33 protein-coding genes, 5 pseudogenes and 1 other annotated feature are annotated in these 41,973 nt (G+C 56.1%); of the genes and pseudogenes, 21 read left to right on the top strand and 17 right to left on the bottom strand.

Features of this window, described 5'->3' with window-relative positions; genetic code table 11:
* Positions 1–115: 115 nt before the first annotated feature.
* Together V8Z74_RS22410 and atzF are read right to left on the bottom strand one after the other, a co-directional pair.
* Complete coding sequence (locus tag V8Z74_RS22410; RefSeq protein WP_349711301.1) at positions 116–403, bottom strand: GntR family transcriptional regulator; 288 nt, start codon at positions 401–403, stop codon at positions 116–118.
* 59 nt (positions 404–462) lie between these two features.
* Entirely contained in the window at positions 463–2,250 is a 1,788-nt protein-coding gene (atzF, locus tag V8Z74_RS22405; protein ID WP_081770870.1) for an allophanate hydrolase, read from the bottom strand.
* Positions 2,251–2,476: 226 nt separating this feature from the next.
* Here atzF and V8Z74_RS22400 point away from each other — a divergent pair, with 226 nt between their 5' ends.
* From V8Z74_RS22400 to V8Z74_RS22365, 8 genes are read left to right on the top strand one after another with little or no spacing between them, the layout of a single operon-like run.
* Positions 2,477–3,595: a BMP family ABC transporter substrate-binding protein gene (locus V8Z74_RS22400; protein WP_043387473.1), complete on the top strand. Its 1,119-nt coding sequence runs from the start codon at positions 2,477–2,479 to the stop codon at positions 3,593–3,595.
* A gap of 30 nt (positions 3,596–3,625) precedes the next feature.
* Positions 3,626–4,699 (top strand): ABC transporter permease, encoded by a 1,074-nt coding sequence (locus V8Z74_RS22395; protein ID WP_349711297.1) that lies wholly within the window; start codon positions 3,626–3,628, stop codon positions 4,697–4,699.
* Complete coding sequence (locus V8Z74_RS22390; RefSeq protein WP_043387464.1) at positions 4,696–5,619, top strand: ABC transporter permease; 924 nt, start codon at positions 4,696–4,698, stop codon at positions 5,617–5,619. The genes V8Z74_RS22395 and V8Z74_RS22390 overlap by 4 nt, the downstream gene beginning before the upstream one ends.
* 28 nt (positions 5,620–5,647) lie before the next feature.
* Entirely contained in the window at positions 5,648–6,691 is a 1,044-nt protein-coding gene (locus tag V8Z74_RS22385) for a formamidase (protein ID WP_043387466.1), read from the top strand.
* Positions 6,692–6,693: 2 nt separating this feature from the next.
* The gene (gene biuH, locus V8Z74_RS22380) at positions 6,694–7,389 is read left to right on the top strand and encodes a biuret amidohydrolase (RefSeq protein WP_043387476.1); all 696 of its coding nucleotides are present in this window, start codon (positions 6,694–6,696) and stop codon (positions 7,387–7,389) included.
* Positions 7,390–7,403: 14 nt separating this feature from the next.
* A complete protein-coding gene (locus V8Z74_RS22375) occupies positions 7,404–8,990 on the top strand; it encodes an ABC transporter ATP-binding protein (RefSeq protein WP_043387469.1) in 1,587 nt (528 codons plus the stop codon).
* The gene (locus V8Z74_RS22370; RefSeq protein ID WP_081770872.1) at positions 8,987–9,673 is read left to right on the top strand and encodes a cysteine hydrolase family protein; all 687 of its coding nucleotides are present in this window, start codon (positions 8,987–8,989) and stop codon (positions 9,671–9,673) included. The genes V8Z74_RS22375 and V8Z74_RS22370 overlap by 4 nt, the downstream gene beginning before the upstream one ends.
* Before the next feature lie 4 nt (positions 9,674–9,677).
* The gene (locus V8Z74_RS22365) at positions 9,678–10,046 is read left to right on the top strand and encodes an AtzH-like domain-containing protein (protein WP_081770873.1); all 369 of its coding nucleotides are present in this window, start codon (positions 9,678–9,680) and stop codon (positions 10,044–10,046) included.
* Positions 10,047–10,109: 63 nt separating this feature from the next.
* Here V8Z74_RS22365 and V8Z74_RS22360 read toward each other — a convergent pair whose 3' ends face one another.
* A complete protein-coding gene (locus V8Z74_RS22360; protein ID WP_155895612.1) occupies positions 10,110–10,340 on the bottom strand; it encodes a hypothetical protein in 231 nt (76 codons plus the stop codon).
* 113 nt (positions 10,341–10,453) lie between these two features.
* Between V8Z74_RS22360 and V8Z74_RS22355 the strand changes: the two are divergent.
* From V8Z74_RS22355 to V8Z74_RS22345, 3 pseudogenes are all read left to right on the top strand, one after another.
* A pseudogene (locus tag V8Z74_RS22355) lies at positions 10,454–11,023 on the top strand (transposase); the annotation flags it as partial.
* Positions 10,735–10,852: a sequence feature (AL1L pseudoknot), on the top strand. (Overlaps the previous pseudogene by 118 nt.)
* A gap of 64 nt (positions 11,024–11,087) precedes the next feature.
* Positions 11,088–11,690, top strand: a pseudogene (locus V8Z74_RS22350) (IS3 family transposase); the annotation flags it as partial.
* Positions 11,684–12,202 (top strand): annotated as a pseudogene (locus V8Z74_RS22345) (type I restriction endonuclease subunit R, EcoR124 family); the annotation flags it as partial. The pseudogenes V8Z74_RS22350 and V8Z74_RS22345, both read left to right, overlap by 7 nt.
* Positions 12,203–12,326: 124 nt before the next feature.
* On the opposite strand, the gene V8Z74_RS22340 reads toward V8Z74_RS22345, so the two are convergent.
* Positions 12,327–12,629: a putative quinol monooxygenase gene (locus V8Z74_RS22340; protein ID WP_007182542.1), complete on the bottom strand. Its 303-nt coding sequence runs from the start codon at positions 12,627–12,629 to the stop codon at positions 12,327–12,329.
* A gap of 66 nt (positions 12,630–12,695) precedes the next feature.
* On the opposite strand from V8Z74_RS22340, the gene V8Z74_RS22335 reads away from it, so the two are divergent.
* Positions 12,696–13,709 (top strand): GlxA family transcriptional regulator, encoded by a 1,014-nt coding sequence (locus V8Z74_RS22335; protein WP_423121150.1) that lies wholly within the window; start codon positions 12,696–12,698, stop codon positions 13,707–13,709.
* 210 nt (positions 13,710–13,919) lie between these two features.
* Positions 13,920–14,984 carry an alkene reductase gene (locus V8Z74_RS22330; RefSeq protein ID WP_349711290.1) on the top strand — a complete coding sequence of 355 codons (1,065 nt, stop codon included), beginning with the start codon at positions 13,920–13,922 and terminating at the stop codon, positions 14,982–14,984.
* Positions 14,985–15,601: 617 nt separating this feature from the next.
* Here the strand turns inward: V8Z74_RS22330 and V8Z74_RS22325 are convergent.
* The 4 genes from V8Z74_RS22325 to V8Z74_RS22310 all read right to left on the bottom strand — a co-directional run bounded on the left by V8Z74_RS22325 (position 15,602) and on the right by V8Z74_RS22310 (position 20,850).
* Complete coding sequence (locus tag V8Z74_RS22325; protein WP_302089492.1) at positions 15,602–16,756, bottom strand: S1C family serine protease; 1,155 nt, start codon at positions 16,754–16,756, stop codon at positions 15,602–15,604.
* A 22-nt stretch (positions 16,757–16,778) separates the two neighbouring features.
* Positions 16,779–17,381: a M48 family metalloprotease gene (locus V8Z74_RS22320; RefSeq protein WP_349711288.1), complete on the bottom strand. Its 603-nt coding sequence runs from the start codon at positions 17,379–17,381 to the stop codon at positions 16,779–16,781.
* Positions 17,359–17,859 carry a heat resistance protein PsiE-GI gene (gene psiE-GI / locus V8Z74_RS22315; RefSeq protein ID WP_003052334.1) on the bottom strand — a complete coding sequence of 167 codons (501 nt, stop codon included), beginning with the start codon at positions 17,857–17,859 and terminating at the stop codon, positions 17,359–17,361. Before psiE-GI ends, V8Z74_RS22320 begins: the two co-directional genes overlap by 23 nt.
* A gap of 183 nt (positions 17,860–18,042) precedes the next feature.
* Positions 18,043–20,850 (bottom strand): sensor domain-containing protein, encoded by a 2,808-nt coding sequence (locus V8Z74_RS22310; protein WP_349711286.1) that lies wholly within the window; start codon positions 20,848–20,850, stop codon positions 18,043–18,045.
* 22 nt (positions 20,851–20,872) lie between these two features.
* Between V8Z74_RS22310 and V8Z74_RS22305 the strand changes: the two are divergent.
* Positions 20,873–21,205: pseudogene (locus tag V8Z74_RS22305) on the top strand (integrase core domain-containing protein); the annotation flags it as partial.
* A gap of 54 nt (positions 21,206–21,259) precedes the next feature.
* Here V8Z74_RS22305 and clpK read toward each other — a convergent pair.
* From clpK to V8Z74_RS22285, 3 genes are all read right to left on the bottom strand, one after another.
* Positions 21,260–24,115, bottom strand: coding sequence for a heat shock survival AAA family ATPase ClpK (gene clpK / locus V8Z74_RS22300; RefSeq protein WP_003052325.1), 2,856 nt, complete (start codon positions 24,113–24,115; stop codon positions 21,260–21,262).
* Positions 24,116–24,215: 100 nt separating this feature from the next.
* A complete protein-coding gene (locus V8Z74_RS22295) occupies positions 24,216–24,788 on the bottom strand; it encodes an Hsp20/alpha crystallin family protein (RefSeq protein WP_003052321.1) in 573 nt (190 codons plus the stop codon).
* A 464-nt stretch (positions 24,789–25,252) separates the two neighbouring features.
* The gene (locus V8Z74_RS22285; RefSeq protein ID WP_003052318.1) at positions 25,253–26,644 is read right to left on the bottom strand and encodes a Fic family protein; all 1,392 of its coding nucleotides are present in this window, start codon (positions 26,642–26,644) and stop codon (positions 25,253–25,255) included.
* Positions 26,645–26,984: 340 nt separating this feature from the next.
* Here V8Z74_RS22285 and V8Z74_RS22280 point away from each other — a divergent pair, with 340 nt between their 5' ends.
* Positions 26,985–27,311 carry a helix-turn-helix domain-containing protein gene (locus V8Z74_RS22280; RefSeq protein ID WP_003052315.1) on the top strand — a complete coding sequence of 109 codons (327 nt, stop codon included), beginning with the start codon at positions 26,985–26,987 and terminating at the stop codon, positions 27,309–27,311.
* 238 nt (positions 27,312–27,549) lie between these two features.
* On the opposite strand, the gene V8Z74_RS22275 is transcribed toward V8Z74_RS22280, so the two are convergent.
* From V8Z74_RS22275 to V8Z74_RS22265, 3 genes are read right to left on the bottom strand one after another with little or no spacing between them, the layout of a single operon-like run.
* Positions 27,550–29,469, bottom strand: coding sequence for a methyl-accepting chemotaxis protein (locus V8Z74_RS22275; protein WP_003052312.1), 1,920 nt, complete (start codon positions 29,467–29,469; stop codon positions 27,550–27,552).
* Positions 29,470–29,518: 49 nt separating this feature from the next.
* Entirely contained in the window at positions 29,519–30,610 is a 1,092-nt protein-coding gene (gene lspA, locus V8Z74_RS22270; RefSeq protein WP_003052308.1) for a signal peptidase II, read from the bottom strand.
* Complete coding sequence (locus V8Z74_RS22265; RefSeq protein ID WP_003052304.1) at positions 30,607–33,012, bottom strand: heavy metal translocating P-type ATPase; 2,406 nt, start codon at positions 33,010–33,012, stop codon at positions 30,607–30,609. The genes lspA and V8Z74_RS22265 overlap by 4 nt, the downstream gene beginning before the upstream one ends.
* An 84-nt stretch (positions 33,013–33,096) precedes the next feature.
* On the opposite strand from V8Z74_RS22265, the gene cadR reads away from it, so the two are divergent.
* A complete protein-coding gene (gene cadR, locus V8Z74_RS22260; RefSeq protein WP_003052301.1) occupies positions 33,097–33,534 on the top strand; it encodes a Cd(II)/Pb(II)-responsive transcriptional regulator in 438 nt (145 codons plus the stop codon).
* 542 nt (positions 33,535–34,076) lie between these two features.
* Here cadR and V8Z74_RS22255 read toward each other — a convergent pair.
* Positions 34,077–34,421 carry a DUF4148 domain-containing protein gene (locus V8Z74_RS22255; RefSeq protein ID WP_003052298.1) on the bottom strand — a complete coding sequence of 115 codons (345 nt, stop codon included), beginning with the start codon at positions 34,419–34,421 and terminating at the stop codon, positions 34,077–34,079.
* A gap of 297 nt (positions 34,422–34,718) precedes the next feature.
* Between V8Z74_RS22255 and V8Z74_RS22250 the strand changes: the two genes are divergently transcribed.
* Positions 34,719–35,003 (top strand): heavy-metal-associated domain-containing protein, encoded by a 285-nt coding sequence (locus V8Z74_RS22250; RefSeq protein WP_003052296.1) that lies wholly within the window; start codon positions 34,719–34,721, stop codon positions 35,001–35,003.
* A 40-nt stretch (positions 35,004–35,043) separates the two neighbouring features.
* Here V8Z74_RS22250 and V8Z74_RS22245 read toward each other — a convergent pair.
* A pseudogene (locus V8Z74_RS22245) lies at positions 35,044–36,448 on the bottom strand (heavy metal sensor histidine kinase).
* The gene (locus V8Z74_RS22240; RefSeq protein ID WP_349711279.1) at positions 36,449–37,132 is read right to left on the bottom strand and encodes a heavy metal response regulator transcription factor; all 684 of its coding nucleotides are present in this window, start codon (positions 37,130–37,132) and stop codon (positions 36,449–36,451) included.
* Between the two features lie 366 nt (positions 37,133–37,498).
* Between V8Z74_RS22240 and V8Z74_RS22235 the strand changes: the two genes are divergently transcribed.
* The 4 genes from V8Z74_RS22235 to copD all read left to right on the top strand — a co-directional run bounded on the left by V8Z74_RS22235 (position 37,499) and on the right by copD (position 41,833).
* Entirely contained in the window at positions 37,499–39,406 is a 1,908-nt protein-coding gene (locus V8Z74_RS22235; protein ID WP_349711275.1) for a copper resistance system multicopper oxidase, read from the top strand.
* 25 nt (positions 39,407–39,431) lie between these two features.
* A complete protein-coding gene (locus V8Z74_RS22230; RefSeq protein WP_256631176.1) occupies positions 39,432–40,403 on the top strand; it encodes a copper resistance protein B in 972 nt (323 codons plus the stop codon).
* A 112-nt stretch (positions 40,404–40,515) separates the two neighbouring features.
* Complete coding sequence (gene copC / locus V8Z74_RS22225; RefSeq protein WP_003078546.1) at positions 40,516–40,902, top strand: copper homeostasis periplasmic binding protein CopC; 387 nt, start codon at positions 40,516–40,518, stop codon at positions 40,900–40,902.
* Between the two features lie 4 nt (positions 40,903–40,906).
* Positions 40,907–41,833, top strand: a complete 927-nt coding sequence (gene copD / locus V8Z74_RS22220) for a copper homeostasis membrane protein CopD (protein ID WP_256631177.1) — start codon at positions 40,907–40,909, stop codon at positions 41,831–41,833.
* The last annotated feature ends 140 nt before the right edge of the window (positions 41,834–41,973 follow it).

The following is a 41,973-nucleotide window of genomic DNA, read 5'->3' as shown; positions in this document are numbered from 1 at the left end:
GGGGGCATCCCTCCGGCAGAAGCTGAGGCAAACTACTGGAGGCAACTAGCCGTCAGCGACACCTCGGCAGAGGTGTCAACTTAAACCAATCGGCCTCCTCAAAACCCGGTGCGATTCACTCCAGTACGGACCTTACGTCGTAGAGCTGCTCAAAAACAATGAAATCTAACCTGTTTACCACCCAACCCATTTTGGGCATTACTGCTATGTAGCCTTCGCGCTGTAAGCGGACCAAAGCTTCACGTACTGGTGTACGACTCATTCCAAGTTTGGTGCCAACTTCGTTCTCGCTGAATCTGTCTCCAGGTAAATACTCGTAGTCATCAAGAGCTTGTCGTAGCTTGTCATAGGCTTGGTTTGCAAGGCTAGAGGATGCCATCTTGTCTCCGTTGTAGTTATTCATTAGCGTAATTACGCCGTGCTTCACACATGGTGTGCACGGCATTCATTGCCCTTCGTGTCTTATTGGGCCATTCGGTATGCGCGCCATCCGCCGAAGTGAGTGATGTCAACGGCATTTTGAAGTGCCGCACCTTCACAGATGAATCCTTTTACGGTGCGTCCATCTGCAAGAGTTACGCTGCCAATACCTAAGGGTGCAGGAATACCCGCCACAAAACGACCAAAGTGTGTAATCGGCATATTCCACACTTCAACCGCAATCGGTGCACCATTAGCAGCTTGTGCTAATCCGGGTTTTGCAGGCACTGTACCTTGCAATGCATACAGTCGATAGCTGCTCGAAGTGGTAGTAGCGTGCGAGAAACTGGCGCCGCACTCTAACAACTCATGGTTCAACGGCATCCCGCGCAAATGCGCACCTACAACTGCTAATTCAAGGGTATCTCCATTTGTTGGTACATGCCACGCTGGTAGAGCTCCAAGAGTTTGTGTAGATTGGCCTGTAGCACCTGCAGTTAAATGATGCATGCTCTCCAGGTGCTGGGCCCAGCGTACCAAGTCAGGCTCACGCCAGGCTGGGGCAATCAATGTGATGCCAAAAGGCAAGCCATTTGGTAATTTTGCTGCCGGAATCGCAATTGCAGACCACCCCAGCAAATTCACAAAGTTGGTATATGTGCCCATTTCAGAGTTGACTGCGATCGGGTCTGCTTGAACCTCGGCAATGGACGGGTGGCGGGGTGAGCTAGGTACGCACAACACATCACACCTTTCCCAGATTTTTTCTGCGGTGCGTTTGAGGTCTTGCAAACGGTATTGCGCAGCAAACGTATCTGCTGCATTGAAGCGTTGGTACACATCAAGCACTTGGCGAATTACGGGTAATAAAGCGTCTGGCTTACGCTCGTAAATACTGCGTGCACCCACTACGCGCTCTGCCACCCAAGGACCGTAGTAGAGCAAGTTAGCTACTTCAAAAAGAGTCTCAAAAGAGAGCGTGCTTACGTCTTTTGCTTGTGGTTTCAGTCGATCAATAAACTGAGTAAAAGCGAGTTCGTAATCGGTAGACAGCTTGCGGGTGTCAGGTATGGCTATACGTAATTCAGACAGTGGTTTGTGTTTGGTGACTGCAGGACGCACTTGCGAGTAGCCGTCTTCTGCATCTGGCCCTTCCATGAGTGACATCGTCAAGGCACTGTCAGCGACATTGAGAGCCAATACACCAATGCAATCCAAGGTACGACATGCAGGCACCAGACCAGTGCCACTGACTGCACCAGGAGTGGGCTTAAGTCCTACTATTTGATTGAAGGCTGCGGGCACCCGGCCAGAACCTGCCGTGTCAGTTGACAGCGCAAAAGGAACCAGGCCACGCGCAACAACTGATGCCGATCCAGAGCTAGAGCCGCCTGAAATGAGACTGGCATCAAAGGTGTTGGGGACGATACCGTAAGGAGATCGTGTACCAACTAAGCCAGTCGCAAACTGGTCCAAATTGGTTTTTCCCATCACGATAGCCCCTGCTTGCTTTAGTCGCTTGACTGCAAAGGCGTCACCCGTGGCTCGGTAAGCGAATTCAGCGCAAGCGGCAGTGGTTGTAAAGCCTTCAACGTCAATGTTGTCCTTTACAGCGAAGGGAATGCCATACAAGGGAAGTTGATCCCGGCCTACGGCTGTTTCAAGTGCTACCAATGCCTGTACTTGAGCTTGCAAAAGCTCTGGTGTTGCGATGGATATCCATGCCGTGTCATCACTCTTACAGGCTTGGCGCTGCTGCTCCAGCAGTTCAGCTGGGTCGGCCCCCTCGTTGTATGCGCGCTTCCAATCGTCGAATGTTCCTACCAACATGATGAATACCTATATGTATACAAGATGTTGCTAACAAGCAGTTTGTATGCCAAGAGCTTGGAGGCAAGTTAAGTAATGCCTATGAGGGTCAGCTGTATTTAGTTCCTTAGAGGGAAAAGGTGGCACACAGCTTGCTTGTATACCGGTATGTGCACCGCACAGCTGATTGAGTTCTGCGTGTAGCGATGTTTCACCATGTCAGTACAAGGAGTTGTAAATGCCGTCAATGGATCGAATTAATCGTCGTTCTTGGATTAAAGGTGTGAGTGCAGCTGGAGCCGGGTTGGCTTTTGGTGGTGCCTCTGGTCTAGCAGTTGCTCAGGCGGAAAAGAGCATCATCATCGGCATGGTGTATGTCGGACCACGTGATGACTTTGGCTACAACCAAGCCCACTACGAAGCCGCGCAAGAAATTCGCAAGTTGCCTGGCATCAAGATGGTTGGTGAAGAAAACGTACCTGAAACCCAAGCGGCTCAAAAAAGCATGCAGGGGATGATTTCTCAAGATGGCGCCACGTTGTTGTTCCCGACCTCTTTTGGTTACTTCAATCCCCATGTGCTGGAAGTAGCCAAGAAGAACCCAACAACCCGCATCGCGCACTGCGGCGGTTTGTGGGATGAGAGCAAGCACCCCAAGATGGTCGGCAGCTACTTTGGTTACATCGAAGAGTGTCAGTACCTGAACGGTGTGATCGCTGGTCACATGAGTAAGTCTAAGAAGATTGGCTTCATTGCTGCCAAGCCGATTCCACAAGTGCTGCGCAATATCAATGCGTTCACGCTGGGCGCACGCTCGGTCAACCCTGACATCACTTGCTCGGTAGTTTTTACTGGGGATTGGTCGATGCCTGTGAAAGAGGCTGAAGCCACCAACAGCCTAGCTGACCAAGGTGTGGACGTTTTCACCATGCACGTGGATTCGCCCAAAGTGATTGTTGAGACAGCAGCCCGCCGTGGCAAGTTCGTCTGTGGCTACCACGCCAGTCAGGCTAAGTTGGCTCCCAACGCCTACCTGACCGGTGCTGAATGGAACTGGGTCACACCTTACAAGCAAATCGTTGAAGCGGCTCGTACTGGCAAGCCACATCCCAACTTCCTGCGCGGTGGGTTGAAAGAAGGTTATGTGAAGACCTCTGCTTACGGCCCCATGGTCACAGAAGGTGCACGCAAGCAAGCTGATGAAGTCAAGGCGCTAATGTTGAAAGACCAATTCAGCATTTTTAAGGACGGGCTGAAGGACAACACCGGCAAGGTAGTAGTGCCCAAGGGAACGTCAATTCACCAAACCGACATTGTGCTGGAGCAGATGAACTATCTGGTTGAAGGCGTCATCGGCAAGGTTTGAGGCTAGGTGCCGAGAAGGAGAGGAGGGGTCATGAACGCTCCACGTTGGGTCGCTGTTTTTGACAGTGTGGTGCTGCCTTTACTGGCTTTGGTAGGGGCTGTGCTGATGTTCGGTGTATTCGTCTGGTTTGGCGGCACCGATCCGGTAGAGGCATGGACTTTACTGTTCAAGGGAGCCTTTGGTGATTCCTTCGCATGGCAAAACACTTTGCAGCGGGCGGCACCTTTGATGTTGACGGCTTTGTGTGTGGCCTTGCCGATTCAGGCGGGCCTCACGGTGATCGGCGGTGAAGGAGCGTTGGTATTGGGTGGGTTGGCAGCTGCTGGGTTACCTTATTTGGTAGACCCCTCCTCTGGTTCAATGGGCACGGCAGCGGTTTTGGCAGCAGCTGCCTTAGCTGGTGGTTTGTGGATTGGTTTGGTCGGGGTCATGCAGCAGTACCGCGGTGTGAATGAAACCATCAGCTCCTTGTTGATGGGGTATTTGGCTGTTGGGCTGTTCAAGCATTTGGTGGAGGGGCCAATGCGCGATCCAGAAAGTTTGAATAAACCATCGACGTTACCTTTGTCAGAAGACGTGTTGATGGGGTTGATTCCTGGTCAGGACGTGCATTGGGGTTTGGTTTGGGGTGCTGTGGTTTGTGTGATCGCAGGTATTTGGTTGTTTGGGACAACCCATGGTTTTGCCACCAGGGTGGTAGGCGGGAATGCCCGTGCTGCACGTTTGGTGGGTTTGCCCAGTCGACGTTTGGTGACCACTGCCTGCGCTTTGGGTGGTGCTGCAGCAGGCTTAGCCGGTGGCATTGAAGTGGTTGCAGTACACAACGCGGCCAATGCGTCCTTGATTGCAGGCCTGGGCTATACGGGCATCTTGGTGTCGTTCGTGGCACGTCACAACCCACTGGCGATCATTCCTGTAGCAGTGTTGTTCGGTGGTTTTGGTGCAGCAGGCAGCATGTTGCAGCGTCGCCTGGATTTGCCTGATGCATCGGTATTGGTGCTGCAAGGTTTTGCATTTGTGCTGATCTTGGCGGTAGAAGCTTTGCGTGGGCGTTTGGCCGCGAAGCTAGCTCAGCGTGGTGCGCTGCGTGCGGAGGCTGTATGACAGACATATCGATTTGGATGGATGTGTTGATTGCTGTGTTGGGTGGCGCCATCCGAGTAGGCACACCATTTTTGTTCGTGAGTTTGGGTGAGTGTCTCACCGAAAAAACAGGCCGTGTGAACTTAGGGCTCGAGGGTGTGCTGGTGCTATCTGCCATGGCAGGTTTTGGTGGGAGCTATATCAGTGGATCACCTTGGATTGGCGTGTTGGCCGCAGGTTTCAGTGGTGCTTTGTTGGCCATGCTGCACGGTTTTTTGTGCTCACTGCCTAAAGTTAGTGATATCGCCACCGGTATTGCCTTGATGTTATTAGGTGTGGGGTTGGCGTTCTATTTCGGCAAAAGCTTGATCCAACCGCAGGCCGTGCAAATTCCATCGATTGAATTGGGTGCTTGGAGTGATTCAGCACAAGTGCAATCAGCTCTGCGCATCAACGCTTTGTTCCCTATTGGAGTGGTTTTGGCGGTGCTGATGGCATGGATGCTCAAGCACACGCGTTGGGGTTTGATCTTGCGCATGGCTGGTGATAGCACCGATGCCGCACGAGCCTTGGGTTACTCGGTGAACACTGTGCGTGTCTTAGCAACCACGGTAGGCGGGTTCATTGCCGGCATTGGAGGTGCATCGCTGTCGTTGTACTACCCAGGTAGCTGGAACGAAGGTCTGTCGAGTGGACAGGGGTTGATTGCGGTGGCGCTGGTGATTTTTGCGCGTTGGCGTCCGATGCACTGCTTGGGTGCAGCATTGATCTTTGGTGGTGCTGGTGCAGTGGGCCCAGCTTTGCAATCTGTTGGCATCAGTGCTGGCTACCACCTTTTCAATGTCATGCCTTATGCCTTGACCTTGTTGATCTTGTTGTGTAGCTGCAGCCCGAAGCGTTCGCTGCAAGGTGCCCCTATGGAGTTGAAGTTGGCGCGCTGATCGCGGTGCATCAAGAAGGAGTGAAGTAATGAGTGGCTTGAGTGGTTTGAACAAGACGCCCAATGGTTTGGTGTTGGGTTTGGTGCAGTTGCAATTGCCGGTGGTTGAGACCCCTGAACAAGTGGCTTCACAAACACAGCGTATTGTGGATATGGTGGGTAAAGCGCGTCGTAGCTATCCCGGCATGGACTTGGTGGTGTTTCCCGAGTATGCCTTGCATGGCTTGTCGATGAGCACGGCCGATGAGCTGATGGTGAGTCTGGATGGCCCTGAAGTGGCAGCTTTCAAAGCAGCTTGTGTCGAGCACAAGATTTGGGGCTGTTTCTCGATCATGGAGAAGAACCCTGAGGGCAATCCTTACAACACTGGCATCATCATTGATGACCAGGGTGAGCTGAAGCTGTATTACCGTAAATATCACCCCTGGATCCCTGTTGAGGCTTGGGAGCCCGGCAACATGGGTATCCCCGTGATCACGGGTCCGAAGGGTGTGAAACTGGCATTGATCATTTGCCATGATGGGATGTTCCCAGAGATGGCGCGTGAGTGCGCGTACAAGGGTGCCGAGGTGATGTTGCGCACTGCAGGCTATACGGCACCGATTCGTCATTCTTGGCAAATCACCAACCAAGCTAATGCATTCCAAAACCTGATGGTCACGGCCAGTGTGTGTCTGTGTGGCAGCGATGGCACCTTCGATTCGATGGGAGAGGCCATGGTCTGCAACTTCGACGGCACGGTGATGGTGCAAGGAGGCAGTCGTCCTGATGAAATCGTGTGCGCTGAAATTCGCCCAGATTTGATCCGCGAAGCACGTGAGCACTGGGCCGTTGAAAACAACATTTACCAGCTTTACCACCGCGGTTATGTGGCAGTGAAAGGTGGTGCGCAAGACTGCCCTTATACCTTCATGCATGACATGGTCAACGGTCAGTTCCAGCTTCCATGGGAAGACAAGGTTGTGTACACCGATGGGCAATCGTGTGGCTTTGCTGCCCCCACTCGAACTTATGTGGGCAATGTACCGAATCTTTTGACACCTCAAGAGCGTGCAGCAGACGCCAAGGAGTGAGCATGACGAATTTTGTGAACGCACAACCTTACAACTGGCCTTATGACGGACACCTTCGTCCAGACAACACGGCGCTGGTCATCATTGATATGCAAACCGACTTCTGCGGAGAAGGCGGCTACGTTGACAAGATGGGCTATGACATCTCGGCCACGCGTGCGCCGATAGAGCCCATTAAGGGTTTGCTGACAGAGGCACGTCGCGTGGGGATGCATGTGATCCATACCCGTGAAGGTCATCGTCCTGACCTGAGTGATTTGCCCACCAACAAGCGCTGGCGTTCGCGTCAGATTGGCACGAATGGCGTGGGCATTGGTGATGCGGGCCCTTGCGGCCGCATTCTGGTACGTGGTGAGCCTGGCTGGGACATCATCCCCGAGTTGTATCCCGTTGATGGTGAGCCCATTATCGACAAACCAGGAAAAGGCTCGTTTTACGCAACCGATCTAGAGATGATTCTCCACACCCGTGGTATTCGCAACCTGATCCTCACTGGCATCACCACTGATGTGTGTGTGCATACAACCATGCGTGAGGCCAATGACCGTGGTTTTGAGTGCGTGATGTTGACCGACTGCACCGGTGCCACCGATTCAGGCAATCACGCAGCCGCTTTCAGCATGATCAAGATGCAAGGTGGTGTGTTTGGCGCAGTGGCTGATTCAGAAGCGGTAATTGCCGCGCTGAAGGCTTTCTAAGCAGGAGCAACAGCATGAGTGCGCTGGCCTTGTCTACCTATGAACTCACTAAGCGCTTTGGTGCCTTTACGGCGCTGGGTGGGGTTTCTTTGAATGTACGTCCTGGTACGGTGCACGCTTTGTTGGGCGAGAACGGTGCTGGAAAAAGCACTTTGGTGAAAGCCTTAGTGGGCTATCACCAACCGGATGAAGGTGCGATTTTGGTGGATGGTCGGGAGAAAGCGATCACCTCACCGGTAGTAGCGCGTGAGTTAGGTATCGGTATGGTCTACCAGCACTTCACCGTGGTGCCAGGCATGACCGTGGCTGAGAACCTGTTGTTGGGCAGAGGTGAGTTGCCTGCGGTGATCCCTTGGAAGAAAGTGCGTGCTGAGCTAGAAGATTTCATGGCTACCACGCCGTTCAAGCTCGACTTGGATGCGCGTCCCATGGACCTTTCGGCGGGTGAAAAACAAAAGCTCGAAATTCTCAAGCAACTGTTTTTGAAACCACGCTTGTTGATTCTCGATGAACCCACTTCGGTGCTGACTCCGCAAGAGGCTGACGAAGTCCTGGGTGTGTTGCGCGACCGTGCACATGCGGGTGATGTGACCATCATTTTGATCACGCATAAATTCCGTGAAGTGATGTCAGTGGCTGATGATGTTAGTGTGCTGCGCCGTGGTCGTCTCATGGGCAGCCACTGCGTGGTTGATGTCACGCCAGAGCAATTGGGCGCTGAGATGATGGGACAAGCTAATTTGGCTGCTGTGGCGGATGCTGAAAAGCCAGCTCCCAGTATCGACGGGACCGCTACCAGTGGCTGGGTGCGCAAGCCTCACCCAGATGCGTTAACGCGTTTGCGCATTGAGGCGCTGCATGTGATGGGGGACCGCGGTGAGCGTGCCGTACAAGACTTGAGCTTGTCTGTCAAAGTCGGTGAAATCGTGGGTGTGGCCGGCGTTTCAGGCAATGGCCAACGCGAACTAATGGAAGCATTGGTTGGCCAACGAGAAAGAACGTCCGGTAAGGTCTGGATTGATGATGAGGCTTACTTGGCGCGTCGTGACCAAAACCAACGCATGAACGTGCGCAGTCTGCCAGAAGAGCCGTTGCGAAATGCGTGTGTGGGTGAACTCAGCGTGGCCTTGAATATGGGTTTGCGCAGATTTGATCAGACACCGGCTGCCATAGGTGGGTGGTTGCGTCGCGGTGTGTTGCGCGAGCGTGCGCGAGCGTTGATCTCTGAGTACGGCGTGAAAACTCAAGGTGAAGACGCGCCGATTGCATCCCTGTCGGGAGGCAATGTGCAGCGTGCCGTTTTGGCGCGCGAGCTAGATGGTGAAGTGCGCGTGCTATTAGTGGCCAATCCGGTGTTTGGGTTGGATTTTGCAGCCGTTTCAGAAATTCATGGCCGCATTATGGAAGTGCGCAATCAAGGTGGTGCCGTCTTGCTCATCAGTGAAGACTTGGATGAGTTGCTCAGCTTGGCAGATCGGGTAGTAGTGATGAGCGAAGGTCGCATTGTGCACGCTTGTGATGCCGCCAATGCAGATCGTCATGTTTTGGGTAGCTACATGGCCGGTGACCATGGCAACCACAACATTGCGGAGGCTGCATGACGCACATCGTATCGGCGGCTTTACCGTCTGCGTTCGAGTTTGAACTATCGCGCACCGCATTGGTGATCATCGACATGCAGCGCGATTTTGTGGAGCCTGGTGGCTTTGGTGCCTCGCTTGGTAACGACGTTACTCCTTTGCAAGCCATCATTCCTGCCTTGCAAACATTGCTGCAAGCATGGCGACACCAGGGTGGGTGTGTAGTGCACACCAGAGAAGGTCATTTGCCGGATATGAGTGATTGTCCAGATGCCAAGCGTTTGCGAGGGCAACCCGACTTACGTATTGGTGACATTGGTCCAATGGGGCGAATTTTGATTCAGGGCGAAGCGGGCCACGCCATCGTGCCTGAGCTAACGCCAATTGATGGAGAAATCATCATTGATAAACCTGGCAAGGGGGCGTTTTATGCGACAGCTCTGGATGATTTCTTACAAGCCCAGGGCATCACCCATCTGCTGTTTACAGGGGTGACTACAGAAGTGTGTGTGCAAACTACGATGCGAGAGGCTAATGATCGGGGCTATGTTTGTTTGCTAGTTGAAGATGCGACAGACAGTTACTTTCCTCATTTCAAGCAAGCGACGTTGGAGATGGTGCGAGCTCAGGGTGCAATTGTCGGTTGGACTGCAGCAAGTACAGAGGTCCTATCAGCACTTCATTCTTACGCTTCCCAAGATTGATCAGATGAAAACTAAGAAAACTGCTATTGAAGAGGTTACAGAGCTTTTTTATTCATATGAAAAAGCACTAATGGCGAATGATATCGATGCCTTAAACAGTTTTTTTTGGGCGGATCCAGCTGTTACCCGTTATGGGGTTTGTGACAAACAACTGGGCTATGAGGCATTAGTTGAGTACCGAAAAAGCGTTCCTGTCCCAGACTTCACTCGTGAGCTGATCAATGTTCGGCTGACTGAATTTTTTGACAATACTGTTATAGCAATGTGTGAGTTTCAGCGCACAGACACGGACCTGCATGGGTTTCAAACTCAAACTTGGGTGAAGCTAGATGAAGGCTGGAAAATTGTTTCAGCTCATGTAAGTATGGTCTGAATCGACTAGTAGCAGGTTCAAGTACCGCTGGGGTCCTCTCGCCCATGTCTTTAAGGGGCTTTACTATTGAAACAACGACTTTTGGTTCAGCAGTCCTGAAACCGCGAATTTGCCAAGCTCTTTGAGGGGTAAAAGAGCGCCTCTTTTCGTGCCATTAGGTAGCACTTTTGCTCCCAGAATTTCGATGCCTTCTAGCTGGTGAGCCAAGTACGATGGCTTGGACTCCATGGCATGTGCAAGGTCGGCAAGTGGCAGGTATTTCTGGCGAAAGGCAATCAACTGCGATGGACTCACGAGCCTGCAGGAGCGACCTTTTCTTGTTGAGGTAGAGAACTCTAAAAGGCCTATCTCAATCCAGTGAATCACACCGGCTTCCGTGGAGGCTCAACTCCTGAGAGGATTGAGTCATGAACACTAAAGCTGCTCGTTTTAGCCCAGAGGTACGTGAACGTGCCGTACGTTTGGTGCAGGAATGCCAAACGGATTACGCATCACTGTGGGGTGCATGTGAATCGATAGCCCCCAAGATTGGCTGCTCTGTTAGCACCCTGCATGGATGGGTGCAGCGCAAAGAAATAGATGCAGGCCAACGGCCAGGGTTGACCACGGATGAACGTGAGCGACTCAAGCAACTGGAGCGAGAGAACAAGGAACTGCGCCGAGCCAATGACATCCTCAAGGCTGCGAGCGCTTTTTTTTGCACAGGCGGAGCTGGACCGTCGCATCAAGAGCTGATTGACTTCGTAGATAGGTACCGTGATGCCTATGGGGTCGAGCCAATTTGCAGGTTGCTGCAAATTGCCCCATCGGGCTACAGGCGCAGGGTTCAACAAAGAAACTGCCCGTGGCTGCGCTGCAAGCGCAGCCAATCGGATGAAGAACGTTGCAGTCATATTCAACGGGTGTGGCACGCTAATTGGCAGGTGTATGGTGCCGTCAAAGTTTGGAAGCAGATGCACCGAGAAGGCTTACCCATTGTGAATCGCCCAGGATTTTGTAGACAGTCAAGAGCCTCCTATTTCCTGTCCAATAGGAGCCAGTATGAGCAGTCAACGTTACCCCGAAGAATTCAAGACCGAGGCGGTCAAACAAATCCTTGACCACGGCCACAGCGTGGCCGATGTCTCCAACCGCCTGGGCGTAAGCACCCACAGCCTGTACAAATGGGTGCGTGAACGCCAAATGCTACTGGCAGCACGCACCCAGCAACTGAGCCAAAGCGATGAACTGCGCAGCCTGAAGGCCGAGCTCAAACGGGTCACCGAGGAGCGTGACATCCTAAAAAAAAGCGGCGGCGTACTTCGCGCGGCAGTCCCGCTGAAGTACGCATTCATCGCTCAGCACCAAGCTCTGTACAGCGTGCGAGGCATGTGCCGTGTTTTGCGGCTGCACCCCAGCGGATACTACGCCTGGAAGACGCAACCGCAAAGTGCCCGTGCCCAGGACGACCGCAGGTTACTGGGTTTGCTCAAACACGCCTGGCTGGAAAGCGGTGGGGTGTACGGTTACCGCAAACTCACCCTGGACATGCGTGACCTGGGCGAGCGGTGCAGCAAACACCGGGTGGCCAAGCTGCTCAAGCAAGAAGGCTTGCAGGCTCAGCGGGGTTACCGCAGACGTCCCAGCCCCCGAGGCGGTCACCCAATCTGTTCTTTGGCACCACGATTGCCGTGAACATTCTGGTGCTGTCCAAGAGCAAGACCGACACCACCACCCAGTTCATTGATGCCAGCGGTCTGTTCAAGAAAGAGACCAACAACAACGTGCTGCTGGATGAACACATCGAGCAGATCATGGCCGTGTTTGACAGCAAGGCCCATGTGGATCACTTTGCCCAGTCTGTGCCTTTTGAGAAGGTGGCAGGCAATGACTACAACCTGTCGGTCAGCAGCTATGTCGAGGCTGAGGCTGAGGCTGAGCAGCAGCGTGAAGCACAGGCATTGATTGACGAAGAAAAGCTGAATGTGGAAGCTGCCAAACGCTACATCACCAATTCATTAAAACGTGAATTCGCCTCAGACAGCGGAACGGAATTGAATGCTGTGCTGCCCAAGATGAGCCCGCTGAATCCGCAGTACCTGACCAAGAAGCAGACGGTGTTTCAGAAGATCGCAGCGTTTGTGGAGAAGTTCAAGGGTGTGGGTGGGCAGGTCTGAATCTGCCCTTTTCTCGCCGGAAAATCCATAGGCTGCAAGAATGACAGCAAGGAGGTGGGGATCGCACGTAGGGCTGTGTGACCCCCATCCTGCAGCGTGACCTGATTGGGTCAAGGCCGAGTTGTCATGCAGGCAGTTTGGCTGCAAGCAGCTCAACCTTCTCGATATTGGGCGGAGAACTGAGCAAGGTCGCTGCGTTGGCCATCAAGGCCGCGGCGATCTGGCCGTTCAGATGTGCCTGGCGACCTGCCTCATCGGCAAAGGCATCGAACACACCAAATGTCGAAGGGCCAAACTTCAATGCGAACCAGGCCGTGGTGCCGGACTCGGCATTGGCGAGCGGCAGTGCGCTGGCCAGGAAGTCGGCAAGCGCAGCCTCCTGGCCGGGTTTAGCTTCGAGGCGAACAAACAGGGCGAGCTTGGTCATGCTGTATTCCTTTGGGTAAATGGAAAAGTAGGTTAAGGGATCGACGAGGCTGCAGTCTAAGTCTTCATGACAGACATCTCCAGTGGCAATAATGACAACATTGATATCATTGTTGCCATGAAACTCCACCTCCTTGTTTGTGATGGCGTGTTTGATCTGGGGCTTGCGGCGCTCACTGACACAGTGGGCTTAGCCAATGCGATGGCGGGATCGCTGCCACAGGCTCCCGCGCACATAGAGCTCACGCTGGTGGGTGTGCGGCGTCGCATCCGAACAGCGCAAGGCTTGACGGTGCCCGTGGTCACTGCGCGTGGTGTGCCCGAACCAGACGTCGTGCTCGTGCCAGCGTTTGGCGACAAGATGCCTGACACGCTCTCGGCTCGACTCACACGCCCCGATGTGCCCGATGCGGTCGCCGCGCTTCAGCAGTGGTCCACCTCTGGCGCGCACCTTGGTGCCGCTTGCTCCGGTAGTTTCTTGCTTGCAGAGAGTGGCCTGCTTGATGGGCATCGTGCGACGACATCATGGTGGCTGGGGCCGATGTTTCGGCAGCGCTATCCGAACGTCGCGCTGGACGAGTCACGCATGATCGTGAACTCGACACGCTTCACCACCGCGGGTGCCGCTTTGGCCCACGTCGACTTGGCCTTGCGCATCATCCGAGGGCGCAGTCCGGCGCTAGCGGCCCTGGTGGCACGCTATCTGCTGGTCGAGACACGCAGTTCGCAAGCCGAGTTCGTGATTCCCGACCACCTTGCGCATGCCGACCCGATGGTAGAGCGCTTCGAGTGCTGGGCCAGAAGTCGGCTCGCGCAGGGGTTCTCGCTGGCCGAGGCGGCCAGCGCCGTGGGCACAAGCGAGCGCACCTTGGCGCGGCGGCTGCAAAGCGTTTTGGGAAAGACACCGCTGTCGTATTTCCAGGACCTGCGCGTGGAGCATGCCGTCCATCTCTTGCGCACCGGGAACGCCAGCGTCGACCAGGTCGCCGCACAGGTCGGGTACTCGGATGGGGTGACCCTGCGGGCCCTGTTGCGCCGCAAGCTGGGCCGGGGTGTCAGGGAGTTGCGACGCGGTGGATGACCAAAGGCGTTTGGTGCATGTACGGCTGGAGACCGCCGCGAAACTGTCGGAAGCAAAGGCTTACCCACTTGTGTCTACTACATCGTGCGTTGGGTGCAAAAGCACCAGCCGTGCCAAAGCAGTCTTCAGTGACCTTTCAAAGGTCTGAGTATTGGGAACACTGTTAGCTTTACCACTGTTTTCTGTTCACTAATCTGGGTTTTCATCCACATGCTATTCAATCCACTTCAAGTAGGTTCTCTCACCCTGCCCAACCGCATCCTTCTGGCACCACTGACACGCGCCCGTGCCGACGCTGGCCACATGCCCAACGCGCTGATGGCCGAGTACTACAGCCAGCGAGCCACCGGCGGCCTGCTGATTTCCGAATGCACCATGGTGGCGCCCGGTACATCGGCCTTCGTCAATGAGCCTGGCATCTACAACGACGCGCAGATTGCAGCCTGGAGGCAGGTGACCGACGCGGTGCACGCCAAGGGCGGACGCATCTTCATGCAGATCTGGCACGCTGGCCGCGCAGCCTACCCTGGCGCTGCCGATGGCGCCCCCATTGTCTCCAGCAGCGCCACCGCCATTGAGGGAGAGATCCACACGCCCCAAGGCAAGGTGCCGCACGCGGTGCCCCGCCCCCTGACCGTCGAAGAGATTCCCGGCATCGTGGCTGCCTTTGCTCAAGGCGCACGCAACGCCATTGCCGCCGGCTTTGATGGTGTGGAAGTACACGGCGCCAACGGCTACCTGATTGACCAGTTTCTGCGCGACACGCCCAACCAGCGCACCGATGCTTACGGCGGACCGCTGGAAAACCGTGCACGTTTGCTGTTCGAGGTACTCACTGCCGTGACCCAGGCGATCGGCTCCGAACGTGTGGGCCTGCGCCTGTCGCCTCTCAACAGCTTCAACAGCATGAAAGACAGTGACCCGCTGGCCCTCATCGGCTTCCTGGCCGATAGGCTCAATGCCTTCAAGCTGGCCTACCTGCACGTGATGCGCGCCGATTTCTTCGGCGTGCAGAAGGCTGATGTCATGCCCGTAGCGCGTGAAAACTACAAGGGTGTGTTGGTGGGCAATATGGGTTACAGCGCTGATGAGGCAGAGGCAGCTATTGCCGAAGGTAAGCTTGACGCTGTGGCCTTTGGCACCGCCTTCCTGGCTAATCCGGACCTGCCCGCACGCATCAGGGCCAAGGCACCGCTGAACGCGCCTGACTCCAACACGTTCTACGCAGGTGGCGCCAAGGGCTATACAGACTATCCGACACTGCAGGTCGCGTAAATCACCGCCCCAGAAGATCGAAGAAACGAGCCACTTTATACCCAAGGCTCTGCCCTTCGATCTTGCGAAGCTGTGAATCTATGGCGTCTACCGAGTGTTGTGCGCCATCACGATCTTTAATTGATAAGTTGCCTCGGTTTGCTCCGCCGCCCGCCGAACTCGTACATCGTCTCCGGCTCAAGTAGTGCCGAGGCCGCGCTATCCTCCCATATCGAGTTCAGTCAGGTTCGGAAATTCCTGGTCGCAATCTAGGGCAGCAGGCCCTCGAGACACCGCTGTAATTCTGCGCACCGCCAGTGTCAGCTGCCCTTGGCTTGGTAAAACTGCGGGCAATCGGATAACGGTTATCTGTAAGACGCCCTGAGGTGACGGTTAGGCCGCGAACGGCAGCCCGCCGCTACTTACCGGCGGCTCAAGATGCAAGCGTGATCTTCTGCTGTGCGTCGAGAACTGAGCTGCTGGCTGCTGCCGATGTAAGGACTAGCGCAAGAAGAGGTCCGAGCCCAAAAGCAAAAAGCCTTGGCAACCAAAGTGTAGGGCATCAAGTTTCTGCGGCTCGAATACTTGATGCATCCATCGTTATTTTTTACCGATCCCCAGAAGTTCTCTACTTCAGATCAGGCGCCAGGCTGCAACTCCACGCGCACCTCCCTTGGCTTACCGGCCCGCTCAACTGACAAGACAACCACGTCCCCTACCTTTTGGTCGTCAAGCCGTGCGAGCAGCTTGGCGACATCGTCGACGGGAGCGCCACCTATGCCTGTGATACGGTCTCCCGGCACGATGCCTTCGGGGCCAACGGTGATACCGCTCAGGCCCGCCTTTTGCGCCGCTGAGCCAGGGGCGACACGGAGCACGAACACGCCTTGGGTACTGGTCAGTGCCTGCAATCGGAGGTTGAGCTGCTCGTCTACCTCGATCCCAAGCGCCGGGCGGATGTATTTTCCTGTCTTGATGAGTTGTGGCACCACACGCATGACCGTGTCCACCGGTACGGCGAAGCCAATCCCAGCCGATGCACCGGAAGGGCTGTAGATCGCTGTGTTGATGCCGATCAGGCGGCCGGCGGAATCGAGCAACGGCCCACCCGAGTTGCCGGGGTTGATAGCGGCATCGGTTTGAATCAGGTGTTCGATGGTCACTCCGCCAGATTCTCCGGGCAGCGATCGATCTAGCGCGGACACGATGCCGTTGGTGAGTGTCCAATCCAGGCCGAAGGGGTTGCCGATGGCGAACACCTTTTGTCCCACCTTGAGGTCTGCGCTGGTGCCGACCGGAACGGCGGGCGGGCGCTGGAAGCCGACGCCGATTTTGAGCACCGCGATATCGTGTGCCGGACTCACTCCGACCAGCGCGGCTTGGTAATCGCGGCCGTCGGCCAGTTTGACCGTGGCCTCCGACGCCCCCTGAATCACATGAAAGTTGGTAACAACATGACCGGCGTCATCCCAGATAAAACCCGAACCCGTGCCGCGCGGCACAGAAAAGACGTTGCGCGTCCAGACATCTCGTACCAGTTGGGACGTCGTGATGTAGACCACCGATGCCCGGGATTTCTCGAACAACTCGATGGTGGCCTGTTCGTCAGCGGCCAGATCGCCACGCGGCGTGACGGTGCGCTCAGCGGCTTGGCGCGGGCTGAACCAGGCTTCGATGGCGGGCAGGAATTGCCAAAACAGCATGAGTGCTGCAACGCACGCAGTGATGACGAGCCACCGCCGGACGAAATGATCCGGAGCTGGGCGTTGTGGGTAAGGACCGGGGGAAGACATGACGGAGGCTCCTTCGAGTGATTTAGCGCCAAAGGCCGCTCAGGCCCCGGCGTGGTGGGCACATCGGGGCGAACGACCTTGGCACGAGATAATCCGTTTGGAACGGCAGGGTCTGCGATGGCTGAGGCGCCAACTCCATCAGGCGCGCGATACGATCCTCTGCCGCCGTATGCGTGCGCAACCAAGACGGCTCGGGATTTCCCCAGCCGGGCAGACCATCCGTGAGGGCAATGGAGGCAATGGAGGCAAGGCGCCTGGAGCCGGTGGCAAAGGCATTGACATTGACGATGCCGCTGGGCACGTAGTGCGGCACCGGCGTGGCGGACAAACCGGCACGGGCGGACAGTTCGCGCAACATGGCCCAAATCTCGGGCGCTTCTTGCGGGTGCAAGGCCCGTACGCGGTACAGGCGCAAGCTCAGCGCCGACACGGCTACCGGTTCCAGCAGCAACGCACCTGCAACGGCAAACAGCGCGAGCCACAGGCCGCCTTCCCCAAACGACAGTCTCCCTGCTGCGGCTGCGATCCCGACCAGGGTCAGGACCAACAGCCCGGTCTGCAGGCGGTTGAGCCAGCGGTGTTGCAACAGCGCCGTGCGCGGATCACTGGGATGATGACGGGTCATGCTCAGAGGTCTCGGCGGCGCGGTCGCCGCGCTTGCGCAGCAGCCAGTAGGTCGCACCCAGAGCCAGCGTGGCGCCTGCCAGCGCGGCTATCTTTGCGGGGCTCGCCTCGGGGTCAAGGATCACGAACTTGCGCGCCAGCGCGATCAGACCGATGAGGATCACGGTCTTGACCTGGATGATGCTGTCCCGACGCAGCGCCACGCGCACGATGGAATGCTTGAACTCCATCGCGATCAAGAGCGTCATGATCATGCCGAACACACTTTGGAATACCTTGTGATCCAGGGGATTGAAGGCATCGAGGACCAGCAGCGTGAAGACGATGGCGATGAGCTGGAACAGCGACACCACGATGATGACGGCAATTACCGCCGACAGAACGAGGGCGACGACCTGCTCGAAGCGCTCGTAAACCGTCATCAACCGCCACTGGGAGCGCATCTCGTCAAGGGCCGTGTGGCCAGATTCCTTATGCATAAGCGTTGCTCTCTCTTTCAATGAAACGTTAATGGAACGGGGAGTCCGAGAAGACGACTCGATTACACCTGGATTGCCGAGGCAATTGCGAAGCCACCCAGCGCATAGTGTCCTGCGCGCCCGTGGCGCCGCCGATGGGTGGATCAGCCTCTTGCACGTCAACCCTTTGTCCCATGCATGGCATCAATCCGGCTTCTGATCTGGCGGCAGCAATCCCAGCAGATCCGCCTGCAAATGTTGCAACTTGTCGATGCCAGCCCTCAATGCCTCGACACGGCCGGCATTTTTCATTTCACTCAGGGTGTGCGCTAACTGCTGGATGCTCTGATGCAGGACATCGACCTGATCATCAGGATCCTTGCCGAAGAACGTAGGGCGGCCACTTTGATCCCGCCAGTATTGGAGTGCTTCGGGTTGAGGCGGCACTTGGGTCTTACCTGACAGATAGTCGATCATCTGGGAAATCCAGACCCGGTGGTCGACGTATGTGAACGGCACGGGCAGCGCGGAGCGACTGTCAGGTTTGAATCCCTTCCAGGATAAGGGTACCTGCCAGGTGTGTAGCCATTGCTCGAATTCATGCGCCGGCATCGGATGCCCGATGGCATAACCCTGGCCCCACTCGCATCCCATACGCAGCAGCATTTCACCATGCTGAATGGATTCGACTCCCTCCGCTATGCAGTTCCTGCCAAACGACCTTGCCAGTGCCAGTAGCGCATCCAGGATGGCGATATCGTCCGGATCCTCGAGCATGTCGCGTATAAAACCTTGGTCGATCTTGAGCAGGTGCGCGGGCAGGCGCTTCAGATAGGTCAGCGATGAATAGCCGCTGCCGAAATCGTCGAGGGCAAAACGCAATCCCATCCGCTCGCACAGCGTCATCAACTGAGACACTTGAACGAAGTCCTCCACGGCGCTGGTTTCGAGGATTTCCAGTTCAAGGTCTTGCGGCTGGGCGCCGGGATGTCGTGACAACATACCCCGGAGATGCATGATGAAGTCCGGTTGCAGCAAGTGCCGCGCACCGATATTCACGCTGATCGGGACATGAAGGCCGGCCTTGCGCCAAACTTCGATCTGGGTCAGCGCAGCCTCGATGGTCCATTTCCCCACGTCAATCCCGAGCGGATGGTTCTCAATGATGGGTATGAAGGAGGCAGGAGATAACAAGCCACGCGTCGGATGTTGCCAGCGGATCAAGGCTTCGGCGCCCAGCACCTCACCGGTGCGCATGTTGACCTTAGGTTGGAAATAAAGCAGAAACTGCCCATTGGCAAGTGCATTCTCTATGCTGTCAAATCCTTCGTGACGGGTGCGCAGCGTACGATCCTTCTCCGTATCGAAAACGTGATATCGATTCTTGCCGGCTTGCTTGGCACGATACATAGCCTGATCTGCCTGACGCAGCAGTTGGTCGGCGTCGATATCTTCGCCTTGTGGGTAGTAGCTCACACCGATACTCGCGCTCACCTCGCACAGTGCGTCACCAATCGGTACGGGCTGTACAGCCACCTCGATCAGGCGATCGAGAATCGGTACGCTGACGGAAATATCCGGCAGGTCGACCAGAATAGCGACAAACTCATCACCACCAAGACGGGCCAAGGTATCGTCTTCGCGCAACACCTGCGTCATACGCCTGGACAGGACGGAAAGCAATTTGTCGCCGACTGCGTGGCCGTGCTGGTCGTTGACCTTCTTGAATCCATCCAGATCGATGAAGACAACCGCCAGGTGCATGCCACGCCGACGTGTCTGACGAATGGCCTGCTTAAGGCGGTCTCCAAGCAATAGTCGATTGGGCAAGCCGGTGAGCAGGTCGTAATGAGCAACGCGTTCAAGCTGTTGCTGGTTCTCCTTCAGCGCTGTGATGTCGGAAAACATGGCTGCGTAATGCTCGATATTGCCCCGCATATCCGGGACTGCACTGATCGTCAGCAGCGCGGCAAACTGACTGCCGTTCTTGCGTCGGCACCAGAGCTCTCCGTGCCAATAGTCGTGCTCACGCAGAGCCTGCCAAACGGTCTGATAGAACTCATCGTCATAGCGATCGGACTCGAGCAGACGAGGTGTCTGCCCCATTGCTTCCTCCCGCGCATAACCAGTGATCACGGAAAACGCCCGATTGACGTTGACAATGTGGCCTTGAGCGTCCGTAACGAGGATGCCCTCTCCTGCGTGCTCAAAAACTTTAGCCGCAAGGCGAAGCTCTTCCGCGGATCTTCTGCGTGAGGTGACATCATGGATATAGCCGTGCCAGAGGATGCTCCCATCAGGCATGGCTTCAGGCGACGCCTCGCCTTCGACCCAGATCACCCGACCGTCTGGAAACTGCACTCGGTACTCGTCATGCCAAAGCGCGAGTGACTGCCCCGACGCCTGTATGGTTTCATGCACACGGTCGCGGTCTTCAGGATGTAGCGCAGCGAACGCAGGAGTGGCATCTTCAACAACATCCTCCGGTGCAACCCCGTATATTTCCTGTATTCTCGTGCTGGCATAAGGGAAGTGCGAGCTGCCGTCCGGACGAAGACGGTATTGGTAAAGCATACCGGGAACGTGGCTGGCCAACTCTTCTCGCTGTCGGCGCATAGAGTTCAGCGCCTGCTCGACCCTCTTGAGATCGGTGATGTCCTCTACCGTCCCGTCTGCCGCTCTGGGCCGACCAGAGGCGTCGCCCTTGAATGTTGCCCGCAGGTGTATCCAGCGAACCTGCCCTCCGCTGACGATGCGATACCGCAGATCAAGGGACTTTCCGCACATGGCAGCATCCCATGCCCTATCGAAGAGGGGGCGGTCTTCAGGGTGAATGCACTGCAGGAATCGCTCGAAGGCTATTGGCGCACCAACATCCAGGCCGAGCACGCGGCAGGCTTCATCGGAGCAAGTGAGGAGTTGCGAGTCAAGATCGAGACGCCAACTGCCCAAATGGGCATTCTCGTTAATCTGGCCACAGTATCGGGCTGAGATTTGAGGATTCTCATTCAAAGGTGACGCTCCTTATTGGTGCGGTGCGGAGTATTGCGGCAAGGCCGAGACGCATGACTACCAGCTATACCTGGCCGTTAATGACATTAAACACACCAAGACCAAAGCCCCCCAGACCAATAGCATCTGCAAACGATTCCACAAGACCATCTTGCAGGAGTTCTACCAAGTGGCATTGCGGCGCAAGATCTACCGATCCATCGACAAATTGCAGGTGGATCTAGATGACTGGATCGACTACTACAGGGGCCAGCGCACACATCAGGGCAAAATGTGCTGCGGCAGGCCGCCTATGCAAACGCTGATCGAAGCAAAAGAGGTGTGCGACGAAGGTACAAGCACTGAACTAATCTGACAACTGACCCGATCGAAACGGGAACAACTGTCAGATCAGATCGCAACTTCTACATCATATTTGCCCGCTCGACGGTTTCTTCTTGCGCCCCGTCTTGCCCGTATCGCTTTGCGGCTCCTCGGCGGTCTTGGCTTCGTTAGGTTTCTCCGTTCCGACCTCGGCCTCGGCCTCCGGCTGCTCCTTGCGCTCGAAGCTCAGGCGCTCAGCTTTCTCGTCCCAGCGTGCATTGGCATGATCGTCCTTGCCGATGCCGCCACCGAGCATTTCCCTCGCCAGCGCGGTTTCCAACTCGCTGCGAATCAATCGCTTGAGCTCACGCGCCCCAAACTCGGGTTTGTAACCTTCTTGGGCAAAGTGGTCGATGAGCGTCTGGTCGTAAGTCAGTGTGACCCCTTGGCTGGCCGCGTTACGCGCCACGCGCTCGAGCTGCAGGCTGACGATATGGCGAATCTCCTCCTTGCCCAGGGAGTGGAATACGATGATCTCATCGATGCGATTGAGAAACTCGGGGCGGAAGTGCCCGCGCAACACGTCCATCACTTCGGCCTTGGTCTTTTCGTACTCCTCATCTGCGGCACCGCGAGCCTTCAAGCGCCGCTGGATGATGTCCGAGCCGAGGTTGGACGTGGCGATGATGATGGTGTTGGTGAAGTCCACCACCCGTCCCTTGCCATCGGTAAGGCGCCCATCGTCGAAGACCTGCAACAGAATGTTGTAGACATCGGGATGTGCTTTCTCGATCTCATCAAGCAGCAACACACTGTACGGTTTGCGACGTACTTTTTCCGTGAGTTGTCCGCCTTCGTCATAACCGACATAGCCCGGAGGTGCGCCTACCAAACGTGCGACGGTATGGCGTTCGCCGTACTCAGACATGTCGATGCGCAAGAGCGCCCCCTCATCGCCGTAGATGGCTTCAGCCAAAGCCTTGGCGAGTTCGGTCTTACCCACGCCGGTCGGGCCGAGGAACAGGAACGTAGCCACCGGCTTGCTGCCTTCGCGCAGCCCCGCCCGTGACAGTCGTACCGCGTCGGCCACCGCCCGCACGGCCTCGTCTTGCCCCACCAAACGCTCGTGTAGCCGTTGCTCCAGGTGCAGCAGCTTTTCGCGCTCCTCTACCGTCAGTTCGTTGACCGGGATGCCAGTTAGACGCGACACGATCTGCGCTACGTGCTGGGCCTTGACCTCGGCACTGCCCGAAGCACGCTCACGCTCCCAGTCTTCGACGAGTTTCTTGAGTTCGGCTTCCTTGACCTCGATGCGCTTGCCAAGTTCAGCAGCCTTGTCATACTGCTTGCGCGATGCCAGATAGTCTTGCTCGCGGCGTAATTGGTGCAGTTCGGATTCAAGCTCCTGCACCGCCACCGGGCGCGCCGTGGCCGACAGCTTCACGCGCGCGGCGGCCTGATCCAACAAGTCGATGGCTTTGTCGGGGAGAAAGCGTGCTGTGATATACCGGTCAGAGAGCTCAGCCGCAGCAATGATCGCGTCCTCCGTAATGCTGACCTTGTGGTGCGCTTCAAAGGTGTCGCGCAGACCACGAAGGATCATCATGGTCTGTGCTACCGTCGGCTCGGGCACCATCACCGGCTGGAAGCGACGCTCCAGCGCGGCATCCTTTTCAATGTACTTTTGGTACTCGTTGAGCGTGGTGGCACCGATCAGGTTGAGTTCGCCGCGCGCCATCATCGGCTTGAAGACGTTGGCCACGTCGAGCCCGCCTTCGCCACCACCCTGGCCAGCACCAACGATGGTGTGCACCTCGTCGATAAACAAGATGAGCTCGCCCTGGTGCTCGGTCACTTCCTTGAGCACCTTCTGTACACGCTCCTCGAACTCACCCCGGTACTTGGCCCCCGCGACCATCGCGTTAATATTCAGCTCCACCAAGCGCTTGTCGCGTAATGTCTCGGGTACTTCGCCAGCTACCATGCGCTGCGCCAGTCCCTCGACGATGGCTGTCTTGCCCACCCCCGGCTCGCCGATCAGTACCGGATTGTTCTTCTTGCGCCGGGCCAGCACCTCGATGGTGGTCTCAATCTCCTGTGCGCGGCCGATGACCGGATCGAGCTTGCCGTCGCGCGCCATTTTGGTGAGGTCTCGCGAGTACTTGTCGAGCTCAGGTGTGTTGGTCGGCGTCTCAGCGCGACCGTCCTCGGCCCCCTTGCCGACCACCTTGCTCACCTGTTGACGCAGCGCCTGCGGCGTGAGGCCATATCGGCGCAGCAGGTTGGCGGCCAAACCTTCGCCTTCCTCTGCCAAGCCGATCAGGAAGTGTTCCGGGCCGACATACGAGTGACCCAGTTCGTTGGATGCCACGAAAGCACGACTCAGTGCATCCTTGACGCGCGGCGACACGCCAATTTCGCCCTCGAACGGCTTGTCACCGCGTTTGGCTTCGGATTCGATCTGTCGCGTGAGATCATCGACCTTGATCTTGAACTGACCGAGGATGGTCTTGATTACGTCGCTGTGGTTCAGTGCCAAAAGCAGGTGCTCAGTATCCACTTCCGGACGACCGAACTCGGCCGCATACTTGGCGGCTTCCTGAAGCAACTCCTCTGATTGCTCGCTGATGCGGCTAGCGAGTCCGCTGCCTCGACGGCGCGGTGCACCTGAACCCGCCGAAGCCGGTTCGCCAAAGGAGGCATCGACCACATCATCGGCATCGGCAGCAACAGTCGCCGACTCGTCACCAATACGGAAAAAGTCGCTACCCAGAAAGTCCTCAAACAGACCGCTGCGCGCGCCAAACAAGGCTTCCAGCGGAGAAACGGTGCGCTTCTGCTGGCGCACGAGTTGACGGTAATGATCGTCACAGAGCAGCATGGTGCTGTGGCGACCATTGAGATTGGCTTCCACCCGCACCGTGGCGGGCTGACCGCAGACTTGGCATTGTTTTCTGGCCATGCTGACACTCCTTAACTTAGAGAGGCAGCGAGGCACCGTATGGCACAGTGCCGCGCCGGTCGTTTGATCAGTTTCGATGTGAAAGAGTTGGTTGAGGGCGTCAGTTATTGACCGGGATTGAACGCCCCTGTTTTGGTGCACTGACCTCACGCTTGTCCATGGTGATCGTGAGCACTCCGTTCTTAAAATTGGCTTTGATCGAATCCTGGTTGGCATCATCTGGCAGATTCAGGGCGCGCTGGAAACTGCCATAGGAGCGTTCGATGCGGTGAAAGCCACTCTCTTTCTTTTCCTGCTCCTGACGCTTCTCACCACGCACTACCAGTACGTCGTTGTCGAGGGTGATCTGGATATCCTTCTCCTCAACACCGGGAAGTTCCAAAGCGATCTTGTACTGTTTATCGGCTTCCTGGATGTCCAGAGCCGGCATTAGCATGCCCGACCAGTCGGCTGGTAAGCGCTGCACTGCTAGTGCAGGAAATCCGCCGCCCCGAAATGCATTGTCGAACAGACGGTCAATTTCGCGATGCAACTGCAAAATCGGACTGACCGCACCAGCTGTCACCAGCCGATCATTGCGCTGCACGGGCAGAGCGGAAGAGGCTGTTTGCTGCTCCTCCTGCTCCTTTTTGAACCAGTTCCAGGGTGCCAACTTCTTGAAGTCAATATCCATATCACACCTCCACATAGAGAAGATTCGGTCATTTCGTTAGCCTGCTGCGACGAACATCGCGCAGTTGCGACAAGACCTGATCGGCTGATTTCTGCTTTTCACATTTGCGCATCACCTCCTTCTTCTTTGTGCTGACTTGCATCTGATCGGCAATCCACTGATCAATCTCACCTCTCCGAAATCGCCATACACCACCCACTTTGAACGCGCGGATCTACCCTTTCGCGGCGAGTCCATACAGTGTTCGATTAGCGAGCATCAAATACGGGGAGCACTCCAGGCTTTCATCGCACCTTCTCCATGCTCCTTCATCTATACAAACGATTGGGAGTTCTTGCAGATCTTTGCAAAGTATGTGCTAGACAGAAACGTTGTCAAGGCGCACTAGACACATAGACGTGTCCACCCTCATGTCGATCATGGCTGCCTATGGATGGGCTACCTCCGGTTTCAAAAACACCTTGTTAAGACCGAGTTTGTCCTTGCTTCCAATCGATCATTTCAAGCGGCCGTAGTCCAAACCGAACGGCGTTCCCTGCATGCAAGCCAGCTAGTTCCTTGAGTACGAGTTGTGTGAAGTGCTCGCGGTCTTCAGGCTGCACACTTCCAGGCAGCATGGCTTGGACGCTGGCCTCATTCACGGGCAGGCCGCCGCGAACAACAGCTGCAATCACTTCGCCAAGCACCTGCCGATAGCGCAGTCGCAAGATGTCGGGTGGCACCAAGCTTTGCTGCACAGCCACGTACTGCTGGCATGAGCGTTCATAGGCCCACACAAAGACATCCCGCAGCAGGTCCACCTGATTGAGCTCGTACACACCGATCATGGCATCCACATAGGCTTGCTGCGGCACATCAATGAATGACAGCGGGCACAGGTTGTGGCGTACGAAGGGAATGTTGGCAGCCAGGCGCGACACCCGCTTGTTCACATCCTCAAAGGGCTGCAAATACGGCAAGTGCACCATCAAGAAGAACGCCTGCTCGAAGGGATCTTCAATCTCTGATGCCATGCCCACCACGATGCCGAACAACTCTTCCAGGCGTTGAGGCAAAGCCACTGGCAGGTAAACGCTGCCGCCAATTTCTACGGCACGGCTGCGAATGCGGCCACACATGGCTGGGTCAGGCATCAAGCCATCGGAAAGTAGTGCGTGCAAGGCCACGATGGTGTCTTGCGACACCACAGCTTGCTCAGGCGAGTGCACCAGAAATTCGATCGCCTGCTTGTGGTTCAGAATCATCTGCGTCTCAAAGGCGTCCTTACCTTCTGCCACCTGGCCAAACTCAATCAGGCGCTCTGTATCCAAGCGGCTGTAGGTGTTGCCTTCGAGTTGCGAGGAAGCCCAAGAAAGGTCGATCAGCAAGCGATTGAGAATGTCCCTCGCAAAGGTGCCTGCAGGTGTTTGCTCGGCAGGTGAACGCCCTAAGGCATGTAGCTGCTCACGCAGCTTCAAAGGCAGGTACGCTGAGTGGTTGGGGTGGTACTTTTCCAAAAATTCTGTGCGATAGACCACGGGCTTGCGCAGGTGCCGAGGCTGGCGCACATATGCCTTGATAGCTGCGCCTTCAGCGCTAACGGGAACATATGGCTCGATCGCAGCCTCTGTGCCTGAAGAACCTACGCCACCTGCGCTTTCATCTTCCAGAACAGGAAAGTAGCGCACGGCCCGCGCTTGCCCCTGCACCCTAATGCGCCCTTGTTCAACCAATAAGGCCAATCGGCGCTGAAGGCTACGGCGTTGCAAGGCGAGCCCAGACTCATGCAGCACCTCTTCTGCGCTCACCCCTTCTGGGTGACGCCTAATGACATTGACCAACAAGTCGAGCTCTTGCTGTGGTTTGACGCTATTCATGACGCGAATTATGACGCAATACTATGAATTGCGCCAATCAATTGACGCAATAAGAGAACGTTGTGACAGCTGCTAGGCGCTGCCCTGGTGGGCACTCTGAACCAACAGACCCCACTTTGATACTAGTTGGGAGCCTTCACGAGTGCCGGTAGGCTATGCCCCAGTGCCCACAACAAACCCCAACATGCCTACCGCTGTACACCAGCGCACTACCCGCTCACCACCATACTTTGTCCTTCTTATTGGTCTGAGCAGCCGTTCGCACCCCATCAAACTACGTAACTCGTAGTATCGAGAATAAAGCATAACTACGAATCTCGTAGCCTTTTGAAGGTGCGAGATGTCCGACGCGGATGAACAATGGGGTGCGAGGCTCAAGCAGGCCCGCCTAGCTGCGGGGCTGTCGCAAAAGATGCTTGGAATTGAGGCGGGAATCGATGCGTTCGTGGCCAGCACGCGCATCAATCGCTATGAGCTGGGCATCCACAAGCCAGACTTGCTGACGGTGCGCAAGCTGGCTGAGGTGCTGAAGGTGCCCGTGGCATTTTTCTACGCCGACACGGACGATGAAATTGCCGAGCTGTTGTTTAGGTACGGCAAGGCTGATGAAGAAGTTCGCCTAACGATCCATTCGCTTCTTGCTGAACAGCCTCCCCAAGACACGTAGCAACTATGTTTGCGTTATGCACGTCATATCAAGCCCAGGAATGGTGTGCTGCGGCAGGACGCCGATGCAAACGCTGATAGATGCAAAAGAGGTCTGGGACGAGAAGGTAAAAGCACTGAACTAATCTGACAATCGGCCCAGTCCAAACGGGAGCGACTGTCAGATCAGATCGCGACCTCTACAGCTAAGACTATGCTTTCGCCCCCTGCTGCTGTGGAAGTCGCGCAATCAACACCGTTTAGAAGCTCTCCCAATCATCGTTGCTGCTCCCGTTGTTGACGGGGGATTGCTGCGCTGTAGACGTACTACTTGTTGATTTAGAAGCCACTGTTGTAGCGGTGAGTTTGCCTTGGCTTTTGCTGGGTTTGATGGGCGCCTTGGATGGCATGCTTGCGCTCTTGAACACGTGGCTGCTGGGCATGGTGTTCACCGGTGGCGATGCTGGGGCATGCTGGCCTGCCGTGGCCATGGTGGCGTTGAGCTTGAACACAGCCACTGCATTGACCATCTCACCGGCCTGAGTGTTCAGCGCGCTGGCAGCAGCAGCCATCTCTTCCACCAACGCGGCGTTTTGCTGTGTGGCTTGGTCCATCTGCGTGACAGCTTCGCCGACTTGGCTGACCCCTGCACTTTGCTCACTGCTTGCAGCGCTGATCTCTCCCATGATGTCCGTCACCCGCCGGATGGATGCGACAACTTCGGTCATGGTGGCGCCGGCCTTGTCCACCAGGGCAGATCCTTGCCCCACGCTTTCAACGCTGGCAGCGATCAAACTCTTGATTTCTTTGGCAGCTTCGGCGCTGCGACCGGCAAGACTGCGCACCTCTCCAGCCACGACAGCAAAGCCTCGGCCTTGTTCGCCGGCGCGGGCAGCTTCCACGGCGGCGTTCAGCGCCAGGATGTTGGTCTGGAAAGCAATGCCATCGATGACGCTGATGATGTCGGCAATTTTGCTACTGCTGGAGTTGATGCCCTTCATGGTTTCGACCACTTCGGCTACGACGTCACCACCTTGCACAGCAATGGTTGAGGCATCGTTCTCCGAAGGGGCAAGAACTTTGTCTGCTTCATCGAGCAAGCCGTGTAACTGTTGGTGCGCGGCCTGCACTTCGGCCGGAGTACCGTTTGCCACCAATGCTCGGTAGGACACCATTGCAGCTTCGATCTGCTCGAACAACGGGCGGTTGCGGGTGGCGAGCGCCGGTTCAACGGGCTCGAAACCATCAAGGTAAGCGGACAAGGCCAACTTGGCTGCGGTCGCACGATCCCCGTTTTGCAATGCAACCACGCTCTCGCCAAGCTTGGCCTTGGCTATTGCCGTGCCTTTCGGCTTGTTTGCGTCCAACGCACTCGGGTTAGCGCGAAGATATGCGGTCAGCGCTTTAGCTGAGGGTTCATCCAGCTTGTCCGCCAAGACATGCTCGGAGGTTTGCGTCAATGCTTCCAGATTGGCAACCGTTTGACGGGCTTGCCCATTCGTTTGCCAAAGCTTTGCCCCTGCGGTCTTGTCGCTCTGTACATAGGGCAACGTACCGACAAAGAATGCCAGCGCCCAGCGATCCTCGTCCGATAATGAGCCAAAGCCTTGCATGGCAGTCCCTGGGACGCCGTTGCTGATGATCTGATGTAGTGCGAACAAGCTGCGCTCCCGCGCCCGCAAGTGCTCGGCCAGCGCGGTTGGTTTGGGGTTCAGGGAGGTAGCCAAGGGGCCATCACCGTGCCCTTGCATGCCATGACAGGCCGCGCATTGCGCCTGAAACAACTGCGCACCCCGCGCCAAGTCCGGTACGGCGGCTGGGGCCACCGGGAATGGATACGCTTTTTGCACGGCGCTGGATAGCGCATGCGCCAGTTGCGCCACGATGGCTGGATCAGCTTTATTCGCTACTGCGCGGCGAAGCTCCGTAGCTTGTTGCAGCAAGCGCGCCTTGTCGGTCTTACTCGGTAGCTCGCCCAATTGACGCTCGGCGGTGGCGACGAACTCCTGCATCTCTGCATATTCCGACGCCTTCAGCACCGTGCCATTGGCTACGGCACCGCCGTAATCGACAGCCACATAGTCCAGAAGCTGCCAAATTTGCTTGGCTTTGGTTTCGGTGCTGTCGGCTGCGAGTGCTGGCCCGCTGATAAGCGCATAAGTCGCGAGCAACAGCGCCATCAACCAGCGATAAGGTGCTCGGCAAGGCATAGGAGAGTGTCAGAATAATTTATTGTAAATGATTATAATTCTCAATTGGCTTTGCGTCCACCGCCCTGCCTTGGATCAGCCCGTTTATGATGAGCAAGACCGCCCCTGAGGTGATGGCAACATCAGCGAGATTGAAGGCAGGCCAGTGCGAGTGCCGCCAATGGAAGTCGAGAAAGTCCACGACCTGCCCGCGCAATAGGCGATCCGCGACGTTTCCAAGCGCCCCGCCGAGAATCAGGCTGTATCCCAGTGCTTCAAGGCTTGGCAACCGCTGTTTCAGCATGCGTACCAGCCAAGCCGAGACTGCCAAGCCAAGGACGATGAAGAAGTAGCGTTGCCAACCGCCCGCGCCTGCCAGAAAGCTGAATGCGGCCCCCGGATTCAGTACATGAACGAAATTGAAGAATGGCGTGACTTCGACCTGTTCGCCATAGGCATACGTGCGGACGACGGCGAGCTTGGCGAACTGGTCGGCCATGAAGGCGCACACGGCCACCACATACCAGACCGAGGCCGACGTGTGGCGAGCCGTCTGCCACGTGGGAGCTACAAGCGGTATCAGCCGTCCGGCAAGAACGGTGCTGCCCAATCCTAGACACCAGCCCGCCAGCACATCAGCCGGGAAGTGCATTCCAGCAGCAATGCGCGACCATCCGACCAAGACGGCATAAAGCACCAAACCGACGCGGCCACGGCGACCCATCAAAGGCCAAAGCGCGCCGATAACTAACGCCGAATAGGTAGCATGCCCACTGGGCAGGCTGTAGTGCCGCTCATGCTCACTGATGATGCGCACTAACTCGCCGAAGACGGCGGGCGGACGCGGGAAGTCGAGCCACAGCTTCAAGACAGTGGCGGCCAGCAAGGCCAGCAGGAAGGCGGTGCCAAAAACAATGAGCCGATGCCAAACTGCATCAGCGCGGGCTAAATTGGTTGCTGACTTCGACCACCACCACAGACCCAGCAGCGTCAAGGGCGCTGTCCAGTAATTGCCTACGAGGCTGAAGAACCACACCAGCGGTCCCAGCGCGGCAGGCGTTCCCGCATTGATGACCTGGAACAACGCGACGTTCAGACCATACCAGTCATAGAGAATGAATTTCCAGTTCATCGGCGCAACAGCCTCAAGCCATTGCCCACGACAAGCAAGCTGGCTCCCATGTCGGCAAACACGGCCATCCACATGGTCGCGTGACCAGTGAAGGTGAGTACCAGAAACACCGCTTTAATGCCCAGTGCCAGCACGATGTTTTGCATCAGTACCTGAGCCGTCGCACGTGACAGGCGCACAAAAGTCGGAATCTTGCGCAAGTCATCGTCCATCAGGGCGACGTCCGCCGTCTCAATGGCCGTGTCGGTGCCAGTGGCCCCCATTGCAAATCCGATGTCAGCACGTGCCAACGCCGGGGCATCGTTGATACCGTCGCCGACCATCCCGACCTTGCCAGTCTGCGCCAGTTGTTCGACCTCGCGCAGTTTGTCCTCTGGCAGCAAATTGCCCTGCGCCCGATCAATCCCGGCTTGTGTGGCAATTGCCTGCGCGGTGTGCGGGTTGTCGCCAGTCAGCATCATGGTGTTGATGCCGAGCGCATGCAGCTCGCCGATAGCGCTCCTGCTGCTGTCCTTGATGGTGTCTGCCACCGCGATCAGGGCTTGCGCACGCTTTGTGCTCACCAGGATCACTACAGTTTTGCCTTCGCGCTCCATCGCAGCGATGCGCTGCTCCAATTCAGGTGGACAATGCCCCAGCTCTTCGAGCATCCGATGGTTGCCAAGGTGATAGGTCACACCGTCAATGCTGCCTCGCACGCCACGACCGGGCAGTGCAACGAACTCGGCAACATCGTGTAGCGCAACCCCTTCGGCATGCGCTGCCTGCGCTATGGCTTTGGACACGGGATGGTCAGAGCGAGCCGCGAGACTGGCGGCAATGCTTCGGCTGCTGGCTGGTAGCGCATCGCCCCACGCGACGAAATCGGTTTGCGCAGGTTTGCCGTGCGTGATCGTGCCGGTCTTGTCCAGTGCCAGCCAGCGCAGCTTGCGGCCTTCTTCCAGATAGACGCCACCCTTGATAAGAATGCCGTGCCGCGCCGCCGCCGCCAAGCCGCTAACGATGCTGACCGGTGTGGAGATTACCAGCGCGCACGGGCAGGCGACGACCAGCAAAACCAGCGAGCGGTAAATCCAGTCCAGCCACGCTGCGCCCATGAATAGCGGGGGAATCAGTGCGACCGCAACCGCCACACCGAATACGGTTGGCGTGTACCAGCGTGCAAACTGATCGACAAAGCGTTGAGTAGGTGCGCGGCTACCTTGGGCAGCTTCCACCGCGTGGATAATGCGGGCCAATGTGGAGTTGCTGGCCGTGGCCGTAACGCGATACTCAAACGAGCCGGATTCGTTGATGGTGGCGGCGAACACCAGATCACCAGGCGCTTTTTCAACTGGCAGGCTTTCACCAGTGATCGGCGCTTGGTTGACCGTAGAGCGTCCTTCCAGCACTTCGCCATCGAGGGCGATACGCTCACCCGGCTTGACCCGAACCCGGCTGCCGATGGCGACCTGCTTGGCATCCTCTTCGCGCCACGAACCATCCGGCTGCTGCACCGTGGCTTGTTCCGGGGCAAGGTCGAGCAGGCCACGAATGGCGTTGCGAGCACGGTCCAGCGACTTTGCCTCGATCACTTCAGCGAGTGCAAACAGCACCATCACCATCGCTGCTTCCGGCCAGTGACCGATCAACATGGCGCCCGTGACGGCTATTGACATCAGGGCGTTCATGTTGAGGTTGCGGTTCTTGAGCGCAATCCAGCCCTTCTTGTAGGTGGAAAGGCCGCCCGCGAAGATCGCGACGAGCGCCAGAACAACGACTGACCAATGGTTGCCGTTGTGGAACCAGTAGACGGCTTCCGCAGCCAATGCAGCCGCCAAGGAGATGCCAAGCGGCCCCCAGTTGGTAGATGCGACTGTCGATATCGCCGGCGAGGCGTTGGCTTCCTCCGCATTGAGCACTTGCGCCTCGAAGTTCAGAGATTTCAGCGCGGCCAATACTTCCGGCAGGGTGTGGGCAGCATGGCGCACGGACAGGGTGCGCTGCATCAGGTTGAAATCGAGATTGGTCACCCCGGCTACCGTGGCAAGCTTGTTGCGGATCAGCGCTTCTTCGGTTGGACAATCCATCTTGGCGATGACCAGCTTGGTCGTCTGCTCGTCAGAAGCTTTATCCATGCGCACGGCCTGCATGCCGATGGCCTTCAAGGCTTGCTCAACCGGAGTCAACGATGGCAGTTCATGCCGCACGGCCAAGGTGCGCTGCATCAGGTTGAAGTCAAGCCCGACCACGCCCGGCAGCGCGGCTAGCTTGCTTCGGATCAGCGCCTCTTCCGTGGGGCAATCCATGTTCTCGATGCGGTAGACCGCTTGGGCCGATTCAGCCGTTAGCTGGGCTTGCGCAGGGGGCTGGCTGATCGGCACGGTCGAGCAGCCGCACCCCTTTGAACCGCATTCGCTCATGACAATTCCTTTACGCAGATTTCTGTATTGCTCATTAAAGACCCTATAGCTACTATAGAGTCAAGTTTTAAATGAGGATGAAATATGGAAATCAGGATTGGTGAACTTGCCAAGCGGACAAGGTGTGAGATCGTCACCATCCGCTATTACGAGAAGGAGGGGCTATTGCCAAAGCCAGCGCGCAGCGGCGGCAACTTCCGGCTATACGGTGACGCTCACGTCGAGCGCTTGCAGTTCATCCGCCATTGCCGTTCGCTCGACATGACGCTGGGAGCAATCCAGGCATTGCTGGACCTGCGAGATAACCCGAATCAGGATTGCGGCGAGGTCAATGCGCTACTGGATGGCCATATCCAACAAGTAGAGGCCCGCGTGGAAGCGTTGTTACAGTTGAAGAAACACTTGGCCGTTTTGCGCGAGAGGTGCTCAGGCGCTCGACAGGTAGAAGCATGCGGCATCTTACAAGGGCTGGCAGATTGTTGTAGCCAGGCCGTTTCCGCCTCAAATGCGCCTGTGGCGTGACCTGCCAACTGCATGATCGAGCTTTCGCTTAGCGTGCTTTATTTTCCGTTTTCTGAGGCGACCCCCAAGAGATCGCTTGGCGGACTCACGCCTGCTGCCTATGCCCAGAGGCTGATGCAAAACCCGTTAAATTAACCCCGGACTCCAAAGCCTTGTGCTACTGAAAACGGGGGGACGTCGACACTGGCCACAAAGCTGACCTAGTGCCAGAAGTCGGCTTTAGGCTGATTCGGTTGAAAAACTCGGAAGCTCTTGAGCATCCTACGCAGGAAGAAAAATCGACCTCTGAGATCGCTTCACATACAACGTGATGCTCGATAGCGATATCTACCTCGTTGAGTCGGCGCATCGTTGACCCCAGTGTCGGCAACCCATGTGTGACGATTGCGATCATATGGGCCGAAATTCTTCCGGGCAATTTGTAGTTTGCTCAAGCTGATGTTCTACATGCAGAGGCCTCTGTTGATTGAGACCTCTGCGGTAGATCGGAACAAAGATGCAAGAAAGAGCTGCATCCACGATGCATGCGTCTTTGATGGAGATCAGCCTGCAAATGATTGGAGGCGAGCATCTCGCTCAGCTGGCGATTCATTACGCATTTCGTTGATCACTTGCTCGCGGGTTTTGCTCGATCCTGTCTCGGGAGTTCCACGGGGGAAATTGCTTTCACCGTAAGAAAGGCGGCCCTGCTTCATGGCAGCTTCAGTCTCGGCCTTGACTTGAGCTCGGGTTTTCTGGCTTACAAAGTGCTCCGGATGCACGATCACGCCTTGTTCATTGTTGGCTGGATGCTCGTAGGCTGCAGAGGCCATTCCAGGAAGAGCCAGGGTGACAACGGCAGCAACGCTTGCGAGTACAGAGGAAATGGAGATGCGGTTTTGAGACATGGTTGGCTCCTAAGACAGTTGATGAACACATCTCCTGGACCTTGATCAAGGTGAGGAGAAGATGGGTTGATCTTAAGAATCGGAGCCCAACAAAATCAGGACTGTCCGGTGACATTGTTGTCAGCTTTTTCGCGACAGTTCTTATCCGAAATCTGCACACCAATAAGCCCTAAGCGAAAAGTGAAGACCAACGTAGTTGACGTACACAGCGTGCTCCAGTGCTTGTGCAGCTAGATGCTTGACATTCACATCATGTGAAGGATGAGACTTTAGCCACAAGCTTTAAAGGAGTACGTAATGGCTATTTTTCGCATCAATGACATGAAATGTGGTGCCTGTGCCCCGCGGATTCAGCGCTCCATTTTGGCAATCGATGATGAAGCAAAGATCGGAGTGAATGCCCGAGATAAAACGGTGCAAGTCTCCGGCGATCTGAGCGACACCGACTACATGTTGGCTATCCAGGCCGCTGGATACACTCCAGAATTATTGGCGTTAGCCGAAGCCGAGCAGGCAAATGCTGAGAAGCCGCAGACGAAATGCTGCGACTCCACTTCAGTAAAGACATCTTGCTGCGGATAGTGTCTTCTTGCTTTCAAGAAAAGCCTGTTTTCTGATCTGCTTAGGAAGTCGGCTGCGGAGTGGGGAATTTCAAGGTGAAGCGAGTTCGTCCATCGGCTGACGTGGCGGTAATGGAGCCTCCATGGGCTTCGACAATTGCTCGGGTGATTGCCAAACCCAATCCGCTACCGTCTGAGTCCGGATGAGCCCTGGAAGGGTCAGCTCGGTAGAAGCGGTCAAATAACCTGGGCAGGACTTTGGGATCAATGTCCTGCCCTGTATTTTCCACAGTGACAAGTGTCCAGGAAGCGGAGGCCGCAATGTCGATGGTGACCATGCCTGCCTGCGGCGTGTAGCGCAAAGCATTAGATAGCAAATTACTCACAGCACGATGGAACATCAGCCGATCACCATCAACGAGTCCATCGCCTTTTAACTTCAAATGAATTTGCTTTTCTTCCGCGACAGCCTCGTAGAACTCCAGCAATGCATACGCTTCTTGCTTTGCGAAGAATTGCTCCTTGCGCGGCAGGCTTACGCCCCGTTCAGTTTTGGCCAGGAATAGCATGTCTGACACCATGCGAGCCAAACGCTGAAACTCTTCGGCATTAGAGGCAAGAATGTCTCGGTATGTCGCGGCATCACGCTTGGACGCCAGCACAACCTGAGTCTGCGTCAACAGGTTGCTGATGGGCGTACGCAGTTCATGGGCCAAATCAGACGCGAAATCTGTCAGCCGTTGAAAATCGTCCTGCAATCGATCCAGCATGCGATTGAGCTCATGCGCCAAATCGGCCATTTCTACAGGTACAGCCTCGACCGGCATGCGTTCACTCATCTTCTGTCCCGTCACAACAGCCGCACGTGATTTCATCTCTCGCAGCGGTGCCAGCCCTTGTCGAGCGGCGAGCCAAGACAGAAGTGAGCAAAGCAAAATTGCTGCGATCACATAAATAGCAAAGCTTGTGCGAATTCCGTTGAGGAATTGAATGTGATGCTTGGTGTCTGCTGCGATCACTACCTTTAATGGCGACGGTGCGTAGGCCGGGAGCGTCTCAAAGCTCAAGGTGTGGAATTCTGCATCTGCGTGCCGCCACACCTCAAACGATCCTTCCTTGTCGATAAAAGTCGAATTGCGATCAGGCACTGCAAAGCCAGATGCGGGCGATTGAAATACGGTTTCTCCTTGGGCATCCTTCACTTGGACCTGAAGATCCTCGTGATAGTTCAGTGCCTCATTTAAACGCCAACGAGCATCATCGACCGACTTGGTGTTCTGGAGAATCTTTTCGATCAAATGGCGCTTGTCCTGAAGCGTCATTCGGTCCAATTCCACGAAATGCTTTTCTGTAACGACGAGAAATAGACCGCCTAAACCAAGCACTACGGCTGTCGCAACAACCGTAAAAAAAAAGGGCCAAACGACTCGTCAAAGAGAGCTTTCCCTTGCGAATGAGATGCTGCACCTACTCCTCCTCGGGGACTTCAAGCACATAGCCCATTCCCCGTACAGTCTGGATCAGTTTGATCGAATGGCCTTCGTCAATTTTGACTCGCAGACGGCGCATGGCCACCTCGATGACATTGGTGTCACTGTCGAAGTTCATGTCCCATACCTGCGATGCGATCAACGAACGTGGAAGCACTTCACCATGTCGACGCATCAGCAACTCCAAGAGTCCGAACTCTTTGGCCGTGAGGTCAACACGTTTGCCACTGCGAGATACGCGGCGACGCAGTAGGTCTAGCTCGAGATCTGCAACAGTCAGAGTAGTGCCTTCATTGGCCGAATGTCCGCGTCTAAGAATGATGCGAACTCTGGCAAGTAACTCTGCAAACGAAAACGGCTTTACCAGGTAATCATCTGCACCGAGCTCGAGCCCTTTGACGCGATCCTCGACATGGTCCCGTGCAGTAAGGAACAGGACCGGCATATGCAATCCCCGATCACGGAGTGCTTGGAGGACCTGCCAACCATTGAGGCCCGGCAGCATGACATCCAAGATCACCAAGGAGTATTCACCTTGCAGGGCCAGATGTAAGCCGTCTGAGCCATTTGGGACGAGGTCAGCAATGTAGCCAGCCTCGGTCAGTCCTTGGCGCAGGTACTCACCTGTTTTAGGCTCATCTTCGACAATCAAAATCCTCATGTACTCGCTCCGCTGCAGTGGACGATCAAGAGTGTGCCGAGTTTGATGCCCTCTGACATGAAGATAAGAAAAATGTAATGTTCCTGAAATCCTGGCGATAGAAAGGCTCAACACGGCCTTGTTGTTCCCTCCTGGGAAGCCATCAAGCGTGGTGAGCAGAGTGAACCTTCTGGTTGCAACGAGGGCATGGCTGGATAGAAGCCCTCTGTCGCACCAAACATGACGCGAGCATTACATGAATGTAATGAATGAGTCACTCCACCGAAATTCAGCGCGCCCTAGCATACTGAACATATCGAGCGCTCATTGCATCAGGCAAGCGTTACCGAAAACGAATTTCTTGGAAGCTCTGGAGGATTTCACCTTATGCCGCGTCATTCGCCATTTTTTGTCACTCCCACTCAAGGGTTCTCTCGTCGGCGCTTCGTTCAGGGGCTGGCCGCAGGAGGCGTTCTGGCGGGCCTGTCAACGCAGTCGCTCATGGCATTCGCACAGCAGAGCTCCACAGTCCGCGGGGCCGCTCCGGTGCTGAAGGGTAACGAGTTCGATTTGGTGATCGCCGAGTCCGCCGTGAACTTTACGGGCAAGCCAGGGATGGCGACAACGATCAATGGATCGCTTCCTGCACCAACCCTGCGCTGGCGAGAGGGTGAGACGGTGACGATTCGCGTCACGAACAAGCTTCGCGAGGCCACTTCTATTCATTGGCACGGCATTATCTTGCCCTACCAGATGGACGGAGTTCCAGGCATCAGCTTTGCGGGCATTCCTCCTGGAGAGACGTTTACCTACCGCTTCAAGGTTCAGCAAAGCGGCTCCTACTGGTATCACTCACATTCAGGCATGCAGGAGCTCACCGGCATGTATGGAGCAATCATCATTGATCCCGCAGGCCCTGAGACTATCCGTGCAGATCGTGACCATGTCGTGCTCTTCTCTGACTGGACTGACGAAGACCCCATGCGCGTTTTCGCAAAGCTCAAGGTTCAGGGCGACTACTACAACTACAACCAGCCCACGGTCTTTGATTTCTTCCGTGATGCATCGCGCGATGGCGTGTCAGCGGCATTAGACAAGCGCAAGATGTGGAACGAGATGCGCATGAATCCAACGGATTTAGCCGACCTCTCTTCTGCGACCCTGACCTACCTCGCAAATGGCGTCACGCCTGCCGGCAATTGGACTGCTCTTTTCCGCCCGGGCGAGCGTGTTCGACTGCGCATGGTCAACGGCGCGGGCAATACCTTCTATGACGTACGTATTCCGGGTCTGAAGCTCACTGTGGTGCATGTTGACGGCGTCGACGTAGAGCCTGTGACTGTCGATGAATTCCGATTCGGCCCTGGCGAAACCATAGACGTGATTGTCGAGCCACGTGATGACGCCTATACGATTTTTGCCCAGTCGATGGACCGAACAGGCTATGCACGCGCTACGTTAGCAGTGCGCGAAGGTCTACAAGCTCCTGTCCCTGCACTCGATCCCGTCGAATGGCTGGGTATGAGCGACATGATGGGCGCCATGAGCCATGGCAGTTCCGGAGCCGACATGGACATGACCGGCATGTCTGGGATGACCGGCATGTCTGGGATGACCGGCATGTCTGGGATGACAGGTATGGCCGGGATGGCTGGTATGTCGGGGCCAATGGCCGGCATGGATCATGGTGCGATGGCCGGCATGAATCACGGTGGTATGGCGATGGACCATAGTCAGCATGCCAAGTCTGCTGGGGGCTTGGCAGTGCCCAGCACCACCGCACGCCATGCTCGCACTGAATATGGCGCAAGAACAGATATGCGAGTCGATATGGCCCGCACCAATCTTGACGATCCCGGTATCGGTCTGCGCAATAACGGCAGACGGGTGCTGACCTTGGCAGATCTGCATACACCTTCAGGTCCGATGGACTCGCGCGGTCCTGGACGAGAGGTGGAGTTGCACCTGACGGGCAATATGGAGCGTTATTCCTGGTCTCTTGATGGATTGGAGTTCGGGCAATCAACGCCTGTTCACTTCCGTCACGGCGAGCGTTTGCGAGTCATCCTGCACAACGACACGATGATGACTCACCCTATGCACTTGCATGGGATGTGGAGTGAACTGGAGAGCCCTGATGGTCGATTCCTCGCCCGTCGACACACCTTGCCAGTACAGCCTGCACAACGCATCAGCTTCTTGGTGACGGCAGATGCTCTGGGGCGCTGGGCATGGCATTGCCACCTGATGTTCCACATGGATGCAGGCATGTTCCGCGAAGTCGTAGTGTCTTGAACAAACCTCACAAGGAAGATCAAAAATGTCCAAAGCACTCCCTATTCGTGCATTGTCCACTGCGCTCCTCGCTCTGGTGAGTATGGCGGCCCAAGCGCAAAGCGACCATTCATCGCATGGCCAAGCGGATATGCAAATGGAAGCACCGGCAAGCCCTGCCACAACTGCAGCTGATCCACATGCAGGTCATGGTGCTATGACTGGCAGCGCTGCAAGCGGCCCTGCGATGGATCACGGCAGCATGCAGATGCAAGGGGGATCCGCACCTCCAGATGCTCGCGACCCGCATGGGTATTCCAATGGGCTGACCTTGGGATCGGGCGATTACGCGGTGCCTGGCGTCCCGCGCTTGATGCTTGCGGACGAGCATACCTTTGCCTCGCTGCGTGGTGAGACCCTGGAACGCCGTTTTTCACGCAGAGGTGATGATTCAACGGCCTATGACTTGCAAGCATGGTACGGGACCTCATACAACAAAGCTGTCTTGAAGGCAGAAGGTGACGTCGCCAAAGGAAAGCTCGAAGAGTCTCGCACCGAACTGCTTTGGAGCCGTGCCGCCACGACCTATTGGGATACACAGTTGGGTCTGCGCTTAGACAACGGCGTGGGACCTAGCCGTCAATGGCTGGCATTTGGTGTACAGGGCCTGGCCCCTTACTGGTTCGAGCTGGAGGCCACAGCCTATGTTGGCAGTAGCGGCAGAACTGCGCTTCGCCTAAATGCAAGCTACGAACTATTGCTGACTCAACGCTTGATCCTTGAGCCTAGAGCTGAAATGCAGTTTTACGGCAAGGATGATCCAGAGCGGCATATCGGCAAGGGCCTAGCCGAAGCATCTGCGGGCTTGCGACTGCGCTACGAGTTCAGCCGTCAGTTCGCTCCATATATCGGCGTCGAACGTGCGGGCAGTTTCGGGCGAACCGCAGATCTCGTTCGTGCCGACGGCGGCCGTGCTCAACAAACACGATGGGTGGCCGGTGTCCGCTTCTGGTTCTAGCCAGACCAATGTGCACTTCCTCGCTGGCGCGTTCTTGAGGGCGCGCCAACTCCATAGATCCAGATTCGCAATCGATTTTCAAACCACCATCACACTTCGATAGGAGTCTCTCATGAACCGCTCAAACCTGGTCGCTAAGTTCATCGCGCCAATTGCCGCAACACTGTTCGCTTCCGCAGCATTTGCACATCCTTCGTTAGTTTCCTCCTCTCCTGCGGATAAATCGCAGGTCGCGGCACCTGCCACGATTGAGTTGAAGTTCTCTGAGACGCTGGTTCCTCAGTTCTCGGCAGCGAACTTGATCATGACGGGGATGCCCGGAATGCCGAACCACGGTGCAATGAAGGTCAGCGCAAGCGTCTCTGGCGCTAGCGATGGCAAAACCATGGTCATTACTCCCGCTCAGACGCTTCAACCCGGTGCCTATCGCGTGGATTGGCGTGCAGTGTCGTCAGACACACACCCTATCAATGGCAACGTCACATTCCAGGTGAAGTAAGCAAATGGCCGAGGATTGGTTCACCATCGTATTGCGCCTTGCGCTGTATCTGGACATGGCAGCGGCCTTTGGCGTCGCCATGTTTGGCGTTTATGCCCTTGGCCATGACGAGCGATCCTTGGCAATTGCGCGCTGCTATCGAATATGTGTCGGTGCATTTTCAGCATTCGGAATTGGCCTGTCCGTGGTCAGCATGACAGTCCTTGCCAAGGCCATGTCCGGTGCTCAAACTTACGCTGAGTTGTCAACGCATATCTTCGAGATGCTCATCACCGGCACTCACATGGGCCTTGCTTGGTGCATTCGTATTCTTGCGCTAGCGCTTTGCATCTTGATCGCATTTGTGAAATTCAATCCCACGTTGCGCTTTGTTGCCATGTCCGGATCTAGCGGTGTGGCACTGGCGACCCTGGCTTGGAGTGGTCATGGTGCGATGGACGATGGAATGCGGGGATACATCCACCTGGCTTCGGACATCTCGCACCTCTGGGCAGCAGGTGCATGGGTCGGCGCGTTACTCGCCTTTTTGATCTTGGCCGTAACGAGTGCGAATAAGGCATCAAACACAGTAGCAATATTGAGCCGAACATCAAATGGCTTCGCCCAGGTAGGGACGCTGATCGTGGTCGTTCTGGGGATCAGTGGTGTACTCAACTACGTATTGATCGCAGGGCCTTCGCTTGATCCGCTTGTTTCGACACTCTATGGTCAGTTGCTGTTAGGCAAGCTGATGCTGGTTCTCGGAATGCTTGCTTTGGCTGCGGCAAATCGGTTCCGGCTAAGTCCAAGTCTGGAGGCATCGTTGACCTCTGGAAATCATGCACAAGCAGTCGCTAAGCTACGCCAGAGCCTGTTCATGGAAGCAACACTGGCAGTTCTGGTTTTGGCGAGTGTGGCTTGGTTAGGGATTCTTTCGCCAAAAGGAATTTGAACCGTTAAATCAGCCACCGATAGCTGATAAGCGGACTGCACTAGGGAACCTCTGCATAACTCGATTTCAAGCGTGATAGTGCTTGAACGAGCGTGAGGTCCGCTGGCCTCTGGCACTCAAGATGCCCACATTTGGCGGGC

The sequence above is a fragment of the Comamonas sp. w2-DMI genome (assembly GCF_040187735.1).
GTDB lineage: Bacteria > Pseudomonadota > Gammaproteobacteria > Burkholderiales > Burkholderiaceae_C > Comamonas > Comamonas terrae.
Note: the sequence above shows the minus strand (reverse complement) of the source record. Positions and strands in the feature narration are given on the sequence as shown.

Bases quoted from the DNA above. Each gene is read 5' to 3' on its own strand.
- V8Z74_RS22235 (WP_349711275.1), top strand. From the start codon at position 37,499: ATGCCGCGTCATTCGCCATTTTTTGTCACTCCCACTCAAGGGTTCTCT.
- V8Z74_RS22320 (WP_349711288.1), bottom strand. From the start codon at position 17,381: ATGACCCGTCATCATCCCAGTGATCCGCGCACGGCGCTGTTGCAACAC.
- V8Z74_RS22375 (WP_043387469.1), top strand. From the start codon at position 7,404: ATGAGTGCGCTGGCCTTGTCTACCTATGAACTCACTAAGCGCTTTGGT.
- V8Z74_RS22265 (WP_003052304.1), bottom strand. From the start codon at position 33,012: ATGAGCGAATGCGGTTCAAAGGGGTGCGGCTGCTCGACCGTGCCGATC.
- copD (WP_256631177.1), top strand. From the start codon at position 40,907: ATGGCCGAGGATTGGTTCACCATCGTATTGCGCCTTGCGCTGTATCTG.
- V8Z74_RS22400 (WP_043387473.1), top strand. From the start codon at position 2,477: ATGGATCGAATTAATCGTCGTTCTTGGATTAAAGGTGTGAGTGCAGCT.
- V8Z74_RS22230 (WP_256631176.1), top strand. From the start codon at position 39,432: ATGTCCAAAGCACTCCCTATTCGTGCATTGTCCACTGCGCTCCTCGCT.
- V8Z74_RS22295 (WP_003052321.1), bottom strand. From the start codon at position 24,788: ATGGATATTGACTTCAAGAAGTTGGCACCCTGGAACTGGTTCAAAAAG.
- V8Z74_RS22325 (WP_302089492.1), bottom strand. From the start codon at position 16,756: ATGTCTTCCCCCGGTCCTTACCCACAACGCCCAGCTCCGGATCATTTC.
- V8Z74_RS22365 (WP_081770873.1), top strand. From the start codon at position 9,678: ATGAAAACTAAGAAAACTGCTATTGAAGAGGTTACAGAGCTTTTTTAT.
- atzF (WP_081770870.1), bottom strand. From the start codon at position 2,250: ATGTTGGTAGGAACATTCGACGATTGGAAGCGCGCATACAACGAGGGG.
- copC (WP_003078546.1), top strand. From the start codon at position 40,516: ATGAACCGCTCAAACCTGGTCGCTAAGTTCATCGCGCCAATTGCCGCA.
- biuH (WP_043387476.1), top strand. From the start codon at position 6,694: ATGACGAATTTTGTGAACGCACAACCTTACAACTGGCCTTATGACGGA.
- V8Z74_RS22370 (WP_081770872.1), top strand. From the start codon at position 8,987: ATGACGCACATCGTATCGGCGGCTTTACCGTCTGCGTTCGAGTTTGAA.
- V8Z74_RS22285 (WP_003052318.1), bottom strand. From the start codon at position 26,644: ATGAATAGCGTCAAACCACAGCAAGAGCTCGACTTGTTGGTCAATGTC.
- V8Z74_RS22255 (WP_003052298.1), bottom strand. From the start codon at position 34,421: ATGTCTCAAAACCGCATCTCCATTTCCTCTGTACTCGCAAGCGTTGCT.
- V8Z74_RS22340 (WP_007182542.1), bottom strand. From the start codon at position 12,629: ATGACCAAGCTCGCCCTGTTTGTTCGCCTCGAAGCTAAACCCGGCCAG.
- clpK (WP_003052325.1), bottom strand. From the start codon at position 24,115: ATGGCCAGAAAACAATGCCAAGTCTGCGGTCAGCCCGCCACGGTGCGG.
- V8Z74_RS22395 (WP_349711297.1), top strand. From the start codon at position 3,626: ATGAACGCTCCACGTTGGGTCGCTGTTTTTGACAGTGTGGTGCTGCCT.
- V8Z74_RS22410 (WP_349711301.1), bottom strand. From the start codon at position 403: ATGAATAACTACAACGGAGACAAGATGGCATCCTCTAGCCTTGCAAAC.
- V8Z74_RS22240 (WP_349711279.1), bottom strand. From the start codon at position 37,132: ATGAGGATTTTGATTGTCGAAGATGAGCCTAAAACAGGTGAGTACCTG.
- cadR (WP_003052301.1), top strand. From the start codon at position 33,097: ATGGAAATCAGGATTGGTGAACTTGCCAAGCGGACAAGGTGTGAGATC.
- psiE-GI (WP_003052334.1), bottom strand. From the start codon at position 17,859: ATGCATAAGGAATCTGGCCACACGGCCCTTGACGAGATGCGCTCCCAG.
- V8Z74_RS22275 (WP_003052312.1), bottom strand. From the start codon at position 29,469: ATGGCGCTGTTGCTCGCGACTTATGCGCTTATCAGCGGGCCAGCACTC.
- V8Z74_RS22330 (WP_349711290.1), top strand. From the start codon at position 13,920: ATGCTATTCAATCCACTTCAAGTAGGTTCTCTCACCCTGCCCAACCGC.
- lspA (WP_003052308.1), bottom strand. From the start codon at position 30,610: ATGAACTGGAAATTCATTCTCTATGACTGGTATGGTCTGAACGTCGCG.
- V8Z74_RS22390 (WP_043387464.1), top strand. From the start codon at position 4,696: ATGACAGACATATCGATTTGGATGGATGTGTTGATTGCTGTGTTGGGT.
- V8Z74_RS22335 (WP_423121150.1), top strand. From the start codon at position 12,696: ATGACAGACATCTCCAGTGGCAATAATGACAACATTGATATCATTGTT.
- V8Z74_RS22280 (WP_003052315.1), top strand. From the start codon at position 26,985: ATGTCCGACGCGGATGAACAATGGGGTGCGAGGCTCAAGCAGGCCCGC.
- V8Z74_RS22385 (WP_043387466.1), top strand. From the start codon at position 5,648: ATGAGTGGCTTGAGTGGTTTGAACAAGACGCCCAATGGTTTGGTGTTG.
- V8Z74_RS22250 (WP_003052296.1), top strand. From the start codon at position 34,719: ATGGCTATTTTTCGCATCAATGACATGAAATGTGGTGCCTGTGCCCCG.